This is a genomic window from Nonomuraea sp. NPDC049129 (assembly GCF_040648495.1).
GTDB lineage: Bacteria > Actinomycetota > Actinomycetes > Streptosporangiales > Streptosporangiaceae > Nonomuraea.
On the sequence record NZ_JBEZDU010000047.1, the window covers coordinates 1 to 50,703 of the forward strand.

At 68.5% G+C, this 50,703-nt stretch carries 59 protein-coding genes, 1 tRNA gene and 1 pseudogene; 28 read left to right on the forward strand and 33 right to left on the reverse strand.

Features of this window, described 5'->3' with window-relative positions; genetic code table 11:
- Window positions 1-177: 177 nt before the first annotated feature.
- Window positions 178-1,620: a proline--tRNA ligase gene (proS, locus tag AB0B64_RS58510; protein WP_358205300.1), complete on the forward strand. Its 1,443-nt coding sequence runs from the start codon at window positions 178-180 to the stop codon at window positions 1,618-1,620.
- Window positions 1,621-2,300: 680 nt separating this feature from the next.
- On the opposite strand, the gene AB0B64_RS58515 is transcribed toward proS, so the two are convergent.
- Together AB0B64_RS58515 and rlmB are read right to left on the reverse strand one after the other, a co-directional pair.
- Window positions 2,301-2,373, reverse strand: a tRNA-Thr gene (locus tag AB0B64_RS58515).
- Between the two features lie 21 nt (window positions 2,374-2,394).
- On the reverse strand, window positions 2,395-3,357 hold the full coding sequence (rlmB, locus tag AB0B64_RS58520; protein ID WP_357958024.1) for a 23S rRNA (guanosine(2251)-2'-O)-methyltransferase RlmB: 963 nt from the start codon (window positions 3,355-3,357) through the stop codon (window positions 2,395-2,397).
- A 205-nt stretch (window positions 3,358-3,562) separates the two neighbouring features.
- Here rlmB and AB0B64_RS58525 point away from each other — a divergent pair, with 205 nt between their 5' ends.
- Window positions 3,563-4,561 (forward strand): alpha/beta hydrolase, encoded by a 999-nt coding sequence (locus AB0B64_RS58525; protein WP_358205306.1) that lies wholly within the window; start codon window positions 3,563-3,565, stop codon window positions 4,559-4,561.
- A 12-nt stretch (window positions 4,562-4,573) separates the two neighbouring features.
- On the opposite strand, the gene AB0B64_RS58530 is transcribed toward AB0B64_RS58525, so the two are convergent.
- From AB0B64_RS58530 to AB0B64_RS58550, 5 genes and pseudogenes are all read right to left on the reverse strand, one after another.
- Window positions 4,574-5,260 (reverse strand): winged helix-turn-helix transcriptional regulator, encoded by a 687-nt coding sequence (locus AB0B64_RS58530; protein ID WP_357958027.1) that lies wholly within the window; start codon window positions 5,258-5,260, stop codon window positions 4,574-4,576.
- A gap of 40 nt (window positions 5,261-5,300) precedes the next feature.
- A complete protein-coding gene (locus tag AB0B64_RS58535; protein WP_357958029.1) occupies window positions 5,301-5,423 on the reverse strand; it encodes a hypothetical protein in 123 nt (40 codons plus the stop codon).
- Window positions 5,424-5,688: 265 nt separating this feature from the next.
- Window positions 5,689-6,084, reverse strand: a complete 396-nt coding sequence (locus AB0B64_RS58540) for a VOC family protein (RefSeq protein WP_357958031.1) — start codon at window positions 6,082-6,084, stop codon at window positions 5,689-5,691.
- A 16-nt stretch (window positions 6,085-6,100) separates the two neighbouring features.
- Window positions 6,101-6,433 (reverse strand): hypothetical protein, encoded by a 333-nt coding sequence (locus tag AB0B64_RS58545; RefSeq protein WP_357958032.1) that lies wholly within the window; start codon window positions 6,431-6,433, stop codon window positions 6,101-6,103.
- A gap of 65 nt (window positions 6,434-6,498) precedes the next feature.
- A pseudogene (locus AB0B64_RS58550) lies at window positions 6,499-6,573 on the reverse strand (FAD-dependent monooxygenase); the annotation flags it as partial.
- A gap of 382 nt (window positions 6,574-6,955) precedes the next feature.
- Here AB0B64_RS58550 and AB0B64_RS58555 point away from each other — a divergent pair.
- The 3 genes from AB0B64_RS58555 to AB0B64_RS58565 all read left to right on the forward strand — a co-directional run bounded on the left by AB0B64_RS58555 (window position 6,956) and on the right by AB0B64_RS58565 (window position 9,154).
- On the forward strand, window positions 6,956-7,480 hold the full coding sequence (locus AB0B64_RS58555) for a hypothetical protein (RefSeq protein ID WP_358205321.1): 525 nt from the start codon (window positions 6,956-6,958) through the stop codon (window positions 7,478-7,480).
- A gap of 96 nt (window positions 7,481-7,576) precedes the next feature.
- The gene (locus AB0B64_RS58560; protein ID WP_358205324.1) at window positions 7,577-8,095 is read left to right on the forward strand and encodes a hypothetical protein; all 519 of its coding nucleotides are present in this window, start codon (window positions 7,577-7,579) and stop codon (window positions 8,093-8,095) included.
- A 198-nt stretch (window positions 8,096-8,293) separates the two neighbouring features.
- Window positions 8,294-9,154, forward strand: a complete 861-nt coding sequence (locus tag AB0B64_RS58565; RefSeq protein WP_358205329.1) for an NBR1-Ig-like domain-containing protein — start codon at window positions 8,294-8,296, stop codon at window positions 9,152-9,154.
- A 181-nt stretch (window positions 9,155-9,335) separates the two neighbouring features.
- On the opposite strand, the gene AB0B64_RS58570 is transcribed toward AB0B64_RS58565, so the two are convergent.
- Complete coding sequence (locus AB0B64_RS58570; protein WP_358205335.1) at window positions 9,336-10,175, reverse strand: alpha/beta fold hydrolase; 840 nt, start codon at window positions 10,173-10,175, stop codon at window positions 9,336-9,338.
- Window positions 10,172-11,353 carry a TIGR03619 family F420-dependent LLM class oxidoreductase gene (locus AB0B64_RS58575; RefSeq protein ID WP_358205461.1) on the reverse strand — a complete coding sequence of 394 codons (1,182 nt, stop codon included), beginning with the start codon at window positions 11,351-11,353 and terminating at the stop codon, window positions 10,172-10,174. Before AB0B64_RS58575 ends, AB0B64_RS58570 begins: the two co-directional genes overlap by 4 nt.
- Before the next feature lie 30 nt (window positions 11,354-11,383).
- Between AB0B64_RS58575 and AB0B64_RS58580 the strand changes: the two genes are divergently transcribed.
- From AB0B64_RS58580 to AB0B64_RS58590, 3 genes are all read left to right on the forward strand, one after another.
- A complete protein-coding gene (locus AB0B64_RS58580) occupies window positions 11,384-11,818 on the forward strand; it encodes an organic hydroperoxide resistance protein (RefSeq protein ID WP_357958042.1) in 435 nt (144 codons plus the stop codon).
- Window positions 11,819-11,961: 143 nt separating this feature from the next.
- On the forward strand, window positions 11,962-12,117 hold the full coding sequence (locus AB0B64_RS58585) for a transposase (protein WP_358205344.1): 156 nt from the start codon (window positions 11,962-11,964) through the stop codon (window positions 12,115-12,117).
- Window positions 12,118-12,199: 82 nt separating this feature from the next.
- Window positions 12,200-12,865, forward strand: coding sequence for a tetratricopeptide repeat protein (locus tag AB0B64_RS58590; RefSeq protein WP_357958045.1), 666 nt, complete (start codon window positions 12,200-12,202; stop codon window positions 12,863-12,865).
- Window positions 12,866-13,065: 200 nt separating this feature from the next.
- Here the strand turns inward: AB0B64_RS58590 and cysS are convergent, their stop codons facing one another.
- Window positions 13,066-14,457 (reverse strand): cysteine--tRNA ligase, encoded by a 1,392-nt coding sequence (gene cysS, locus AB0B64_RS58595; protein ID WP_357958047.1) that lies wholly within the window; start codon window positions 14,455-14,457, stop codon window positions 13,066-13,068.
- A 43-nt stretch (window positions 14,458-14,500) separates the two neighbouring features.
- Window positions 14,501-14,887 carry a PPOX class F420-dependent oxidoreductase gene (locus AB0B64_RS58600; protein ID WP_357958049.1) on the reverse strand — a complete coding sequence of 129 codons (387 nt, stop codon included), beginning with the start codon at window positions 14,885-14,887 and terminating at the stop codon, window positions 14,501-14,503.
- A gap of 52 nt (window positions 14,888-14,939) precedes the next feature.
- Between AB0B64_RS58600 and AB0B64_RS58605 the strand changes: the two genes are divergently transcribed.
- A complete protein-coding gene (locus AB0B64_RS58605) occupies window positions 14,940-16,652 on the forward strand; it encodes a DUF2637 domain-containing protein (RefSeq protein ID WP_358205354.1) in 1,713 nt (570 codons plus the stop codon).
- A 128-nt stretch (window positions 16,653-16,780) separates the two neighbouring features.
- On the opposite strand, the gene AB0B64_RS58610 is transcribed toward AB0B64_RS58605, so the two are convergent.
- The 4 genes from AB0B64_RS58610 to AB0B64_RS58625 all read right to left on the reverse strand — a co-directional run bounded on the left by AB0B64_RS58610 (window position 16,781) and on the right by AB0B64_RS58625 (window position 18,623).
- Window positions 16,781-17,056: a GlsB/YeaQ/YmgE family stress response membrane protein gene (locus AB0B64_RS58610; RefSeq protein ID WP_225294225.1), complete on the reverse strand. Its 276-nt coding sequence runs from the start codon at window positions 17,054-17,056 to the stop codon at window positions 16,781-16,783.
- A 94-nt stretch (window positions 17,057-17,150) separates the two neighbouring features.
- Window positions 17,151-17,438: a GlsB/YeaQ/YmgE family stress response membrane protein gene (locus AB0B64_RS58615; RefSeq protein ID WP_357958053.1), complete on the reverse strand. Its 288-nt coding sequence runs from the start codon at window positions 17,436-17,438 to the stop codon at window positions 17,151-17,153.
- A 229-nt stretch (window positions 17,439-17,667) separates the two neighbouring features.
- Entirely contained in the window at window positions 17,668-18,123 is a 456-nt protein-coding gene (ispF, locus tag AB0B64_RS58620) for a 2-C-methyl-D-erythritol 2,4-cyclodiphosphate synthase (RefSeq protein WP_357958055.1), read from the reverse strand.
- A gap of 17 nt (window positions 18,124-18,140) precedes the next feature.
- The gene (locus tag AB0B64_RS58625) at window positions 18,141-18,623 is read right to left on the reverse strand and encodes a CarD family transcriptional regulator (protein WP_043624891.1); all 483 of its coding nucleotides are present in this window, start codon (window positions 18,621-18,623) and stop codon (window positions 18,141-18,143) included.
- Window positions 18,624-18,864: 241 nt separating this feature from the next.
- Between AB0B64_RS58625 and AB0B64_RS58630 the strand changes: the two genes are divergently transcribed.
- Window positions 18,865-19,446 (forward strand): copper chaperone PCu(A)C, encoded by a 582-nt coding sequence (locus AB0B64_RS58630; protein WP_357958057.1) that lies wholly within the window; start codon window positions 18,865-18,867, stop codon window positions 19,444-19,446.
- A gap of 60 nt (window positions 19,447-19,506) precedes the next feature.
- Here AB0B64_RS58630 and AB0B64_RS58635 read toward each other — a convergent pair whose 3' ends face one another.
- Window positions 19,507-20,199 carry a response regulator transcription factor gene (locus tag AB0B64_RS58635; RefSeq protein ID WP_225294233.1) on the reverse strand — a complete coding sequence of 231 codons (693 nt, stop codon included), beginning with the start codon at window positions 20,197-20,199 and terminating at the stop codon, window positions 19,507-19,509.
- Window positions 20,196-21,374, reverse strand: coding sequence for an ATP-binding protein (locus tag AB0B64_RS58640; RefSeq protein WP_357958059.1), 1,179 nt, complete (start codon window positions 21,372-21,374; stop codon window positions 20,196-20,198). Before AB0B64_RS58640 ends, AB0B64_RS58635 begins: the two co-directional genes overlap by 4 nt.
- A gap of 123 nt (window positions 21,375-21,497) precedes the next feature.
- Here AB0B64_RS58640 and phoU point away from each other — a divergent pair, with 123 nt between their 5' ends.
- Window positions 21,498-22,148 (forward strand): phosphate signaling complex protein PhoU, encoded by a 651-nt coding sequence (phoU, locus tag AB0B64_RS58645; protein WP_357958061.1) that lies wholly within the window; start codon window positions 21,498-21,500, stop codon window positions 22,146-22,148.
- A gap of 47 nt (window positions 22,149-22,195) precedes the next feature.
- Here the strand turns inward: phoU and AB0B64_RS58650 are convergent, their stop codons facing one another.
- The 3 genes from AB0B64_RS58650 to mshA form a co-directional block, all read right to left on the reverse strand.
- Window positions 22,196-22,939 carry a phosphoglyceromutase gene (locus AB0B64_RS58650; RefSeq protein ID WP_357958063.1) on the reverse strand — a complete coding sequence of 248 codons (744 nt, stop codon included), beginning with the start codon at window positions 22,937-22,939 and terminating at the stop codon, window positions 22,196-22,198.
- Window positions 22,940-23,014: 75 nt separating this feature from the next.
- On the reverse strand, window positions 23,015-23,503 hold the full coding sequence (locus AB0B64_RS58655) for a YbjN domain-containing protein (RefSeq protein ID WP_357958065.1): 489 nt from the start codon (window positions 23,501-23,503) through the stop codon (window positions 23,015-23,017).
- 26 nt (window positions 23,504-23,529) lie between these two features.
- On the reverse strand, window positions 23,530-24,768 hold the full coding sequence (gene mshA, locus AB0B64_RS58660; protein WP_357958294.1) for a D-inositol-3-phosphate glycosyltransferase: 1,239 nt from the start codon (window positions 24,766-24,768) through the stop codon (window positions 23,530-23,532).
- Window positions 24,769-24,901: 133 nt separating this feature from the next.
- On the opposite strand from mshA, the gene AB0B64_RS58665 reads away from it, so the two are divergent.
- Together AB0B64_RS58665 and AB0B64_RS58670 are read left to right on the forward strand one after the other, a co-directional pair.
- On the forward strand, window positions 24,902-25,645 hold the full coding sequence (locus AB0B64_RS58665; RefSeq protein ID WP_358205373.1) for an SDR family NAD(P)-dependent oxidoreductase: 744 nt from the start codon (window positions 24,902-24,904) through the stop codon (window positions 25,643-25,645).
- A complete protein-coding gene (locus AB0B64_RS58670) occupies window positions 25,638-26,429 on the forward strand; it encodes a class I SAM-dependent methyltransferase (protein ID WP_358205378.1) in 792 nt (263 codons plus the stop codon). Before AB0B64_RS58665 ends, AB0B64_RS58670 begins: the two co-directional genes overlap by 8 nt.
- Before the next feature lie 15 nt (window positions 26,430-26,444).
- On the opposite strand, the gene AB0B64_RS58675 is transcribed toward AB0B64_RS58670, so the two are convergent.
- Window positions 26,445-26,948: an O-acetyl-ADP-ribose deacetylase gene (locus tag AB0B64_RS58675; protein ID WP_357958072.1), complete on the reverse strand. Its 504-nt coding sequence runs from the start codon at window positions 26,946-26,948 to the stop codon at window positions 26,445-26,447.
- 54 nt (window positions 26,949-27,002) lie between these two features.
- Between AB0B64_RS58675 and AB0B64_RS58680 the strand changes: the two genes are divergently transcribed.
- From AB0B64_RS58680 to AB0B64_RS58700, 5 genes are all read left to right on the forward strand, one after another.
- Entirely contained in the window at window positions 27,003-27,365 is a 363-nt protein-coding gene (locus AB0B64_RS58680) for a BlaI/MecI/CopY family transcriptional regulator (RefSeq protein ID WP_225294249.1), read from the forward strand.
- Window positions 27,362-28,267: a M56 family metallopeptidase gene (locus AB0B64_RS58685; protein WP_357958074.1), complete on the forward strand. Its 906-nt coding sequence runs from the start codon at window positions 27,362-27,364 to the stop codon at window positions 28,265-28,267. Before AB0B64_RS58680 ends, AB0B64_RS58685 begins: the two co-directional genes overlap by 4 nt.
- Window positions 28,268-28,326: 59 nt before the next feature.
- A complete protein-coding gene (locus tag AB0B64_RS58690) occupies window positions 28,327-28,818 on the forward strand; it encodes a helix-turn-helix domain-containing protein (protein WP_358205386.1) in 492 nt (163 codons plus the stop codon).
- 3 nt (window positions 28,819-28,821) lie between these two features.
- Complete coding sequence (locus AB0B64_RS58695; RefSeq protein ID WP_357958078.1) at window positions 28,822-29,238, forward strand: hypothetical protein; 417 nt, start codon at window positions 28,822-28,824, stop codon at window positions 29,236-29,238.
- A 118-nt stretch (window positions 29,239-29,356) separates the two neighbouring features.
- Window positions 29,357-29,725, forward strand: coding sequence for a DUF2516 family protein (locus tag AB0B64_RS58700; RefSeq protein WP_357958080.1), 369 nt, complete (start codon window positions 29,357-29,359; stop codon window positions 29,723-29,725).
- Here the strand turns inward: AB0B64_RS58700 and AB0B64_RS58705 are convergent.
- Complete coding sequence (locus AB0B64_RS58705) at window positions 29,710-30,279, reverse strand: SGNH/GDSL hydrolase family protein (RefSeq protein WP_358205467.1); 570 nt, start codon at window positions 30,277-30,279, stop codon at window positions 29,710-29,712. The two genes, AB0B64_RS58700 and AB0B64_RS58705, sit on opposite strands and share 16 nt — an antisense overlap.
- 195 nt (window positions 30,280-30,474) lie before the next feature.
- On the opposite strand from AB0B64_RS58705, the gene AB0B64_RS58710 reads away from it, so the two are divergent.
- Window positions 30,475-31,209 (forward strand): alanyl-tRNA editing protein, encoded by a 735-nt coding sequence (locus tag AB0B64_RS58710; protein ID WP_357958081.1) that lies wholly within the window; start codon window positions 30,475-30,477, stop codon window positions 31,207-31,209.
- 49 nt (window positions 31,210-31,258) lie between these two features.
- Here the strand turns inward: AB0B64_RS58710 and AB0B64_RS58715 are convergent, their stop codons facing one another.
- Window positions 31,259-32,296: a TetR/AcrR family transcriptional regulator C-terminal domain-containing protein gene (locus AB0B64_RS58715; protein WP_358205393.1), complete on the reverse strand. Its 1,038-nt coding sequence runs from the start codon at window positions 32,294-32,296 to the stop codon at window positions 31,259-31,261.
- A 110-nt stretch (window positions 32,297-32,406) separates the two neighbouring features.
- Here AB0B64_RS58715 and AB0B64_RS58720 point away from each other — a divergent pair, with 110 nt between their 5' ends.
- Both AB0B64_RS58720 and AB0B64_RS58725 read left to right on the forward strand, forming a co-directional pair.
- Complete coding sequence (locus AB0B64_RS58720; RefSeq protein ID WP_358205398.1) at window positions 32,407-33,501, forward strand: FAD-dependent monooxygenase; 1,095 nt, start codon at window positions 32,407-32,409, stop codon at window positions 33,499-33,501.
- A gap of 63 nt (window positions 33,502-33,564) precedes the next feature.
- On the forward strand, window positions 33,565-35,172 hold the full coding sequence (locus AB0B64_RS58725; protein WP_357958086.1) for a DUF2207 domain-containing protein: 1,608 nt from the start codon (window positions 33,565-33,567) through the stop codon (window positions 35,170-35,172).
- Between the two features lie 11 nt (window positions 35,173-35,183).
- On the opposite strand, the gene AB0B64_RS58730 is transcribed toward AB0B64_RS58725, so the two are convergent.
- Window positions 35,184-36,092: an asparaginase gene (locus AB0B64_RS58730; protein ID WP_358205403.1), complete on the reverse strand. Its 909-nt coding sequence runs from the start codon at window positions 36,090-36,092 to the stop codon at window positions 35,184-35,186.
- A gap of 60 nt (window positions 36,093-36,152) precedes the next feature.
- Here AB0B64_RS58730 and dtd point away from each other — a divergent pair, with 60 nt between their 5' ends.
- Entirely contained in the window at window positions 36,153-36,578 is a 426-nt protein-coding gene (gene dtd / locus AB0B64_RS58735) for a D-aminoacyl-tRNA deacylase (RefSeq protein WP_357958090.1), read from the forward strand.
- A 79-nt stretch (window positions 36,579-36,657) separates the two neighbouring features.
- On the opposite strand, the gene AB0B64_RS58740 is transcribed toward dtd, so the two are convergent.
- The 4 genes from AB0B64_RS58740 to AB0B64_RS58755 form a co-directional block, all read right to left on the reverse strand.
- Window positions 36,658-37,596, reverse strand: coding sequence for a folate-binding protein (locus AB0B64_RS58740; protein ID WP_357958092.1), 939 nt, complete (start codon window positions 37,594-37,596; stop codon window positions 36,658-36,660).
- Window positions 37,597-37,639: 43 nt separating this feature from the next.
- Entirely contained in the window at window positions 37,640-38,053 is a 414-nt protein-coding gene (locus tag AB0B64_RS58745) for a Fur family transcriptional regulator (protein WP_357958094.1), read from the reverse strand.
- A 305-nt stretch (window positions 38,054-38,358) separates the two neighbouring features.
- Window positions 38,359-38,655, reverse strand: a complete 297-nt coding sequence (locus AB0B64_RS58750) for a DUF2470 domain-containing protein (RefSeq protein ID WP_358205413.1) — start codon at window positions 38,653-38,655, stop codon at window positions 38,359-38,361.
- A gap of 5 nt (window positions 38,656-38,660) precedes the next feature.
- Complete coding sequence (locus AB0B64_RS58755; protein WP_357958097.1) at window positions 38,661-39,161, reverse strand: FABP family protein; 501 nt, start codon at window positions 39,159-39,161, stop codon at window positions 38,661-38,663.
- Window positions 39,162-39,227: 66 nt separating this feature from the next.
- Here AB0B64_RS58755 and AB0B64_RS58760 point away from each other — a divergent pair, with 66 nt between their 5' ends.
- From AB0B64_RS58760 to AB0B64_RS58770, 3 genes are all read left to right on the forward strand, one after another.
- Window positions 39,228-39,590, forward strand: a complete 363-nt coding sequence (locus tag AB0B64_RS58760; RefSeq protein ID WP_357958099.1) for a DsrE family protein — start codon at window positions 39,228-39,230, stop codon at window positions 39,588-39,590.
- A 108-nt stretch (window positions 39,591-39,698) separates the two neighbouring features.
- A complete protein-coding gene (locus tag AB0B64_RS58765; protein WP_358205472.1) occupies window positions 39,699-40,103 on the forward strand; it encodes a YciI family protein in 405 nt (134 codons plus the stop codon).
- Between the two features lie 25 nt (window positions 40,104-40,128).
- The gene (locus AB0B64_RS58770) at window positions 40,129-41,382 is read left to right on the forward strand and encodes an RNA polymerase sigma factor (RefSeq protein WP_358205419.1); all 1,254 of its coding nucleotides are present in this window, start codon (window positions 40,129-40,131) and stop codon (window positions 41,380-41,382) included.
- A gap of 147 nt (window positions 41,383-41,529) precedes the next feature.
- Here the strand turns inward: AB0B64_RS58770 and AB0B64_RS58775 are convergent, their stop codons facing one another.
- Complete coding sequence (locus AB0B64_RS58775; RefSeq protein WP_358205423.1) at window positions 41,530-42,243, reverse strand: glutamine amidotransferase; 714 nt, start codon at window positions 42,241-42,243, stop codon at window positions 41,530-41,532.
- Complete coding sequence (locus AB0B64_RS58780) at window positions 42,233-43,462, reverse strand: MurT ligase domain-containing protein (RefSeq protein WP_357958104.1); 1,230 nt, start codon at window positions 43,460-43,462, stop codon at window positions 42,233-42,235. Before AB0B64_RS58780 ends, AB0B64_RS58775 begins: the two co-directional genes overlap by 11 nt.
- A gap of 169 nt (window positions 43,463-43,631) precedes the next feature.
- On the opposite strand from AB0B64_RS58780, the gene AB0B64_RS58785 reads away from it, so the two are divergent.
- The 3 genes from AB0B64_RS58785 (at window position 43,632) to AB0B64_RS58795 (ending at window position 47,336) form a co-directional block, all read left to right on the forward strand.
- Complete coding sequence (locus tag AB0B64_RS58785; protein WP_358205432.1) at window positions 43,632-44,054, forward strand: YjdF family protein; 423 nt, start codon at window positions 43,632-43,634, stop codon at window positions 44,052-44,054.
- A 156-nt stretch (window positions 44,055-44,210) separates the two neighbouring features.
- Window positions 44,211-45,074 (forward strand): LLM class F420-dependent oxidoreductase, encoded by an 864-nt coding sequence (locus AB0B64_RS58790; RefSeq protein ID WP_357958108.1) that lies wholly within the window; start codon window positions 44,211-44,213, stop codon window positions 45,072-45,074.
- A gap of 60 nt (window positions 45,075-45,134) precedes the next feature.
- On the forward strand, window positions 45,135-47,336 hold the full coding sequence (locus tag AB0B64_RS58795) for a hypothetical protein (protein WP_358205439.1): 2,202 nt from the start codon (window positions 45,135-45,137) through the stop codon (window positions 47,334-47,336).
- A 347-nt stretch (window positions 47,337-47,683) separates the two neighbouring features.
- On the opposite strand, the gene AB0B64_RS58800 is transcribed toward AB0B64_RS58795, so the two are convergent.
- From AB0B64_RS58800 to AB0B64_RS58810, 3 genes are all read right to left on the reverse strand, one after another.
- Window positions 47,684-48,268 (reverse strand): hypothetical protein, encoded by a 585-nt coding sequence (locus tag AB0B64_RS58800; RefSeq protein WP_358205447.1) that lies wholly within the window; start codon window positions 48,266-48,268, stop codon window positions 47,684-47,686.
- Complete coding sequence (locus AB0B64_RS58805) at window positions 48,265-48,816, reverse strand: sigma-70 family RNA polymerase sigma factor (protein ID WP_357958114.1); 552 nt, start codon at window positions 48,814-48,816, stop codon at window positions 48,265-48,267. Before AB0B64_RS58805 ends, AB0B64_RS58800 begins: the two co-directional genes overlap by 4 nt.
- A 407-nt stretch (window positions 48,817-49,223) precedes the next feature.
- Entirely contained in the window at window positions 49,224-50,393 is a 1,170-nt protein-coding gene (locus AB0B64_RS58810) for an ankyrin repeat domain-containing protein (protein WP_358205456.1), read from the reverse strand.
- Window positions 50,394-50,703: the final 310 nt, after the last annotated feature.

Consider the following 50,703-nt stretch of genomic DNA (forward strand, 5'->3'; position numbering starts at 1 on the left):
GAACATCACATGATCGACAAGCGGCAAGCCTCATCCGTCCTGCTGAGGACCGCTGTGGCATAGAACCGTCTCCACGTTTTCGGGGGATTGACACATCCGCCCCATTCCCGTGGGTCACTGTTGCAAGGCCGTCCTCCACGGGCCACGAGGACATGCCATGAGCGATATTCTCCGTGCATGGGACGTGATGAACGTGGTGTGACTCCTCAGAATGAGGACTTCTCGGCCTGGTACAACGAGCTGGTTGCCAAGGCGCAGCTCGTTGACAGGGGACCCGCCAAGGGCACCATGGTCATCCGACCGTACGGCTACCGCCTGTGGGAGCTCATCCAAGAGGAACTTGATCGCCGGATCAAGGACACCGGTCATGAGAATGCTTACTTCCCTCTGCTGATCCCAGAGAGTTACCTTCGGCGAGAGGCCGATCACGTCGAGGGATTCTCCCCTGAGCTCGCCGTTGTCACTCACGCTGGCGGTAAGGAGCTCGAAGAGCCGCTGGTCGTTCGGCCGACCTCAGAGACAATCATCGGCGAGATGATGGCCAAGTGGGTCTCATCCCATCGAGACCTTCCGCTCCTGCTGAATCAGTGGGCCAACGTCGTGCGCTGGGAATTGCGGCCCCGCATGTTCCTGCGCACGACGGAATTCCTCTGGCAAGAGGGTCACACAGCACACGCCGACGAGGCGGACGCCATGCGCGAGACGATGCTGGCACTGGATCTCTACACGGAGGTTGCGCGGGACATCGCGGCGATCCCAGTAGTACCTGGCGAGAAGACACCTGGGGAGCGGTTCGCCGGCGCAGTGCGTACCTTCACCATCGAGGGCATGATGAGGGACGGCAAGGCGCTCCAAGCTGGAACCTCCCACTACATGGGCACGAATTTCGCCAAAGCCTTCGACATCCAGTACACCTCCGAAGCTGGTCGTCTCGAACTGTGTCACACCACTTCATGGGGCATGTCGACGAGGATGATCGGCGGCGTCATCATGACCCACGGCGACGACAAGGGCCTGGTCCTACCACCTAGACTCGCCCCCTATCAAGTTGTAATCGTGCCGATTGGACGTGGCGATCAGGGCGCGCAGACCTCGGCCGCGGCACTGGAGCTTGCAGGGCGACTTAAGGCGGCCGGTATACGTACCCATGTCGATGATCGCGCACAGCTTTCACCTGGCTTCCGGTTCAATGAATGGGAGCTGCGCGGCGCCCCTATCCGGCTGGAACTCGGTCCGCGTGATCTTGAGTCTGGCACTGTAGTGATGGCCAAGAGGCTGGGCGACGAAGGCAAACAAAGCATCTCGCTGTCTTCTGCACCGGAGCTCATTCCTGGCGTACTGGAGGAGTTCCAAGCCTTCCTTCTTCAGCGGGCTACCGAATACCGCGACAGTCACACCATGAGAGTGGACACCTGGGACGCCTTCACGAAGGCGGTGGCATCGGGATGGGCGTTGGTCTTGCACTGCGGCAGACCCGCCTGTGAGGACGACATCAAGGCCAAGGTCGCAGCAACTCCACGCTGCATTCCGCTCGACGGTACTCCGGAGACCGGATGGTGCATGCATTGCGGTGAAGCATCGGCATATGGCAAGCGTGTCATTTTTGGGCGGGCTTACTGATCACGGTTACCACGATGCTCCGTGAGCCGGGGCTGAGGAACGAAGTCCCGGCTCGTCGATCGCCCCAAGCACGTACGGCGTCCAGCCATGCAGTGGCGATCGTAGGGCTGCATCTGTGCGGCGGCGCGGCAACCCCGGCCAGAGCGTCCGGTCAGTACGGCGGGGCGGGCGTGCGGTGCCCGGCCCGGTGTCCCGCCGCTGTCCGGGACCGGCCCCCAGGCCGCACGCCCGGACGGCGGGCGGGCGGAGGGCCGGTGGTACGGCGGCGCGCCGCGCCGCCGCTTGATACCTATGAGATCAATTCGGCAAGTTTTCCAGCGCCAAAGCCCAGGGGTAGCTGTCGATGCGTTTCCCGCCAGAGCTGGGCGGGTGTGGCTCGAACTGAGCTGGGCCGAGTAGGACTCGGACTCCTTCAGACCTGAGCTGGTCAACACTGCGTTGGAAGGGGGCTCGTGAGGCTAGGGCGGTGTTGACGAACGGCAGGATGACTACTGGAATGCCGAGTCCAGGGGCCTCGGAGAGCAGGCCGAGCGCGTAGGTGTCGGCGATGCCTGAGGCGAAGCGCTGCCGTTGCCTGCCGGGCTCTCTGTTAGCAAGGGTGTTAGCAAGATCTCGACTTTGTCCTGACAAACAGATGGCCTCTGAACAAGAAATCCCTGTTCAGAGGCCATCTGATGGAGAGCCGACGAGGGGAATCGAACCCCTGACCTTCTGTTTACAAGACAGATGCTCTGCCGATTGAGCTACGTCGGCGCGGCCTATCAGTGTAGACGGTCAGCGACCCCGATGACGAGCCACCTCGTACAACGCCACCCCAGCCGCCACCCCAGCGTTCAACGACTCCGCCGCCGCCCGCATGGGAATCCGTGCCACAACATCGCACTGCTCCCGCACCAGCCGCGACAGCCCCTTGCCCTCGGAGCCCACCACGACCACCAGCGGCTCGTTCAGCAGGTCGACGTCGCCGATGTCCGCGCTGCCCTCGCCATCGAGTCCGATCACGAACAGGCCGGCGTCCCGATATTCACGCAGCGCCGCCGTGAGGTTGGACGCCCGTGCCACGCGGAGGTTGGCCAGCGTGCCCGCGGAGGTTTTCCAGGCCCCGCCCGTCACTCCGGCCGAACGCCGCGACGGGATCAGCAGCCCGTGCGCTCCGAAAGCGGTCGCCGAACGCGCGATGGCGCCCAGGTTGCGGGGGTCGGTGACGCCGTCGAGGGCCACGACCAAGGGGACTTCTGCGGCATCCTGCGCCAATTCGACCAGCTCAGAAGGGTGCGCATAGTCATAGGCCGGGATCTGAAGCACGATCCCCTGGTGAACGGCGCCTTCGGTGAGCCGGTCAAGCTTCTCGCGGGTCGATTCGAGCAGCGCGATGCCCCGCTCCGTCGCGACCTTGATCGAGTCGCGTACGCGGTCGTCGCTCTCGATGCGCTGCGCGACATATAGCGCGGTGGCCGGCACTCCGGCGACCAGGGCCTCGAGCACCGGGTTTCGGCCGCCGATGTATTCGGGCGCGTCCTCGGAACGCCGCTGCCGGGCCGGAGCGGGCCGCCGTCCGCCGCCTTGCTCTTCGCGGGCGATCCGCTCGGAACGGGCCTTGTCCTTGTACCAGTGACGCATCTCGGCAGGCGGGGTGGAGCCCCTGCCCTCGAGCCCGCGGCGTCCCTGCCCACCGGTGCCCTTGGACGGGCCCTTCTTCTTCGCGGGCCTGCCCGATGCCCTACCGCCAGCTGCCATGGCATTAAGCGTACTCGGGCCACCACCCATCTCACGCCTCACTCAAGATCACACCCTGCTACGAGCGGGCCCTCAGGTCGATAGGCGCAGTTGGTTCACTTGCGAGGCCGATAGGGGGCGGCAATCCCGGCGCACTCCCTCCCAACCGATTCGGTTACTCTATGTACATACACATGTTCATATTGTTTCCCGGAAGGTGAAATATATGGATAGGCGAACGTTCTCCAAGCTGCTCCTCGCGGGAACGGCCGCGGCTTCACTGCCCAACCTCCCGGCCGCCTCGGCCTCGGCGGTCGTACCCGACAACCGGAAGACGCCGGTGAAACAGATCAAGGCCGGTGTCCTGAACATCGGGTACGCGGAGGCCGGTCCCGCCGCCGGTCCCGCGGTCATCCTGCTGCACGGATTCCCGTACGACATCCAGAGCTTTGTCGAGGTGACACCCCTACTGGCAAAGAAGGGCTATCGAGTGATCGTCCCTTACCTCCGGGGCCACGGCACGACCCGCTTCCTCTCAGACCGGACATTCCGGAACGCCCAGCAGTCGGTGATCGCCCTCGACATCATCGCCCTGATGGACGCCCTCAAGATCGAGAAGGCGATCCTGGCCGGGTTCGACTGGGGATCGCGTACGGCCGACATCATCGCCGCCCTCTGGCCCGAGCGCTGCAAGGCCCTGGTCTCCGTGAGCGGCTACCTGATCACCAACCGCGAGGCGCAAAAGGAGCCCCTGCCGCCGCGAGCCGAGCTGGCCTGGTGGTACCAGTACTACTTCGCCACCGAGAGGGGCCGGCTCGGCCTCGAACGGTACCGGCACGATTTCGCCAGGCTCATCTGGGAGAACGTCTCCCCGACCTGGAAGTTCGACAATGCCACGTTCGAGCGCACGGCGGCGTCCTTCACGAACCCGGACTGGGTGCCCATCGTGATCCACAACTACCGCTGGCGGCTGAGCCTGGCCGCGGGCGACCCGAGGTACGACGGCATCGAGAAGCGACTGGCCGCGGCTCCCGCCATCTCCCTGCCCACGATCACCCTCGACGGCGAACGCGACCCCTTCACCCCGGCAGGCGGCGGCTCCGCCTACCGCAAGCACTTCACCGGCAAGTACGTACACCGGACCCTGCGGGGAGTCGGCCACAACGTGCCGCAGGAGGCCCCGCAGCCGTTCGCCGAAGCCGTCGTCGAAGTGGACAGGCTCTGAATCTGATATGAGCTACGACGCCCCCTGCCCACCCATCCGAGCCTCCGGCTGAGGGAATCGGAACAACCCGTGCAACCTCCCCAAAGCCTCAAGGTCCCCAAAAGCCCTCGCAGCTCCGCTCTTGATCGCATCGCCAAGCGTCCCCTGCCCCGCCCCCATGTCCACCAGAACATCGTCATCCATCTCAATAACGACATCCGGCCGCTGAGCGGGCCCATGCACCGTTTCGATCGTCCCGTCGTCGACCCGAGCGTGAAAGACCTCATCGGAAACCCGGAACTCGTACACCGCCCGCAACCCCACCGCCGCCTCCGGCTCGAAGCCGACCCGCAGCGCCAGCACCGCCCACCCGGCCTGGAACGCCTCCCCTTCCTTGCGCTCCCCCATCGCCCACTTCATGCCCCACCGCGCCAGAGCCAGCACCGCAGGCCCCAGCTCCTCGCCGGCTTCGGTCAGGGCATAAGCAGGGGTACGCGCCGGCGCAGGCAGCACGATCTTGCGTACCAGCCCCTCACGCTCGAGATGCTTCATCCGAGCCGCCAGCAGCCCGGTGCCCAGCCCGCGAAGGCTGTGCTGCAGATCTCCGAACCGCTTCGGCCCGGTCAGCAACTCGCGCACGAGCAGCAGCGTCCACCGCTCGCCCACGATGTCCAAGGTCCGGGCAGTGGCACAGAACTGGTTGTACGATCGCTGATCCACTTCAACATTCTAAGCTTCGGGCTTCCTGATTCTGAACTTCCTAGTCAGAGGCGGTCTCGGCCAGGTCGCCGGTCATCTCGGAGGGCAGACCAAGTACGGGAGAAAGGGACAGTCGAGCCGCGACGACCTGGCCCTGCCCAAGGCCCGTCAGCAGTTCGCCCACGACCGCACCTACCTCCCGACGCTCAACCGCGATCTGACCGCCCGGGCCCGTCAAGGCCCGGGGACGGCTGAACGCGGAGCTATCGCAGGGGATCGCCTCGGCCGCGCGACGGCAGACAGGATGCACCGGTTCCCGCCTGCGTCGTCGCCTGAGTTATGCAGCGCATCCGCACGCTGACCACCGCCATCTGGCACAACGACCAGACCGGACAGCCCGTCCTGCGCTCACTGACCGCCTACGACCACCAACCCTTGGGATCGGTCATCTAGTTGGGCGGCGCCAGGGTGCGCAGGACGCAGAACTCGTTGCCCTCGGGGTCGGCCATGACCACCCAGCTTCGGTCCGGGCCTTGGCCCACATCTCTCTTGATGGCGCCGAGGCCGAGCAGTCTGGTCACCTCGTCATCGGTGCTGCCGTCGATCGGGCTGACGTCGAGGTGAAGCCGGTTCTTCACGGTCTTGCCCTCGGGCACCTGGATGAACACCAGGGTGGGCGACATCTGGCGGGCCCGGACCTCCTCGACGGTCGGCTCCCAGGAGCCGATCTCGACCTTGCCCTCGTGCCGGTCGATCACTTTGAAGTCCAGGACCTCGCACCAGAAGGCCGCGAGTCTCTCCGCATCGTGGCAGTCCACAGCCAACTCGGTGAATCTACTTGTCATGTCTCTCCCAGATGTTTCACGGCGTTCCGAACCATGCGGAAAGTGCCTCACGCAGCGGGGGCGTGGCGCTGTCGGCGGGTTCGTCGAGGGTAGCGGCCCAGGCGATGTGGGCGTCCGGCCTGATCAGCAGCGCGTCGGCCGTTCGATCGTCGGTCTTGGCGGTGTGGATGTCGACGCGTTGCCGCCAGTCCTGGGCGGTTTCACGGAGTTCTGGGCGGTCGGCGAGGTCGAGCAGGGCGGGCCGGGCGGGGTGCAGGAGGTCGGCGACGTCGGTCGTGCCCTGGTCGGTGTGCAGGGTGAGGTTGGGGGCGAAGGTGCCGGCCAGCGGGTGAGGGCTCGTACCGGGCATCGGGTAGCGGCCAGCTTCCAGGCCAGGTTGACCGCGTCGAGCATGCCGGCGTTGAGTGCCACCCCGGTGGCCGGGAACAGGTGCGCCGCGTCACCGGCCAGCAGGATCCGCCCGTGGCGGTAGCGTTCGGCGATGGCCATATCCGCCCGATTCCTTCCCGAGCACTACGTCGACCCTGAATTGCCGAATGCCGCAATTGCTGCGAGGCTCAAAGTGGGCTCGGCGTGAGCGCCTATCGTGTAAAGCCGGGAAGGATTACACTGCTGCGTTGAATCCCTTACATAGGCCCCTGACCTGCGAATTTGATTGTCCTAATAGCTCTGGACAATGTTCGGATGACTTTACAGGGCAGATCGCTTGCCGGAGCCGGGCAGTGGCGGTCAGAGTGGTGCCGTTCCCAGTTCCGGGGTTCGTTATCGGCGCCATTGACGGGCGTGCGGATATTCCGCTGAATCGCTGTACGCGGTTGATCGGAGACTCCCGAGTCGGAAAGTGCAGAGGATTTCTTTGAAAGGAGATCCGATGATCGGACGAAAAGGGATTACAGGAGCGGCTCTCGTCGTCGGGCTGACGGCCGGGCTTATGGCGGGGTCGTCAGCGTCGGCGCAGGCGGGGCAGGGCGTCACCGCTGTCTCGGACAGCTCGGGCGTCCTGGCAGCACCGGGCTGGTCGGCCAAGTCGTACCTGGGGATCAGTTACCACGACCGTTGCAAGGGCTGGCAACGGATAAAGACCCCGTACAGGAGCGGCGCTTACATCACGACCAGCAGGCAGGTCCACTGCGAGAAGGGCGAGTGGGGCCGCCGGGCCGTGGTCAAGACGAGCCTCCAGCAGTATCGCGGCCTCGGTTTCTGGCGGACGAAGGCCACCTCGGAGGTGAAGAAGGGAAGGGAGGCGTTCACCGTGACGACGACACCTTCGTGGAAGTGCTCCGGCGGTAGCCAGCTCTACCGGAACCAGACCAAGGTGCATCTCTACTCCCTCCTGCGTGGCAGCGAAGTGGCCACCCTGTACAAGCGGTCGCAGGAGCGTCGGATCCGGTGTTGATCCCGGGCTGGGACGGGGACGTAGCTCGGCCGGACTTCGGCCCTTGGCGCTCGCGAGAGCGCCAAGGGCGTCTTCTTCCGAAGGAGTGAGCGGCGGATGGGATCGCCTGAGAGAAGGCATGTCCCGGCGTGGCGTGTGATCGTCGGCGGGATCGTGCCGGCCGCCGTGGCTTTCGTGCTGTGGGCGACGGTCTCGGTGGCGGAGGAGAAACCGTACGAGGACGTCAAAAGGCAGTACATCGCCGCCGTAGACGCGGTGTGTGAGGAAGCCTCCCGACAGTCGGATCTCCGCGAGGAGCCACCCGCGAACCTGCGCGAGGAGGTGGACGAACTGCGCCGCGCGTCGGAGTCGATGACCAGCACCATCGCCGCGATAGAAGCGATCGCGCCGCCCGGTGGTGACGTCCCGCGGGTGCGGGAGAGGTTTTACGTGCCCGCCAGGGCACTGGTCGCGAGCCTGCGCGAACTCAGCGGAAGCGCGGAGACGGCGATGCGCACAGGCAGGGAGGGCGAGGCGAAGAAGGCGGTGGAACAGTCCTTGGAACCGGACGAGAACGAGAAGGCGCTGCGATCCTTCGCGGCGGAGTACGGCTTCCGGGCATGCGCGGGCGAATGACCACGCCCCCGAGTAGACCGCAGAATTCCGGACTTATTTGGACAATTCAGGTAATCTCATTTGCTCTCAGGTGTCACAGGCCATGCCGGAGTCGTCGGCACGGCCGGATGACGGCGCCGGACAGGGCAGGTGAAGATGCCGGAATTACCAGGGTCATCAGGCTCGCAGGGGGACGAGCCTGGCCCGCTGCGGACGGGCATGGGATCGCGGCCTGGGCGAAAGCCGGTCCGGCTGGACCCGGCCGCGAGCCCGGTGGCGGCCCTCGCGTATCGACTGTCGGAGCTCAAGGCGGAGGCGGGCGACCCGTCCTACGCGGAGATGTCGACCCGCATGGGCGCGGCGGCCTCGAAGTCCTCGCTGGCCGCCGCCGCCCGGGGGCAGGTACTCCCGACCTGGGAGACGACGTGGGAGTTCGTCCGGGTCCTCGCCGTCGACCGGCTGAAGCAGGACGCCGCGGAGGCCAGGCGCGAGTGGCGATCCCACTGGGAGCAGGCCGCGAGCGCCGCACGTAGCGAGACCATCGAGGACCGTACGGGTCACGACCAGACCTACGCTGGGCAGGCGGAGCACCTCGAACGCCGAGCCCGGCCTCTCCTTGCCAGAAGGCTGGCCATGATCGCGGCGGTCGCGACCGCCGGTGCCGCCCTCTTCATCTGGCTCGCCCCACTCTCCGGAAAGAACAAGCCCACCACGTCGGCCACCCCCGCTCAGGCTGCCTCCTCCTACGACGATTCCGCCTTCGAGCAGGACGTCACCCATCCGGACGGCACGGTGGTGAAGACGGGGACGGAGTTCACGAAGATCTGGCGGATCAGGAACACCGGCACCATCCCATGGCGGGGACGCTTTCTCACCCGGCTGAACGACACCCCGTGCCGCGCCCCCAAACGGGTCGAGATCCGCGTGGTCCAGCCGGGCGAGCCCGTCGACATCGCGGTACGCGTCCGCGCATCGGACTCCCCCGGCAGATGCAAGATCTACTGGAAGATGACCGACGAGACCGGGACTCAGCTGCTGTCCGCCAAGAAGCCGATCTTCCTGGACGTGGTCGTCGGCTGATCCCCTCTCGAAGCAGGTCTTGGCCGGGTCGAGGGACCGGCCTGTCACATCCGCCTCGGCACACCCACCGCGCGGGTTGGGGGTGGCTCGAACGCCCGCGGCTTTGCCCGGTAACTCCAGGTGATGACGGTGCTCAAGAGCGGGCGACGCGGTTGAGTACGTCGTGGATCAGGGCGACCACTCACACTACGAAATCACCCGCACGAGCCCTTAGAAGTACGGCAGTGACAGCACCCGGATCGGTGAGCGGCACATCATGTGGCCCGTCCAGCGCGACGGTTCGATAGCCGACCGCCTCGGCGAACCTGTCGAAGGCGAAGGTCTGCGGCCGGCAGTAGGCCCCTGTCCCAGGGATCCGATCGACGGCCCCGGTCAGGCGCGTGCCTTCGGTGAAGGTACGCAGCGGCTGCGGACGCAACCGCTCCTGAAGCCACGCGGCGTCGGCCGGATCGGTGATGCCGAAGAGCGCCGGCGCGGGAGCGGGCACCTGCCAGCCATCGGCCGAAGCCTGAACGAACTTCACGAACCCTTCGGGAGCAAGGCTGAGCAGGCTGTCCCCGTTCGTCCCGGCCCAGCCCTCCACCATGATCACATGGTCAACGCGTTCGGGACGGAGGTCGGCTGCCTGCCGTACCACCAAGCCCCCGTAACTGTGCCCAACCAGCACAACACCGCCGCCAGAGCGGACATCGATCTCTCGACGGCTCTCGGCCTCGACCCCAGCCTCAGTCCCGGTCTCGGCTCTAGCCCTAGCCCTAGCCCCGGCCCTGGCTCCAGCCTCGGTCTCGACCCCGGCTCCGGCGCCCTTGATCTCGGCGCCTTTGGTGTCGGCGCCGATCTCGGCTCCGGCAGCGTCGATTGCGGCGACGACCTGTGCCACATGATCATGCAGACCCACGTCACGGCCGTACACGAGGTCAGGAACGACGGTGCGCGCTCCCGCGCGTTCGAGCAAGGGAACGACGCGATCCCACGCCCAGGGACCATGCCAAGCACCGGAAACCAGAACAAAGGTGGTCATGGACGGATCTCCGCGCGAAGCCGCGGCAGCACCCGGTCGGCGAACTCCTCCAACGCCGCGCGATGGTCATCGACGGCGAACCGGATCACCACGTGCCGCACCCCGGCTGAGGCGTACGCGCTCAACCAATCGACCGCATCGGCAGCGGATCCGGCGAACGTGGCCTGAATGGACTCGATGAACTCGAGCGGCGCGTTGTAGTAGCGCTCAATACTGGTCCGCAGACGGCCTCGCGCCCGCTCAGGGTCATCATCGAGACAGACCGTCGCGTACAGCGCAGGCGTGATCACGCGCACTCCCTCACCCGCAGCAGGCCCCACCAGGGAGTCCGCCTCACCCACGGCAGACTCCGCCAGAGGTTCCACCTCACCCACGGCAGGCTCCACCACAGATGCCGCCTCGCCGTACGCAGGACCGCCCAGGCGTGCCACCTCACCAGACCCACGACCGCCCAGATGTGCCACCTCCTGGACCACGCCCCATTCATGGGCGTACGTCTCACTTGTCGGTGGATACGGCAACCACCCATCGGCCAGTCGTCCCACGCGCCGCAGCGCTGCCGCGCCGCTTCCCGCCAGCCAGATCGGCGGCCCCCCTACCTGCGCGGGCTTGGGTTCCAGCACCACATCTTGGAAGTCGAAATGCGCGCCCTGGTACGACACCGCCCCGCCGCCGGCCCACAGGCGCCGCATCACGTCGATCGACTCTTCGGTACGGCTGACCCGGCGCTTGAACGCGATGCCGAGCGCGTCGAACTGTGCCTCGGTGTTCGGATGCGGGAATCCGGCGCCCATCCCGGCAATGAGGCGCCCGTCGGCGATCCGGTCCAGCGTGGCCAGTTGGTGTGCCAGCAGGATCGGATGACGCAAGGCGGGCAGGAGCACGGCCGTGCCGAGCGTCACCCGTTCCGTCGTGGCGGCCACCGCGGACAGGAGCATCAGCGGATCCGCGCGGTGCCGGGTCACCGGGCTGTCGCCGGCCCAGACGGAGTCGAAGCCGAGGCTCTCAGCCAGTCGCGCCTGCTCGACCAGCGCGGACGGCTCCCGATCTCCCAGAACGACCCAGTCACGTGTCGGCAGCAGATAGCCGACCTGAGGGCTCGTCATAGTTCCTCCAGCGAAGTGATCACGATCGGATCTTAAAGCATTGACTTCCTGTTTTTGAAGTCTACGATTCACTTTCAAGAAGACGATGGTAAGGACTCCGACATGACGAAACCGCTCTATACCGCGCAGGCACAGGTGACCGGTGGCCGGGTACACGGGCACGGCCGCTCCAGCGACGGGATGCTGGATGTGAACCTGCGCCAGCCGAAAGAACTGGGTGGCGATGGTGATGGGACGAACCCGGAGCAGCTGTTCGCGGTCGGCTATGCCGCCTGCTTCTCCGCTGTCCTGACGATGCTCGGGCAACGGCAGGGGTTGGAGGCTGGGGACGCGGCGGTGGACTCCAAGGTCATGCTGATCCCGAACGCCAACGGCACGTTCAAGCTCGGGGTCGAGTTGGACGTCACGCTGCCCTCGATCGAGGACCCGGCGCAGGCCGCCGGTCTGGTGCGCACCGCGCACCAGGTGTGCCCGTACTCCAACGCCACACGCGGCAACATCGACGTCGCCCTGTCAGTGAATGGCTCCACACTCTGAGGTGAACACGCAGCCACGAGTCCAACGTGCCAGCTCAACGCCAGGCTCGCCGAGCAACGACCTCTGAGCTGCCCTGGGTTGGGTGGAGGCTCTGGTGTGCCCTGGCTTAGGTGGAGGTGGATTCTGGGTTCTTGTGCCACTTGATGAGTGGAAAGTGGCATGGGACGACGGGGCTACCCGCCGGAGTTCCGGCGCAAGGTGCTGGATTACTCGAAGCGGGCCGCACGGTTACCGAGTTGGCCCGCGACTTGGACATCAGCACCCAGACGATCTACACCTGGCGGGGGCCCATTGCCTGACACGGTCTCGCTTGACGCACGGCTCGATCTTGTGGCGGCTATCGATGTACCGTGTCGTCGACGCCGGGACGGGGTGAGCGGGATGCATGCGGAAGAACGTATCGAGCGGGCCAGGGTGGCATACGAACGCGCTGTCTACGCCGGCGAGACCGCTGGGCTGGCAGGAGCGGAGCGGGAGCTGGACAAGGTCGAGGCTGATCTTGCCTTGGCTCGGGGCCGGATCCTGCACGCGCGGTTTCTCGAAGACCGGCAGGAGGTCACGCATGAGTTGGCCTTGTTCGAGCGTGCGACGCAGCTGTATCGAATGCTCGGCGATCTACCCGGCCTGGCCGAGTCGCTGTTCTGGGTGGGCTGTTTTCATCAGGTCGTACGGGGTGACACCCGTACGGCCATCCCGCTGTTCGAGCAGTCGTACGAATTGGCGACGCAGGCCGGAGATCGGTTCACCCAGTCCGAGGTGCTTCGGCATCTTGGGATCGCGGAGCATTCTGCCGGTCGGTTGGAGGCCGCGCGGGAGCGGCTGGAGGAATCGATACGGCTGCGCCGTGAGATAGGGCTGTTGGCTGGAGTCGCGGCCAATCAGGTCGGGCTGATCTACATCGCTGCCGCGGAAAACCGCACTAGCGACGCGCTGGCGCTGGCGGACGAGGCGTACGCCACCGCGGCGGACTGCGGCGCCGAACGCATCATGCGCCAGGTCGAGGAAGCGCGCACGCAGATCACGGTGCCAGCCGCCGATCAGGGCTAGACCCACGACCAGAGTGAATCCTGAGCCGCTCAACCTTCGATGACACGAGCTCGCGGATCACCGCGGGCGGTGGTCACCGCAGCCTGTGGGTGACCACAGGCCGTGAGCGGTGACCACAGGCCGTGAGCGGTCACCGCAGCCTGTGGGTGCGGTGACCGCCGACCGGTTACCGGAGCCAGTGGGTCGGCCACGGCGGGATCCTAGTGGGACAGCTCCCAGCGAGCCCCGTGCGGCGTGTCCTCCACCGTGATCCCCGCCGCCGTCAGCTGGTCCCTGATCGCGTCAGCCGCCTCATAGTCCCTACGCGCCCGAGCAGCCTTACGCTGCTCCAGCGCCACGGCCACCAGCGCGTCGACCACCGGCTTGAGGTCGGACTTCGCCGAGCGCCACTGCGCCGAGCGCGGGTCGAGGCCCAGCACGTCGAGCATGTTCTGGGTCTCGGCCAGCAGGCGTGCCACCGCTTCCTTGTCGCCCCTGGCCAGCGCCACGTTGCCCTCGCGGACCACCTCGTGCACGACGGCGAGGGCCTGCGGGGTGCCCAGGTCGTCGTCGAGCGCGTCGCTGAACGCCTGCGGCAGTGGAGCGTCGGCGTCGACGTCGTGGATCACTTCGGCGGCCCGGGTCACGAAGCCCTCGATGCGCTGGTAGGCGGCCGCGGCCTCCCGCAGCGCCTCCTCCGAGTAGTCGATCGACGAGCGGTAGTGCGGTGCGGCGAGGTAGTAGCGCAGCTCCACCGGGCGCACCTTCTGCACCATCTCCGGGATCAGCAGCGAGTTGCCGAGCGACTTGCTCATCTTCTCGGCGCCGATCTTGACCAGGCCGTTGTGCATCCAGTAGTGGGAGAAGTCGTCTCCGGCCGCCTGGGACTGGGCGAGCTCGTTTTCGTGGTGCGGGAAGATCAGGTCGAGCCCGCCACCGTGGATGTCGAACACCGGCCCGAGGTATTTGGTGGCCATCGCCGAGCACTCCAGGTGCCAGCCGGGACGGCCGAGGCCCCACGGGGTCGGCCAGGTCGGCTCGCCGGGCTTGGCGCCCTTCCAGAGGGCGAAGTCGCGCGGGTCGCGCTTGCACGACTCGTCGTCGGTGTCGGCCGCCGCACGCATGTTGGCCAGCTTCTGGTTGGACAGCGTGCCGTAGCGGTCCTCGTAGGAGACGACGTCGAAGTAGACGTCGCCGCCCGACGCGTAGGCGTGGCCGCGGTCGATGAGCCGCTGCATCAGGACGATCATCTCGGGCACGTGACCGGTCGCGCGGGGCTCGACGGTCGGGGGCAGGCAGCCGAGAGTGTCGTACGCCCAAGTGAAGGCGCGCTGGTTGCGCTCGGCGACCGTGAACCAGGGGACGTCCTCTTCGGCGGCCACCCGGATGATCTTGTCGTCGATGTCCGTGACGTTGCGGCAGAACGTCACGTCATATCCGGAACGCATGAGCCAGCGGCGCAGCACGTCGAAGTTGACGCCCGAGCGGATGTGCCCGACGTGCGGGGGAGCCTGCACGGTCGCCCCACACAGGTAGATCGACGCCCGGCCGGCTTCGACCGGAACGAATTCGCGGATGGCGCGTGCGCTGGTGTCGTAGATGTGCAGGCTCACGAAAGAAAGGCTAACGCCTAAGCCGACATCACAGGTCCTTTAATCACGCACGCATGATGACCTTCTCTGGGCTTATGCGGACAATTAGCCGCTCGACTCCTGGCTTGTCCTCCCAGGGCTTACCGGTGTACTTCAGCGAGAGCTCCTGGATGAGGTCGCCCGCGGGGTCCTCCTCCATGGTCACGCGACCACGGACCTCGGCGTAGCGGTAGGGGTTCGCCGGGTCGATGACGAGCAGGCTGGCCCGGGGGTCGCGCTCGAAGTTGCGCGGCTTGCGCCGCCCCTTGGCGGTGGAGAAGAGGACGTCGTCGCCGTCCGTACGCACCCACACGACTGTCGACTGAGGTCCGCCGTCGGGATTGATGCTGGTCACCGTCGCGTAATTGGGCCCGTCGAACAGCTCGCGCACGTCCCCTGAGAGCTCGGTCATGTATCTCCCTTGATCGGTCCTGCCCCCCATTCTTCTGTAGGCTCGAACCGCCATGGACGTGACTCCCCCTTCTACGCTCCGACGCCTGGGCATCGCCCTCGCCGGTCTCGCGGTGGCCGGCCTGACGGCAGTCGCCTGCGTGCTCTCCTTCGACGACCTGCGGGCGCTGGCCATCCGCGGCGAATCCCGACCCGACCTCGCCTTCCTCTATCCGGCCGGCTTCGACGCGCTCCTGGTCGTCGCGCTGATCGGCGTCCTCCTGCTGCGCTCGACCCGCCTGCTGGTACGCGCCCAGGCGGCGGTCGTGCTGGTCCTGCTCATCGTGGCCGCCGCCGCGTCGAACGCCGCGACGGCGCTCCAGGTCCAGCTCGACGTACGGCCTCTCGCGGTGGGGGTGGCGGTCGCGCCGTGGATCATGCTGGCGATCGCCCTCTGGCTGTGGTTGCTGCTCATCAAGCACGTCCAGGCCCGCAGGACGTCCACAGACGACGATGACGACGGTACGGCGGAGCAGGACATCGTGCCCTTCCACCGAAACCGCCCCGCCGAGGACCCGCCGCCGCTGACCAAGCCGCTGCACCACCCCGTGCTGGAGACCACCCCGGTCATCGGTCCCACGCCCGCCCCGGAAACCCCGCCCATCTCCGCCCGCGTGACCCACTGGCCCGCCGCCCCCGCACAGGATGCGGACGCCGAACCGACAAATCTGCCGCTACGCAGCCCGGAACCGACCGCCGAGTGGCCCAACCAGCCGGAGAAGGCCCAAGAGCCGAAACCCAGGCTCGAGTGGGCCCACCACCGGTCAGAGCGCGACCCGGAGTCAGAGTCGGAGGCGGGCCTCCGTATCCGCTCGGACGGACGGACGGAGCCAGGCGGACGTGGTGAACCAGGCGGACACGCCGAGCTAGATGTACGCGATGAGCCCGGCGGGCGCACCGAGCGAGGTGCCAGCGCTGAGCCGGGCGTCCACACTGAGCCCGACGTACAACCCGAGCCCGACGGACGCCCCGAGCCCGGCGGACACCCCGAGCCCGGCGGGCGCACTGAGTCCGGCGGACGTACCGAGTCCAGCGGACGTACCGCGCCGGGCGATCGGACCGAGCCGCAAGTCGCCGACACGCCCGAGCGGACGGCGAAGCTCCGCCGTGGCCTGCGCAAGCGTGCTCAGGAACCCGCCGACGAAGAGCCCCAAGACACGGCACCGGCCCTGCCTGTCCCGGAACCCGAGCCAATCCCGGCTCCTGAGCCGGCTCCCAAGCCCGTGCCGACCTCTGAGCCCGTGTCAGCCTCCGAGCCCGTGTCAGCCTCTGAGCCGAGCGCCGAGCCACAGCCGACCCCGGAGGCGGGCAACGAGCAGAAGCGTCCGGTGCGCTGGGGCGATCGGGTCAAGCCGACCGACGTCCTCGTCCACCCCCGCACCCCCGTCGTCACCGACCGGGACACCGACACCCAACCGGTCCGGGTCTTCAGCGACATCCCAGCCGCACCTCCCCGCGCCAGACCTGCCAAAGCCGCTGAAACCGCCGAAGCCGCCGATGCCGCCGAACAGGCCGAAACCAGGGCCGGAGCCGCCGAACAGGCCGAAGCGGGGCACAACCCCGACCCCGACCACGGCCCGGAAGTCGCCGACCCCGCCGAGTCCGCCACCGCCCGTACCCGCTCACTCCAGGACCGCGCCCTTGAGGACACCGCCCCTCACCCGGTCGTAGAAGACGACGCCCCCTCGGGCCGGCTCCGCAGCACCCCCCTCCCACCCGAGGACTGAGCGGGCCCAGCAGAAGTCCCGCCCAGCGCAGCAGAAGACCCGCCCGGTGTAAGTACCGGGCGGGTCTTCGCGTACCGTTCCGCGCCGAAGGGGGTTCGGCACAGTCGCGGAACTGCCTAAGCCATCGTCTAAACGCTCCTACCACTGCCCCGCCGCAGCCCTGCCACGAGCCCGACACCCACAATGGCCAGAACGACCTGCATGACGAGTTCGATCCAGTCGATGCCATTGGTGGTGGCGACGCCGAGCACCTGCGCGATGAGCGTGCCCACAAGGGCGGCGACGATACCGACGACGATGGTGAGGATCCACCCGATGGCCTGCCTGCCGGGAAGCAGCAGACGACCGAGGGCGCCGATCACGGCGCCGATCACGATGGCGCCAAGGATGGACTGGATTGTCATGACCAAACCTCCCAGTGAGGGTGAGCCGTTCACTCTCGAGGGAGATCAGTACCCGGCCACGCGCGAATATGCGTAGGTGCTGGGAAACGCCAGGTCAGATCGGCGTTCCTCCGGTTCGGCCGGTTTTTCCGGCGCTCACCCTGGCTACGATGAGGACCCCGATGACGGCCAGGGCGAGTTGGATGATGTGCTCCAGCCAGTCGATGCCCCGGGTGTCGGCCCAGCCGAACGCCTGAGCGATGAGCGTGCCGAGCAGAGCCGCCACGATGCCGACGATCAGCGTCAGGCCGATGGACATGTTCTGCTTACCGGGCACTATCAACCGGGCCAGTGCCCCGACAATGGCGCCGATGACGACTGCGGAAACAATCGCGCCGATCATGTGTAGCTCCCCCCGAAGACGTTCCACATGTCTTCAGAAGGACTTACCCGACATATCGGGAAAGTACCCTCGGGAAGGCGGCGATCCGTACCGCGCCAGTAACGGACCGCCGCCCCCGTTCGCTCGGCGGGCCGGAGGCAGCGCCCGCCGGGATACCCTCAACGGATCCCGTAAGAAGACGCCGCAGTGCCAGTAAAGGTTGACGAACCGCCTTGAACGACGAACAGAACTAAGAGACAACGAGTGCCGTCGCGATGGCCGCGACCCCTTCGCCCCGCCCGGTCAGCCCCAGCCCGTCCGTAGTGGTCGCGCTGAGGCTCACAGGCGCCCCCAGAGCGGCGCTGAGCGCCTTCTCGGCCTCCGTACGGCGCGGCGCGAGCTTGGGCCGGTTACCGATGATCTGGACCGCGACATTGCCGATCTCGAAGCCCGCGGAACGTACCTGGCGCGCGGTCTCCTCCAGCAGCGTGACACCCGAGGCGCCCGCCCAGCGCGGGTCGGCGGTGCCGAACAGGCCACCGAGATCGCCGAGCCCGGCGGCGGACAGCAGCGCGTCGCAAGCCGCGTGCGCGGCGGCATCGCCGTCGGAGTGGCCCGCGAGCCCGACCTCGCCCGGCCAGTGCAGGCCGGCGAGATGCAGGTCTCGCCCTGAAACGAACGGGTGGACGTCGACCCCGACGCCCACCCGTGGAAGCTTCGTGTTCAGGAGTTGAGAACCTCGTCGAGCAAGGCCTCCGCCTTGTCCTCATTGGTCTTCTCGGCGAGGGCCAGCTCACTCACCAAGATCTGACGGGCCTTGGCGAGCATGCGCTTCTCACCGGCGGACAGGCCGCGCTCGCGGTCCCTCCGCCACAGGTCCCGGACCACCTCGGCGACCTTGTTGACATCGCCGGACGCGAGCTTCTCCAGATTGGCCTTATAGCGCCGGGACCAGTTGGTCGGTTCCTCGGTGTGCGGCATCCGAAGAACATCGAAAACCCGCTCTAGGCCTTCCTGGCCGACAACATCGCGCACGCCGACGAGTTCTGCGTTTTCTGCTGGCACCTGGACGGTAAGGTCGCCCTTGTCGACCTTGAGCACCAGGTAGGTCTTTTCCTCACCCTTGATGGATCGCTTCGTGATTGCTTCGATCCGAGCAGCCCCATGGTGGGGGTAGACGACAGTGTCGCCGACCTGGAAAGTCATGTGACAAGTACCCCTTCCGCTGTACTCCAGAGTACCACGCATCCACAGGCTCCCGGAACAGTGAAATCATCATAACTGCAGGTCAAAGCGGCATATTGGGGGTTGACAAGGCGTCAACTCTATGAATCGCATATGCGCGCATAGCTAATGACCTGCAGGGGTGCGGATATGACCATGGATTCGGGTGGATATGGTGGGCGCTGCCCGACATGCATGCGCAAGACCCTAGGAGAACCCGCTCGTGACCCGCCGTCGCTGGATTGTCGCCGCTGCCGCGTTCCTGGCCGCCCCCGTGCTCGCCGGCTGTTCGGCTGGATTCGACGCAGACACCAACAAGCCGTACGCCCCCAATGAGGCCGGAGTCCTCTTCGATCAGGCCAAGAACTACGGCACGCATGGCATCCACATCCCCCAGGCGTTCATCCTCGGCCCCGACTCCGGCGCACAACTCGTCTACGGCGGCTCCGCCCCGGTCTACCTGAACATCCTCAACACCAACGGCGCCCCTGACACGCTCACGGCGGTCAACGCCGGCACCATGGCCACCGCGAAGGTGACCACGCCGATCCAGCTGCCGAGCAACCAGCTCGTCAACACCGGCAAGCCGAGCCCGCAGATCATGCTGGAGGGCATCTCCAAGGGCCTCAGGGGCGGCGAGAGCATCCGGCTGGACCTCCAGTTCGCCAACGCCGGGATCGTGTCCATGAACGTCCCTGTGGTCACGCGCAGCCGCGAGTTCAAGGACTACCCGCCGGCGCCCAACGCGACCGCCGCGCCGACGCCTACGCCCTCGGCCACCGCCGCGGCCGAAGGGGAGCACTGACCCCAAGAGAAAGCCCCGGTCCGGCACAAGAGGTACGTGCCGAACCGGGGCTTAACTCTGTCAGCTCTCCAGCGCGTCGAACTTGTAGCCCAGCCCGCGCACGGTCAGAATGCAGCGCGGGTTGGACGGGTCTGATTCGATCTTGGCGCGCAGCCGCTTCACGTGAACGTCGAGCGTCTTGGTGTCTCCCACGTAGTCGGCGCCCCACACCCGGTCGATGAGCTGCCCCCGGGTGAGCACCCGCCCGGCGTTGCGCAGCAGCACCTCCAGGAGCTCGAACTCCTTCAGCGGCAGCTGCACCTGGTCACCGCGTACGGCCACCACGTGCCTGTCGACGTCCATGCGCACGGGACCCACCGCCAGCACCGCGGACTCCAGCTCCTCCACCGCGTCGCCTTGGCGGCGCAGCACGGCGCGGATGCGGGCGACGAGCTCGCGCGAGGAGAACGGCTTGGTGACGTAGTCGTCGGCGCCCAGCTCCAGGCCCACGACCTTGTCGATCTCGCTGTCCTTGGCGGTCAGCATGATGACCGGCACCTTGGAGCGCTGCCGCAGCGAGCGGCATACCTCGGTGCCCGGCAGTCCGGGCAGCATCAGGTCGAGCAGCACCAGGTCGGCGCCGCTCCGGTCGAACGTGTCGAGCGCCTCCGGCCCGGTCGCCGCGACGGAGACCTCGAAGCCTTCTTTGCGGAGCATGTACGACAAGGCGTCGGAGAATGACTCTTCATCCTCGACCACGAGAACTCGGGTCATTTTGCGGCCTCCAGGGTGTTCGGGGGTGGTACGACCACCGCGGTGCCGCCGAATGCGGGCAGCCGCAGCGTGAATGTGGAGCCGGAGCCTTCCTTGCTCCAGACGGAGACCTCGCCGGCGTGCGCCGCGGCGACGTGCTTGACGATCGCGAGGCCGAGGCCGGTGCCGCCGGTCGCCCGGGACCTGGCCGCGTCGACGCGGAAGAAGCGTTCGAAGATGCGCTCCAGCGACTCTTCTGGAATGCCGATGCCCTGGTCGCTGACGCTGATCTCGACGGAGTCGCCGGCCGGTCTGACGCTGACGACGACCCGGGTGTGTTCGGGGCTGTAGGCGACGGCGTTGTCGATGAGGTTGCGCAGGGCGGTGACGAGCAGTTCGTCGTCCCCCCAGATGCGCAGGCCCTCCGTGCCGCCGGTGACGAGCGTGATGTCCTTGGCGATGGCTCTGGTGTTGCAGTGGTCTATGGCGTCGTGGATGGATTCGTCGATCGAGACCTGGCCGGGGGTGGGGATGGGCTCGGCGCCCTGGATCCGGCTCAACGTGATCAGGTCCTGCACGAGGTAGTTGAGCCGGGCGGCCTCGTGCTGCATGCGCCCGGCGAACCTGGTGACGGCCTCGGGATCGTCCGCGGCGTCCTGGATGGTCTCGGCGAGCAGGCTCAGCGCGCCGACGGGGGTCTTGAGCTCGTGGCTGACGTTCGCCACGAAGTCGCGGCGGACGGCCTCGACCCTGCGCCGCTCGGTCTGGTCCTCGGCGAGCACCAGCACCTGGCCGTGCGAGCCGAGCGGGGCCACCCGGACCGCGAAGTTCGTGATCTCCTGGCCGAACTTGTGCCCCGCGACGTCGATCTCGCTCTCGCGGATCTCGCCGTCCCGGCGTACCTGCCTGGCCAGGGCGAGAAGCTCGGCGGCCATCAGCCGATCGCCCTTGACCAGCCCGAACGCGCGGGCGGCCGAGCTGGCCCGCAGCACGCGGTCGTGCGCGTCGAGCACGACGGCGGACGAGGGAAGCACGGCCAGCACCGAGGCGACACCCTGCGGCAAGGCGCCGGTCTCCTGGTCGCCGGCCGTCGCGGCCCTGTGCGAGGACTCGATCTGGTTGCGGTAGAACAGGACCGCCAGCGCTCCCACGACGAACCCCGCCAGGGCCGTCAAGCTCATGGCCATCTCACTCATGCTTTCGATGGTAGGTGGCCTTCTTCAAGTGACAGCCCTTCCACCTGGGGATGAACGGCTCTTTCCGGGAAAGTTCATCTCGCGGTAGGAGTTCGTTCATCAAGAGCGACGTACGGTGACGGCATGCGCGACGCGTACCATGAAGAACTCGATTCCCTGACTGACAAGCTGGTCGAGATGACCAGACTGGTCCGCTCGGCCATTTCCAGTGCCACCACGGCCCTGCTCGACTCCGACCTCCAGCTCGCGGAGAGCGTGATCTCCAGAGACGCGGAGGTGAACGCGACGTTCGAGCAGCTCGAGGCGTCCATCTTCGAGCTGATGGCCAGGCAGCAGCCGGTGGCCGTGGACCTTCGGATGGTCATCACGGCCCTGCGGATGGGCACGGACCTGGAGCGCATGGGCGACCTGGCGGTGCACGTGGCCAAGGTCGCGCGGCTGCGCCACCCCGAGACGGCCATCCCGGCGGAGGTACGGCCCACGATCGTGCAGATGGGCCAGATCGCCGAGACCCTGGTCACGAAGGCGGGCGGCTGCATCGCCTCGCACGACGTGGAGTCGGCGCTGGAGCTGGAGGCCGACGACGACGCCATGGACAAGCTGCACCGGCGGCTGTTCAGGAACATCCTGGCCAAGGACTGGCCGCACGGCGTGGAGCCGGCGATCGACATCACGCTGATCGGCCGCTACTACGAGCGCTACGCCGACCACGCGGTCAATGTGGCCGGTGACGTCGTCTACCTGGTGACGGGCTCCCGCCCGACACCGAGCTGACCTGAGCCGATGACGGCGGGGCGCACGGTGCGCCCCGCCGTCGGCGTTCAGCGGCCCTGGTTGGCGACCGCCTCGATCGCCGCCTTCGCGGCCTCCGGGTCGAGGTATTCGCCGCCGCGCTGGAGCGGCTTGAACTCGGCGTCCAGCTCGTAGCGCAGCGGAATGCCCGTGGGGATGTTGAGCCCGGCGATCTCCTCGTCGGGGATGCCGTCGAGGTGCTTGACCAGCGCCCGCAGCGAGTTGCCGTGCGCCGCCACCAGCACGGTGCGCCCGGCCGCGAGATCCGGGACGATCTCGTCGTACCAGTAGGGCAGCATGCGGTCGACGACGTCCTTGAGGCACTCGGTGCGCGGCATGAGCTCGGGCGGCAGCAGGGCGTAGCGCGGGTCGCCCGCCTGGGAGTATTCGTCGCCGTCGGCGATCGGGGGCGGCGGGACGTCGAAGGAGCGCCGCCAGAGCATGAACTGCTCGTCGCCGAACTCCTCACGGGTCTGCGCCTTGTTCTTGCCCTGGAGGGCGCCGTAATGGCGCTCGTTGAGCCGCCACGAGCGCTTGACGGGCAGCCAGAGCAGGTCGGCCTCGCCGAGGGAGAGCTGGGCCGTCTGGATGGCCCTGGTGAGCAGGCTGGTGTGCACCACATCGGGGCGGACCCCGGCCTCCACCAGGAGCCTGCCGCCCCGGCGGGCCTCGTCCTCGCCCTTGGCCGAGAGGCTCACGTCCACCCATCCGGTGAACAGGCCTTTCGCGTTCCAGTCACTCTCGCCGTGCCGTAGCAGCACCAAAGTCGCCATGCGGGCAATCCTATGGCGGGCGTCAGCCGCCGGTCCGCGCCGGACCCGGGAAGCCCTCGGTCCGCGCCGGACCGGTCAGGTGTCGGTCCGCGCCGGATCAGCGAAGCGGGCGAACGCCTGGAGGTTGGCCAGCGACTCACCCCGTTTGGCGCGCCAGGCCCACTCACGCCTGATCGACGAGGCGAAGCCGAGCTCCAGAGCCCGGTCGAACCAGTCGTCCGAATAGGTCAGCACGCAGCCGAGCAGCCGGTCGATCTCCTCTTCCGTGATCGCCGTGAGCGGCACCCGGCCGACGAGGTAGACGTCGCCGACGCTGTCGACGGAGAAGTGGACGCCGTACATGCCGCCGTTCTTGGCGAGCAGCCATTTGTAGAACTCGGTGTGGTTCTCGTCGGGCTGGCGGCAGAAGAACGCCTCGACGTGCAGCGCCTGATCGCCGATGATCAACCACGTCATCGTGGCGAGTTTGTGCTGCCCGGGCAGCTTCACCAGGAACGCCCCCGGCCGCGGCTCGTCAAAGGAGACGTCTGCGGCCTTGAGCGCGGTTTCTACGACTTCGCGCATGTCGTACAGCCTACGGAACAGGCAGCCTATGAGATGACGGCGACCGGGAGCCGGTGCAGGTCGGCGACGGCGTCCGCGTAGACCTCCATCAGCCGCGACGACGTGGCCTGCCAGCCGAACGCCGCCGCGTGCTCACGGGCGCCGATCGACAGGCCGTCGCGCCAGGCCGGCGCGGTGACGAAGCGGCGCAGCGCGCGTGCCCACTCGTGCGAGTCGTGGCCGTCCACGAGCACACCCGACACGCCATCCTGTACGGCCGTACGCAGCCCGCCCACGGCGGCCGCGGCGACGGGGGTGCCGCACGCCTGTGACTCCAGGGCGACCAGGCCGAACGACTCGCTGTAGGACGGCACTACGGTCACGTCGGCCGCGCGGTACCAGTCGGCCAGCTCGTGCTGCGGCGCGGGCGGCACGAGCCGGACGACGTCGGAGATGCCCAGCTCGGCGGCGAGCTCGGCGAGGAGGGACGGCCTGGCCAGGCCGTTGCCCGACGGGCCGCCCACGCACGCGACGACCAGGCGGTCACGCAGCGAAGGGTCGTCGATGAGCATCCGCGAGGCGGCGCGCAGCAGCACGTCGGGCGCCTTCAGCGGCTGGATCCGGCCCACGAACAGCAGGACGTGGGCGTTCTGCGGCAGCCCGAGACGGCGCCGGGAGGCCCCCTGTGAAGCGGGCTGGAAGACCGTGAGGTTGACACCCGGGTTCACCACCGCGACGCGTTCCTCCTGCGCCCCGTACAGCTCCATGAGCTCGTTCGCCTCGTCGGCGGTGTTGGCCACGAGCCGGTCGGCGATCTCCACGACCTGCTGCTCACCCACCACGCGGGCCTGCGGCTCGGGCTGGTCGTTCTGGGCCAGCAGCAGGTTCTTCACCTTGGCCATGGTGTGCATGGTGTGCACCAGGGGCACGCCCCAGCGCTCCTTGGCCAGCCAGCCGACCTGGCCGGACAGCCAGTAGTGCGAGTGGATCACGTCATAGCGGCCGGGGTCGTACATCGCCTCGGTCCGCAGCACGCCGGACAGGAACGCGCAGAGCTGGCCGGGCAGGTCGGCCCTGGTCAGCTCCTCGTACGGTCCGGCGGTCAGGTGGCGGACCATGACACCGGGGGCGAGGTCGGCTACCGGTGGCAGGTCACGTCCAGTGGCCCGGGTGAAGATCTCCACCTCGACGCCGGACTCGGCCAGCCGCTTCGCCGATTCGACGATGTACACGTTCATCCCGCCGGCGTCGCCCGTGCCGGGCTGTTCCAGGGGAGACGTGTGCATGCTGATGGTCGCGACCCGGTTGACCCGTCGTCGCCTCACCCGACACCACCTCCAAACGCAGTACAACTATGCAGAACATCCCGACATTCCCGACAAGCGGGGTGTCATGGGCAGTGCTGGCAAGATGTGTGCCATGAAGAAGACAGCTGTGGTGACGGGCGCGAGCAGCGGGATCGGTGAGGCGACGGCGCGGCGGCTGGCCGCCGAGGGCTACGACGTGGTGGCGGGCGCGCGACGTCGGGACCGGCTGGACAAGCTGGCCGCCGAGGTGCCCGGGATCCGCCCCGTGTCCCTGGACGTGACCTCTCAGGAGTCGGTGGACGCGCTGGCGGCCTCGCTCGACCGGTGCGACGTGCTGGTCAACAACGCCGGTGGCGCACTCGGCATGGAGCCGGTGGCCGAGGGGCGGCTCGACGACTGGCAGCGGATGTACGACACCAACGTCCTCGGATCCTTGCGGATGACGCAGGCCCTGGTGCCCATGCTCGTCGAGTCGGGCGACGGGGTGCTGGTGATGCTCACCTCGACCGCGGGGCTGGTGGCGTACGAGGGCGGGGGCGGCTACGTGGCCGCCAAGCAGGCGCAGCGGTCGATGGCCGAGACGCTCAGGCTGGAGCTGGTCGGGCAGCCCGTACGCGTCGTGGAGATCGCGCCGGGCATGGTCCAGAGCGAGGGCTTCGCGGTGACCCGCTTCCGCGGCGACGAGACGGCGGCCGCCCGCGTCTACCAGGGCGTGCCGGATCCGCTGAGCTCCGACGACGTGGCCGACGCGATCGTGTGGTGCGTCACCAGGCCCGCGCACGTGAACATCGACCGCCTGGTCATGCGCCCGCGCGCCCAGGCCGCCCAGCACCGGGTGCACCGCGTCGGTGGCTAGGCCGGTCGGTTCGATCACCAGGGGCACGACCGGGCACAACCGGCTGCGGCGCGCCGACCGGTGGATCGCCGCCGCCCACGGCCGTCTGCTGCGCGGCGCCGTCCGGCCGCTGGCCGTGGACCTCGGCTACGGCGCCTCCCACACCACCACGCTGGAGCTGTTCACCCGCCTGCGGCGGATCAGACCGGACATCGAGGTGGTGGGCATCGAGATCGACCCCGCGCGGGTCGCCCTGGCCAAGCCGTACGAGCGTGCCGGGCTGAGCTTCACCCTGGGCGGCTTCGAACTGCCGGTCTCGCGTCCCCCGCTGCTGATCCGGGCCTTCAACGTCCTCAGGCAGTACGGCGAGGCCGACGCCTGGCGCTACTGGGAGGCGCTGCGCGGCCGGTTGGCCCCCGGCGGCGTCCTGGTGGAGGGCACCTGCTCGGAGAGCGGCCACCGGGCGATCTGGGCCGGTCTGGATCGGGACGGCCCGCGCACGCTCACCCTCTCGGCCAGGTTCGACGCCTTCGACCGCCCTTCGGACCTGGCCGACCGCCTGCCGAAGACCCTCATCCACCGCAACGTCCCCGGTGAGCGCATCCATGCGTTCCTGAGCGACTTCGACCGGGCCTGGGCGAGAACCGCCCCGTACGGCGCCCACGGCCGCCGGCAACGCTGGCTGGCCGCCGTGGACATGCTGGCGAACTCCTGGCCCATCCACCGGCATCCACCGCTCGGCGGCACGGCCAGATGGCGCCTCGGCGAACTGACCCTCCCCTGGGACTCCGTGGCGCCCCTGTGACTAAAGAGCGGCTGACTAAAGAGCGGCGGAGAAGGCCGCGTAAGCGACCGCGTCGAACAGGACGAACCGCACTTCGTCCACAGCTGTGGAAACCTCCCGCACAGTGCGCAGCGCGATGCGGGCGCCGTCGTCCAGTGGCCACCCATAGATGCCGGTCGAGATCGCGGGAAAGGCCACCGATCGGGCCCCCAGTGAGTCGGCCACCCGGAGCGACTCGCGATAACACGAGGCCAGGACTTTGGAGCGGTCATCGGTCCGCGAATAGACCGGCCCGACGGTGTGGATCACCCAGCGGGCGTCGAGCCGTCCGGCGGTCGTGGCCACGGCCTGCCCGGCCGGCAGTCCCTTGCCGTAGTGGGACGCCCGCAACGCCCGGCATTCGGCGAGAATCTCCGGCCCACCCCGCCGGTGGATCGCGCCGTCGACCCCGCCCCCGCCCATCAGCGACGAGTTGGCGGCGTTGACGATCGCGTCAACCGTCTGCGCGGTGATGTCCCCCTGTACGAGCGTGACGTCCATCTCACCAGCATCCCGGATGGCTGCTCGACGCTGTGTAGTACTACGCTGAAGAGTGTGAAGGGTCTTGGCGAGCTCGAACGCAGCATCATGGACATCATCTGGGCGGGGAGCAGCCCGCTGACGGCCCGTGAGGTCGGCAGGCTCATAGCCGACCGCGATCTGGCCCCGACCACCGTCATGACCGTCCTCGACCGTCTGACCCGCAAGGGGTTCCTCCAGCGGACCCGAGACGGCCGCGCCTGGCGCTACGAGCAGGCGGCGAGCCGCGACGCGTACATCGCTGAGCTTATGCTGGAAGCTCTGGACCTGACGGGCGACCGCTCGGCCGCCCTCACCCGCTTCGCCCAGGCCGTGTCCGGCTCTGAGGCGGAGATCCTGCGCAGGGCTCTCACGGAGCTGGAGCTGGAGGAAGAGTGACCACGGCAGCGACGCTGGCAGCGCTCGCCCTCGCGTGCGGGCTCGGCTCCTGGCGTCTCACGACTGCCCGCTGGACGTCTCGTGCCCCTCGGATCGCCATCATCCTCTGGCAGTCCCTGGGCGTGGCCTGGGGCCTGGCCACGACCGGCGCCATGCTGGCGTACGCCGTGCAGCCCTCCGGGCTGGGCATCCTGCCGGGCATGGCGGCCTTCCTGAGCGGCGAGCGGCCGCGCGGGACCTGGGATCCGCTGCACATGACGGCGATGATCGCCGGGCTGACCTCACTGACCGTCCTCATCGTGGTGCTGATCACCGCCGGCGTGCAGGCGCTGCAGGCGCGCAGGCGGCACCGCGTGCTGCTCGCGCTGATCGCCCGCGACGACCCGGGCGTGCCCGGCGTGCGGGTGCTCGACCATCCGAGCGCGGCGGCCTACTGCGTGCCGGGGCTGCGCTCGCAGGTGGTGGTCAGCGAGGGGGCGCTCAAGCTGCTCTCGCACGACGAGCTCACGGCCGTGCTCGCGCACGAGGCCGCGCACGTACGGGAGCGGCACGACCTGGTGCTGCTGCCGTTCGCCGCCCTGCGCCGGGCCCTGCCCTGGTCCAAGGTGGTCTGCGAGGCGCAGGCGCAGGTCGAGCTGCTCATCGAGATGGCCGCCGACGACCGCGCGCGCCGCTACTGCTCGCCGCGCAGGCTGGCCACCGCCCTGCTCAGGTTCGGTACGGCCGGCGCCATGCCGACCCCGCAGGGCATGCTCGGCGTACGCGCCCAGAACGTCATGGCCCGGGTGGATCGCCTGATCAAGCCGGGTCCCGCGCTGCCCACCACGATGCGCTTCAGCATCCTCGCCCTGTCCGTCACTTTGGTCACCGCCACCCCGTTCCTCTGGACCATCCAGTTTTAACGCTTGCTGGCGCTAGCTTTGCGTTTGCAATTGCAAGCACCCTGGGGCAGACTAGAGGCATGGCACTACCGAAGGTCGGCTCGATCGGCGAATACATCCGCGAGCAGCGGCAGCAGGCGAAGATCTCGCTGCGCCAGCTCGCGGCGGCCGCAGGGGTGTCCAACCCCTACCTCAGCCAGATCGAGCGCGGTCTGCGGAAGCCGAGCGCGGAGATCCTCAACCAGATCGCCAAGGGTCTGCACATTTCATCGCAAGCGCTCTATGTGCAGGCGGGCCTGATCGAGGATCGCGAGCCGCCGAGTGATGTCATCACCGCGATTCGCGCCGACGCGAACCTGAGCGGGCGGCAACGCCAGGTGCTCATCGATATCTACGAGTCGTTTCGCAAGGAGAAGCGCGCCGAAGACGAGCAGACCTCCCAGAACGCTCATCTCCGGCACGACTCCGAATCGGACGACGAGCCGCTGCCTGAGGAATATCTCGCCGCGCTTGAGCCTTTCGCGGCGTCCACCGGCAATGGCACCGCCAACCAGGAAACCAAGGAAGGTTAACCCATGACGCTGGCCACTGAGGTCAAGAAGCTCACCGACTCCAAGCCTTTCTACGCCGTGGCGGGTGCGGGCGACTACGCGGTGGAGAAGCTGCGGGAGCTGCCCGAGCAGCTGCTGAAGCTGCAGTCCCGGCGCGCTGAGATCGCCAAGGACCTGCCCGTGAAGGCCCGCACCTACGCCGACAAGGCCGAGGGCTTCGCCAGGGAGTTCCCCGAGAAGGCGCGCACCTACGCCGACCAGCTGACCGTGCTGGCCACCGAGGTCTACGAGGACTTCGCCACCCGCGGGCGCAAGGTCGTCAGCAAGACGACCGGAGAGGCCGCGCTGGAGCTGGAGGAGGTGTCGGAGGCCGCCGAGCCGGCCGTCGCCACCCCCGTCAAGAAGCCCCGCACCACCAAGGCCACCACGCCCAAGGCCTGACACCACGCCGAAAGCCCACCTCCGCACGGAGGTGGGCTTTCCGCTTCGGGGGTGCCCGTTTGTCGGGGGCGCCTACTAGGCTGGGGCCGTTTCATCGCGAGGGTTGGGCGGGACTCACATGGAAATTGTCAACGGCGGCTTGAATCTTCTCTTCCTGCTGCTCGCGGCCGGCATCTTCGGCATGTCGGTCTATGCGCTGGTGCACGCGGCGCGGGTGCCGGCCAACGCGTTCGTGTCGGCCGGCAAGCTGCAGAAAAACCTCTGGCTGATCATCCTGATCCTGGCCACGCTGTTCTCCGCCGCGGGCGCGTGGTCCTACTTCCAGGCCTTCATGTTCCTTGGGGGCAGCGAGTTCCTCGGGATCGGGCTGGGGTTCTTCTCGATCATCGCCGTCATCGCGGCGACGGTCTACGTCGTCGACGTCAAGCCCGCCGTCAAGGGCATGGGCGGGCGCGGTGGCAACAACGGCCCCTACGGACCTTGGTGATCCTTCCCTGGTAGGCGGCCGATGGCGTCGGCCAGCCATTGGGCCAGGTGGAAGTGGCCCTCGGCGGTCGGATGGATGCCGTCGGGGAGCAGCTGACCGTGCGGTGTGCCGGTGATCCGTTGCTCGGCGAGCGGGTCCAGGAAGGGGATTGCTTCCTGCTGGGCCAGGCCCGACAGCGCGTCACGCAGCCGATAGGCCTTGCGTGGGGTGTCGTGCAGCCAGATAGGGCCGATCATGAGGATCCGGGTTCTCGGCCAGCGGGTCCGCGCCTCGGAGATGAGGCTCGCCGCCGCTCGCCGTACGCTCGTCGGCGACCAGGGGCTGTCGTTGTGGCCGCCTGAGATGATCAGCGTGTCGGGGGCTGGGCGCCAGGCCAGCTCGGCCTCGAACGACTCCTGGAACGTACGCCCGACGCGGCCCTGGTTGAGATAGCCGGTGCCACCCGCGCCCGCGATGACCGGCTGCCAGCCGAGCAGGCGGGCCGACTCGGCGGCGTAGGTCCGCCAGAGCGGCACCGGGCCGGAGCCGACCGTGAAGCTGTCGCCGACGAACATCACGACGGGTGCGGCCGGCCCGCTCCGCGGCAGAGGCGACTCAGAATGAAGCTGCGCCGGGCTCGGCCAAGGTTCACCAGCCCCACCACCACATCCCGATATCGCACAACAAATCCCCAATATCGCGACAGCCGGTGCGATCAGGGCTCGATCCAGCAGGCCGCGCATAACCACCTCGGGGATTAAGCTGCCGACATGACTCATGACCTCCACGGGCGGACAGAACGGCTCGAATTGTCGGATCAGGACCTGCGCGACTTCGAGGCCGTCGTCCTTGACTCCACACCCGACGGAATCGTGCTGAGCAAGTCGGCATTCTATCCGGGCGGAGGCGGCCAGCCGGCGGATCACGGAGTTCTGCTTTGGCAGGGGGTGGAAACTCGGATCGTCGGAGTGCGCAAAGGCGATGATCTGCACCTGATTCCGGCAGAGGGCGATCCGGTCCCGCCGGTGGGCACGGTCGTTCAGGGGGCGGTGGCCGACGCGCGGCGTTCCGCCCTGATGCGTACCCACTCGGGGTTGCACGTCCTGTGCGGCGTCGTCTTCCGCGACTACGGCTCGCTGGTGACGGGCGGCAACATGGACGAGCTGAGCGCGCGGATGGACTTCAACCTGCCGGAGCTGCCGCCGGGCTTCAAGGAGGCGGTCGAGGACGCGTGCAACGCCGAGATCGTCGCGGACCGGCGGATCGACGTACGGGTGCTGCCGCGCAAGGAGGCGTTCGACATCCCGGACATCATCCGGACGGCGACCAACCTGGTGCCGGAGCATGTGGAGGACGTCAGGATCGTCGACATCGTCGGGCTGGACACCCAGGCCGACGGGGGCACGCATGTCGCCTCGACGAAGCAGATCGGGCGCATCAAGGTCGCCAAGATCGAGAGCAAGGGCCGCGGCTTCCGCCGCCTCCGCATCGCGATCTCGGACTGACGTCTCCGCGCCGCAGGACCAGCGTCTCCGCATCGCGCTCGCGGGCTGATCACGACCTGGCTCGGCCCGCGCCTTCGATGATCCCGGCCAGGCCGTCGAGCAGCGATCGCAGACCGAACTCGAAGAGCCGGTCGAGATCGAAGTCGAAGTCGCCCCCCATCCGGCGGATGACATCGACGAACGTGGGATAGGCGCCCGAGGTGACGACGGCCGTCAGCCGCGCGTCCTGGGCCCGCATCCATTCGTCGTCCGTGAGGCCGGTCTCGGCCTGCGCCTGAGACTCCAGCTCGAAGTTGGCGGCGATCCCCTCGACGTAGCTGTACATCAGGATGTGCACGTGCATCATGCTCTCCGGGTCGAGGCCGTAGCCGTCGACCGCCGCCAGCGCCCATTCGGCGTGCTTGAGCAGGCTGGGTGACGGCAGCGGCCGGCTCAGCGAGGTGATCCGGGTGAGCCACGGGTGCCGCCGGTAGGCCGCCCACTGCACGCGGGCCGCCACCTCCAGCCGGGCCCGCCAGCCGGGCGGCGGCTCGGCGGGGAGCGGGTATTCGCCGAACACCTGGTCGATCATCAGCTCGACCAGGTCGTCCTTGCTACCCACATGGCGGTAGAGCGACATCGTGGCCACGCCGAGCCGACCCGCGACGCCGCGCATGGACAGCGCGGACAGCCCTTCGGCGTCGGCGATCTCGACGGCGGTCCGCACGACACGCTCCCGCGTCAGATCACGCGCGGAGTCACGGCCCGGGTCACGGCCCAGATCGAGACCCGGATCGCGGGAGACCGCATCAGGGGCGGGGCCTCGCGTCGGCTCTCGACTGGGGTCATGGGGGTCGCCGTGCGGCCGACGTGGTGACCGGGCCGAGGGTCCGGCGACGACCGTGCCGACGCGCGACTCGGCCACGACCACGCCTTCCTGCGCGAGCCGGGCCAGCGCCTTGGCGGCCGTGGCCAGAGCCACGTCCCAGTCTCGCGCCAGCTGCCTGGTGGAGGGCACCCGCTCCCCGACCCGCAACTCGCCGTCCGCTATCCGGCGCTTGATGTCGTCGACGATCCGCACGTACGGCGGCACCGCTTCCCCAACCACCCGGCCCCCTCCACCCCTGTACTAGTACAGAGATTAGCAGAATCCCTGTTGCAAAGCCTGTCTGTACGCCGTACATTCACCTCGTACAGCGTCAACAAAAGGGAGATCCCATGAACGTCCTCATCTCCGGCGCCAGCATCGGCGGACCCGTCCTGGCCTACTGGCTGCGCGAGCACGGCTTCGAGGTGACCGTCGTCGAACGCGCCCCCGCCCCCCGCCGAGGCGGCCAGGCGATCGACATCCGGGGAGCCGCCCTGGAGGTGGCCGGGCGCATGGGCATCCTGGAGCAGGCACGAGCCATGAAGACCGACATGCGCGGCATGTCGATGGTCGACGGCGACGGCAACGAGCTGATGCGCACCACCGAGGAGACGATCAGCGGCGGCCGGCTGGACAGCCCCGACATCGAGATCATGCGCGACGACCTGACCGCGCTCGTCATCGCCGCCTCGGGCAGCGGCGTCGAATACCTCTATGGCGACTCGATCGCGGCGCTCCACCAGAACGGCCAAGGGGTCCAGGTGACGTTCGAGAGCGGCGTGCGGCGGCGTTTCGACTACGTGGTCGGCGCCGACGGCCTGCACTCGAACGTGCGCGGGCTGGTGTTCGGCGAGGAGTCGCGGTTCATTCACCACCTGGGCATGTACGTGGCGATCTACAGCGCCGACAACTTCCTCGACCTGGACCGCTGGCAGGTGTGGCACCGCGAGGGCGACGCGGGGTTCGGCCTCTACACCGCCACCGGCAACGCCTCGATCAGGGTCAACATCGGCTTCGGCGGCGAGGACGTCGCCTACGACTACCGCGACATCGAGCAGCAGAAGCGGCTCATCGAGGAGCGCTGCTCCGGGCTGGGCTGGGAGACGCCCCGGCTGCTGAAGGCGATGTGGGCGGCCGACGACTTCTACTTCGACGCGATGGCGCAGATCCGGATGGAGCGCTGGTCCGAGGGCCGGGTGACGCTGGTCGGCGACGCCGGCTACTGCGCCTCGCCGCTGTCGGGCCAGGGCACCAGCCTGGCGATGGTGGGCGCGTACGTACTGGCCCAGGAGCTGTCCAGGGACCCGCACGGCGCGTTCGACCGCTATGAGGCGCGGATGCGGCCGTTCGCCGAGCTCAACCAGGCCCTCGCCCTGGAGAACCCCGGCCAGGGCGCGGCCCCGGAGAACGTCCAGCGGGCCGCCAACGGCATCGCCCTCGACTGATCCAGCCTGGTCGGAAGACGCCCGTACGCCTCCAAGGAGGACGAACCGCTACGATGTGCCGCCATGACGGGTATCAGGCGCACGCTGGCCATACTGGGGGCCGTCGCTCTGTCGCTGACCGCCGTCCCCGCCACGGCGGCGGCCGGGATCACCGACGAGGTGACCATGAGCCTCGCCAAGAACGGCACACTGCACGTGGTCGAGAAGATCAGCGGCGGCTCGGGGGAGCTCAAGCGGACGTTCCTCACCAGGACCCGCTTCGACGACGACAATGACCGGCTGTACCAGATCTCGAACGTCAAGGGCGGCACACTCGCCGGCGACGTGCTGACCATGAAGGGGCCCGGAACCGTCGAGTACGACGTCAAGGGGGCCGTGACGCCCGCGGGTGCCATCGAGGAGCTGCGCTGGTTCGCGGTGAACGGCTGGAGCGAGCCGGTCACCAAGGCGACGGTCAAGGTGAGCGGTCCCGGCCAGGTGCAGAACCTGTCGTGCTTCGCCGGTGAGCTGACCTCGGCCATCGGCTGTACGTCCGCGTCCATGGACCACGGCGCCACCGAGGCCGCCTTCGAGCAGCAGAACGTGGGCCCCGGCCAGGCGCTGACCGTGGTCGTCGGCTACGCCAAGGGCTCCACCAGCGGCGCGCCGATCCTGGAGCGGCGCTTCTCGCTGGCCGGCGCGTTCACGCTGAACGGCGTCACCGGCGGCGCGCTCGCCGCCCTGCTGGTCCTCCTGCTCGGCGGCGTCGGCCTGCTCTACTGGACGCGCGGACGCGACTCCAGGGCCGCTGGCCACGAGCGCAGCTCGGTCGCCCCCGTGCAGAACGGGCACTTCTCCCCGCCCGACGGTGTCCGGCCCGGCCAGATCGGCACACTGGTGGACGAACAGGCCGACGTGGTCGACGTCACCGCGACAATCGTGGACCTCGCGGTCCGCGGTTACCTGCGCATCGACGAGCAGCCGCGGCAGACCTACGACGCGCCCGACTGGACGCTGGTCAGGCTGCCGAACGCGCCGGTCAACACGCTGCTGCCGTACGAGCGGGCGCTGTACGACGCCATCTTCGACGGGCGCGACATGGTGCTGCTGTCTCAGATGTCCGGTTCGTTCGCCAGTCACCTGGGCAAGGTCCGCGACGCCCTCTACGCCGACGTGGTGACGCAGGGCTGGTTCGCCCGCCGTCCCGACACCGAGCGGACCCGCTGGACGGTCATCGGCGTGCTGCTCATCGGTGTGGGCCTGCTGGCCACGGTGGCGCTCGCCTGGTTCACCACGTACGGCCTGCTGGGCCTGGCGCTGATCATCGCCGGCGGCGCCCTGGCGGTCGGCGGCCAGTACATGCCCGCCAAGACCGCCAAGGGGTCGGCCGCGCTGGCGCACACGATGAGTTTCCGCGAGTACCTGTTCTCCGGTGACCTCGGTGAGGTGCCCGAACAGCACCGGGTGGAGCTGTTCTCCCGCTATCTCCCGTACGCGGTGATCTTCGATGGCGTGGAGCACTGGTCCCGGGTCGTCGCCTCGGTCACCGGCAACGGGCCCCAGTCCGACAACCTGTACTGGTATCACGGCCCGGCCGAGTGGGACCTGTCCAAGTTCGCCGGGTCGATGCGTACATTCACCACGACGACCTCAGGCGCCATCTCGGCCAGCCGCCAGTTCCGCACGTTGTAGGAGCCCAGCGCTTAGCGGAGGCGTAGTTCGCCCACGGCGCGTCCGCCGCCCAACAGCGGCGGGCGGGCCATCGTGTCCAGTTCCGGGGCGTCCAGGCCGAGCGAGCGCAGCGCCGTCACCGTGGCGGGCGTGCGGGCCCGCTGCGCGCCGTCCTCGACCTTGACGGTGCCCGCCCGCCCGTCCTCGAACACGAACGCGTTGAACCCCTCCGCGCCCACCTTGACCATCAGCCCCGGCAGGGCCCGCATCAGCTCGGTCTCCGGCCTGATCGTGCCGGACGTCCACTCGGGATGCGTGCGCATGGTGTCGAAGATCCGCCGCTCGTACGAGCCCGCCTCCCCCAGAGCCAGCGCGCGGAAGGCCCGCGTCACGCCCACCATCGAGACGAAGAACAGCGGCGCGCCGCACCCGTCCACGCCCGAGGCCGCGACCCGCTCGCCCGTCAGCTCCTCCACCGTGCGGCGGATCGTCCGCTGCAGCGGGTGCGTCGGCTCCAGGTAAGTGGCGAGCGGCCAGTCGTTCAGCACACAGGTGGCGAGCATGGCGGCGTGCTTGCCGGAGCAGTTCATGTAGACGCGGCCCAGGTCGGTCGCCGCCCGGTCGGCGGGGTAATCCTCGGGGCAGAGCAGCGCCGACTCCGTCAGTCCGGCCTCCGCCAGGATCTTCCGCACGCCGTTGACGTGGTACGGCTCTCCGGAGTGAGAGGCGCAGGCCAGCGCGAGGAGTTCGCCGTCGAGCGCGAGCCCGGCGCGGAGCATGCCGACCGCCTGGAACGGCTTCATGGCCGAGCGCGGCGAGGCCGGCACGTGCACCGCGCCGTGCACCGCGACCGGATCGCCCGCGGCGTCCACGGTGAGCATGCGCACGTGATGGGTCGACTCCACGAACCCGGACCGGACAACCTCGACAACCAGCGACATCCGCCTCCCCTTTCGGCATGAGTCTACGAAGCCTTTTGACCTGGGCCAGAATGAGGTCTTATGCGAGCAGTCGTACAGCGAGTCAGCACCGCGTCGGTGGTGGTCGACGGGGTGACCGTCGGAGCGATCGACGAGCCGGGCCTGCTCGTGCTGGTCGGCGTCACGCACCCGGACACCCGCGCCGAGGCGCGCAAGCTCGCCGCCAAGCTCTGGGGGCTGCGCATCCTGCATGGCGAGAAGTCCTGCTCCGACGTGTCGGCGCCGCTTCTGGTGATCAGCCAGTTCACTCTCTACGGCGACGCCCGCAAGGGCAGGCGGCCCACCTGGCAGGCCGCCGCTCCAGGACCGGTCGCCGAGCCGCTGGTGGACGCCGTGGTGGACGAACTCCGGGCGCTGGGAGCCCACGTGGAGACGGGCCGGTTCGGCGCGGACATGAAGGTGTCCCTGGTCAACGACGGCCCGATCACGCTTGTGGTGGACGTGTGAACATGGTCTCCGCCCCCGACCTCGGCCGCGCCGACGACCTCGAGCCCTGCTACGCGATCGGCAAGAAGGCCAAGCCGGTTCAGCGGAGGCGGCGGCGCATCGCCGGGTCGATGGTGACGTTGCGGCCCGCGTCCGGGGGGACGATGACCTCTTGGGCGGCGGCGACGCCGCCCGCGAGCAAGGGCGCGTCGACCGGCACCGTCCGCTTGACCGTGGCCAGCGCGATCGGGCCCAGCTCGTGGTGGCGGGCGGCGGAGCCGACGACGCCCACCTCCTGGCTCTCGAAAATCACCGGCGCCCCGTGCGCCGGCAGCGTGTCGACGCTGCCGTCAAGGTGCAGGAACACCAGCCGCCGCGGCGGATGCCCCAGATTGTGGACGCGGGCGACCGTCTCCTGACCTCGGTAGCAGCCCTTGGTGAGGTGTACGGCGGTGCCGATCCAGCCCACTTCGTGCGGGATCGTCTTGTGGTCGGTGTCGAAGCCGAGCCGGGGCCGGTGCTCCTCGATGCGGAGCGCCTCGTACGCCCAGAGCCCGGCCAGCGGCTTGCCCAGATGGTCGGGCAGCTCGGCGCGCGGCACCAGGAAGTCCTCGGTGGCGGACGAGAGCACCGCCAGGTCGTCGGCGCGCGAGACCTCGACGCGGAGCATGAACCGCATCCGGTCGAGATAGGCGACCAGGCTGTCGGCGGTGCCCGGCTCGACGTGGGCCAGCACGGCCTCGCCGTCGTCGACCAGCGTCAGGTGGTGCAGGACCCGGCCCTGGAGATCGAGGTCGAGCGTCTGCGTCCACTCGCCGGGCGTCAGCGTGTCGAGCTTCTGCGAGGTCAGGTCGTTGAGCCATTTCAGCCGGTCGGCTCCGGAGACGCGGACCACCTCGCGGTTGCTGCGGTCGACCACCGCCTCGCCCTTGACGAGCGCCCGTTGTTCGGCGAACAGGTCACCGTAGTGGGCGGCCACGTCGGAGTCGGGGCCGTCGGCGGGAACGGCACCGGGGAGATCGAGCAGAGGGCTGCGCATGCCTTCCAGGTTATCGGCAGTTGCGACGGCGACCGAAGACGGCCTATCGGCACTTGCTGCAGCGGCCGAAGACGGTCAGGTGGCGTACGTCGGCCACGAAGCCCATCTCGCTGTCCAGCCCCTTGACCAGCCCGTCCGCGAGCTCGGGACGCACTTCGCCGACCTCGCCGCAACCCCGGCAGACCAGGTGCAGATGGTCGGCGTCCGCCGCCAGGTGGTAGGTGGGGGCGCCGTGGCTCAGATGGGTGTGGGTGACCATGCCGAGCTCTTCGAGCAGCTCCAGCGTGCGGTAGACGGTCGAGATGTTGACGCCACGGGCCGTCTCGCGCACCTTGACGGAGATCTCTTCGGGCGTGGCGTGCTCGAGCGACTTGACCGCCTCCAGCACGAGCTGTCGCTGAGGGGTCACCCGGTAGCCCTTGGCGCGGAGTTCTTCGTGCCACTGCGTCTCCGTCATGCCCCCGAGTCTACGACCGAGTATTAATCGCTTGCCCCGTCCGCGACCGAGCGCATAACTTCTGGGGTACGCCGAAAGGAGGTGGTCCAAACAATGGTGATTCATAGTTGGACTAGCGAGGTGGTTGTCCGCTAACGATGCGGACTGTTGTCTCGCGTCTGCTTAGCGAATTCGAGGCAACCACCGGGGCCCCTGGCAGTCGGAGGGCGGGGATGGTTTTCCTGTCCATGGTCCATCCGACCCGCTCGATCACGAGCGGAACGCCGCCTGGGGCCCTTTTTCATGCCCCCGGTTCCCGCGCGTGGTCAGTGTTCGCCGCGGGCCGGGATGCCCAGCTTGTCGCAGGCTTCGCGATAGAGGCGGACGACGGCCATGCGCACCTGGGGGCGTTCGGTCAGCGTCTCTCCCCACGGCACCCTGACCAGCTCGCCGCCGTCGATCGTGAACTCGATCGCCTCGGCGTCGACCCCGCTGGTGGCCGCCGTCGTCGCGGCGGGCCGGCCGCCCAGCCCGCGCACGATGATCAGCGCGTCGCCGGAGTGGTCGTCGTTCATGTGCCGCTTGATCGCCTCGACCGCCTCGGCGGTGAACGGGGTGCTCATATGGATCAAGCTACCTTCTTCAGCTCCGCCGACATGTGCGACGTGAGCGGGTGCCCGACCGCGGCCATGTCATAGGCCCACATGAGGTTGCCCTTGACCAGCCCGTACAGGCGGGTGGCCGCGGTGTATTCCTTGGCCGAGGCGGTGCGCGCCACCACGTCGGTGCGCAGCTCGATCTTGTGGAAGACGACCTCGCCGATGTAGATCTCCACGATGCCGGTCGGATGCGCCAGCAGCACCTCGAGCTGCCGGTCGGGCTGCGGCCGCCAGTAGCCGGACTCGGTGGCGAGCGGCCTGACCCGGTTGCCGTCCTCGTCGAGCAGCCAGGTGCGGCTCACGTACGACAGGAACGGTTTGCCGTTGTGGCTGAACTCGATCTCCTGACCGAAGTTGAAGCTCTCGATCGTCGGATATCCCCCGACACCGGCGCCCTCCCAGCGGCCGATCAGGAACGCGATGTGCTCCAGATCGGGATGCACCGGCACCTGGACCTCAGCATCTTCCATGACACCAAACTGTACTGGCCGCCCGCGGTGAAGACGTCCGGTGGGAAGGGGTCTAGGGTGACGGACATGGCACGATCACTGGTGATCAAGGTGACCGCCGGCGCCGAGGCCCCGGAGCGCTGCAACCAGGCGTTCACGGTCGCGGCCACCGCGCTGGCGAGCGGCGTTCCGGTCTCTCTCTGGCTGACCGGCGAGTCCTCCTGGTTCGCGGTGCCGGGCAGGGCCAAGGAGTTCAATCTGGCCCACGCCGCTCCGCTCACGGACCTGCTGGACGCCGTCCTGGCGGGCGGCCGGGTGACGGTGTGCACCCAGTGCGCGGCCCGGCGAGACCTCACGGTCGACGATCTCATCGACGGCATCCGCATCGCCGGCGCCTCCACCTTCGTCGAGGAGGCCGTGGCGGAGGGCGCGCAGGCTCTCGTGTACTGACCGCGCGGAAACCTCCGGCGTGCGTGTCCGGGGCGGCGCGGCGGTTCCGACGTCTCTGGTGTACGGCACCGGGAGCGGTGCCGGCCGAGAGGAGAGATCGTGAAGTACATGATCATGCTGAGCGGCACGCAGCGCGACTACGACAATCTGTCCGGAAAGCCGGACAACCCGGTCTGGTCCGGGGAGGACGTCGCGGCGCTGCACGCCTTCATGGCGGCGTGGAACCACGCCCTGGTCGAGTCCGGGGAGTTCGTGGACGCCCAGGGCCTGAGCGCGCCCGTGCTCGCCAGGAGGGTCGAGCTGAAGGACGGGGTTCCGGTCGTGACCGACGGGCCTTACTCCGAGACGCAGGAGGTCCTGGCCGGTTACACGATCGTGGAGTGCGAGAGCTTCGACCGGGCCACCGAGATCGCCGCGCAACTGGCCGGCACTCCCCACCCCGCGAACGCGACCCTGCTCCACGACTGGCACGTGGACGTACGGCCGATCGCCGGAGGCTACGAGGAGCTGTGACCGGCGGCAAGGCTGAGAAGCCGCTGTGACCGGGGGCGAGATCGAGGACCTGCTGCGCGGGCTGGCGCCGCAGGTTCTCGGCGCGCTGGTACGTCGTTACGGGCACTTCGCGACGGCCGAGGACGCGACGCAGGAGGCGCTGCTCGCAGCCGCCCTGCAGTGGCCCGAGGAGGGCCTGCCGGACAACCCGCGCGGCTGGCTGATCACCGTCGCCTCACGCCGGCTGACCGACCTGCTGCGCGCCGAGCAGGCCCGCCGGCACCGCGAGGACACCGTCTCGCGCTGGACGCTGCCCGACCAGTGGCTGGCCCCCGCCGCGGACCGGCCGGCGTCGGAGTCCGACGACACGCTCATCCTGCTGTTCATGTGCTGCCACCCCTCGCTGTCGCCCGCGTCGCAGATCGCGCTCACCCTGCGGGCCGTCGGCGGCCTGACGACCGCGGAGATCGCCAGGGCGTTCCTGGTCCCGGAAGCGACTATGACCCGGCGCATAACCAGGGCCAAACACCGCATCAAGGAGAGCGGCCTCCCCTTCGGCATGCCCTCCGGCCAGGACCGCGCGGAACGGCTCGCGGCGGTCCTGCACGTCCTCTACCTGATCTTCAACGAGGGCTACGCCAGCACCTCGGGCCCGGCCCTCCACCGCACCGAGCTGACCACCGAGGCGATCCGCCTGACCCGCCTGGTCAACCGCCTGCTGCCGGACGACCCCGAGGTGGCGGGCCTGCTGGCCCTCATGCTCCTCACCGACGCCCGTAGACCGGCGCGTACGGGCCCGGACGGCTCCCTCATCCCCATGGCCGAACAAGACCGAACCCTCTGGAACACCGCCTACATCACCGAAGGCACAGCCCTCATCACCGGCGCACTCCCCCGCGGCCCGACCGGCCCGTACCAGCTCCAGGCGGCCATCGCCGCCCTGCACGACGAGGCGCCGACCGCGGCGGCGACTGACTGGCCCCAGATCAAGGCCCTGTACGAGGTGCTGATGCGCCTGTCCGACAACCCGGTGGTAACGCTCAACCACACCGTGGCGGTCGCCATGGTCGACGGCCCGGAAGCGGGACTGACCCTGCTGGAAAAGCTGGCACACGACCCCCGGATAGCCGAAGACCACCGGCTGCACGCGGTCCGGGCCCACCTGCTGGAGATGTCCGGCGACCACCGGGCGGCCCGCGAGTCGTACGAGGCGGCCGCACAGCGCACGAGCAGCCTCCAACAACAGCGCTACCTGCACGCCAAGGCCGGCGCACTGACCACGCGACGACCAAGAACTTGACCACGCGGGCGGCTAAGAAGACGTCGTAACGGCGCCCGGCCCTGTGCGGGCTCAGCGGCCGTATCCCTGGAGGCGCCCAACCATGGTCGGCGACTGGGGCCCACCGTGCTGTGCCGTAAAACCGACTGGTGGTAAAAACCGTAGAAGTCAGCTGCCGAGTACGGCGGCCAGACGCTCTCGCCGGAGCTGCTCGTAGCGGGTGTCGTCGAGCGGGGCCAGGTCGCCCGCGCGCCAGGAGAGCAGCAGGTCGGCGAGCGCCGGGTTGCGCGCCAGCGCCGGCCCGTGCAGGTAGGTCCCGACGATGTGCCCCGCGTAACACCCCTCGAAGCCGTCGCCGTTGCCCACTCCCACGGTCGTCCGGGACAGCGCCTTGACGCCCGGCCCCAGGCGGGTGACTCCCATGTGGTTCTCGAAGCCGGTCAGCGTCGGCAGGCCCAGCTCGGCGTCCACCTCGGCGACCAGTTCGCCGACCGCCCGGGAGAGGCCGCGGGAGCTGGCGATGTCGAGCACGCCGATGCCGTCGACCGGCTGGCCCTCCTCGCCGCCGAACGTACTGCCCATGATCTGGTAACCGGCGCAGACCGCGAGCATCGCCGCGCCCCGCGCGATCGCGCGGTGCAGGCCACCGTCCTTGCGCAGCCGCTCCGCCGCGAGGATCTGCGGGCGGTCCTCGCCGCCGCCGATGAGGTAGATGTCGCCGCTCTCCGGCACCGGGTCGGCCGAGCGCACGTAGATGGTCTCGGTCTCGATCCCCCGGCGCTGGGCGCGCTGCTCCAGGACGAGCACGTTGCCCTGGTCACCGTACGTGCTCAGCAGGTCAGGATAGATCCAGACGATGCGAAGGGCGCTGTCAGACGGCACGACCGAACTCCGATCGGATCTGCTGGAAGGCGGTGTAGTTGGCGATCACGTCGACCCGGCCCGGCGGCTGCATGGCCAGCGCCTCGGTGAAGCTGCCGCAGAGCGAGAACGGCACGTCGGCCACGTCGAGCCGGAGTGCCAGGTCCAGCCGCCGCTCACCGGTGACGAACACCGGGCGGCCGCGCAGGATCCGATAGTCGACGTCCCACAGCCAGGAGGTGTCACGCCCGTCGGGCCCCTGCGCGTTGACCGAGAGGATGATCGGCTGCTGGGGGTCGGAGACGTCGAACGCCTCCAGCCAGCCCGCCGGGTTCTTGGCCAGCAGCAGCCGCGCGTGGCGGCCGTCGCGCTCGACGGTGGTGTAGCGGCCCGCGACCGAGGTGACCTCGCGCAGCCGGGGCAGCGCCCGCTCGACCGACAGCCCGAACGCCTCGGCCACCGCCAGCGCCATCGCGGCGTTGGAACGGTTGGCCAGGCCGGGCAGCTGGATGTCGAGCAGCCACCGCTGCCCGCGCGGATCGACCACCGCGTCGTCGTCGAGGACCCACTGCGGCTCCGGCCGATGGAACGTGCACTCGCGGCACGCCCAGTCGGCGTCCTTGCGATCGAGCGGCCCGCCGCACTCCGGGCAGCACCAGGAGTCTTCCTTCCAGCGCTGGCCGCCCGCGACCCAGGTCACCTTGGCCGCGGTCGAGGCGCCCCAGGTGACGAGCGGGTCGTCGCAGTTGGCGATGACGTGCGTCGGCTTGCCGGACAGCGCCCTGCGCCACTTCTGCGCGAGCAGCCAGATCTCGGCCGCGCGGTCCATCTGGTCGCGGCTGAGGTTCATCAGGCAGACGACGCCGGCGCCGGTGGTATCGAGCACCTCGGGCAGGTATTTCTCGTCGACCTCCAGCACGCCGTAGGGGGCGTCCTTGTGCGTGGAGAGCGCCGAGACGTGCCCTGCGGGCATGTTGGCGCCGAACGCGTTGGTGGCCACCTCCCCCAGCTCCAGCAGCGCCGAGGTGATCAGCCGGGTCGTGGTGGTCTTACCGTTGGTCGCGCTGACCAGGGCCAGCCTGCGGTCGCGGGCGAGCTGCCGGAGCAGGTCGGGCTCGAGCATCAGGCCGACCCGACCGCCGATCACCGAGCCGTCGCCGCGCCCGGTCATCCTCGACAGCGTGGCGGCACTGCGGCCCAGGGCGCTCGCGAGCTGAGCCCGCAGTGGAAGCTGGGTCATGGCACAGGATCCTAGTCGGCGTTGGGCTCTACTCTGGTGGGGCACACGAAAACGCGGCCCGGTTCGGTAGCCCGGGCGACGCTTCTCGTATCCGCCCTTCCAGGGATGTCCGGTGTGCCGGAAGCGGCCTCGTCAGGCCGTCGTTCGGCATACCCGCTGGAGGGCAACCATGGTGACGCTGTCGGTCTATCTCGACGGCTCGTTCTGGGTCGGCGTGCTGGAGATCGTCGAGGAGGGCGAACTGCGGGCCACCCGCATCACATTCGGCGCCGAGCCGACCGATCCCGAACTGTACGAGTATCTGATGCGGCACGGCCTGGCGCTGCTGGCCCAGGCGTCGGCCGCGCCACCCGTTCCCGCCGGTTCCCGGGGCGGCGGGCGGGTCAATCCCAAGCGGGCCGCCAAGCTGGCCGCGCGGGCGGCGGCTCGGGTCTCTTCGAGGAGTACGGCCGCGCAGGAGGCCATGCGGCTGGAGCTGGAGAGCCGCAAGCAGGAGGCCACCGGCGACCGCAAGGACCGCCGCGAGGCCCTGGCCCGGCACAAGCGCGAGGTAGCCCATCGCAAACGCGCCGAACGCCGTCGCGGGCGTTGAGTCGTGCGGTGGGCGTGCGCGGCCCATGAGATAATCGTTCGTACGGAGCCCTCTCGGCCTCGGGTCCAGCGACCCAGGCGGGAGGGTTTTTTCATGCCCGAAATCGCAGTGACGCGTCATCCTGCGGCAGGCATTCCCCGATTCAAGGAGCATTCGATGAAACTCGGTCTGACCTGCCCTCGCTTCATCTGGCCCGGCGGCGACACCGCCATCGCCGAGAGGTTCGCGGCCGTCGCCCGCGGCGCCGACGAGGCGGGGCTGCACAGCCTGTGGGTGATGGACCATTTCTTCCAGATCCCCAACTTCGGCGCCGTGGAGGATCCGATGCTGGAGGCGTACGGCGCGCTGTCCTATGCCGCCGCCCTCACCCGCCGCGTCACGCTCGGCACCCTCGTCACCGGCGCCGTCTACCGTGAGCCCGGGTTTCTGGTGAAGCAGGTCAGCACGCTCGACGCGCTCTCCGGCGGCCGCGCCGTCCTCGGCATCGGCGCGGGCTGGTACGAGCAGGAGGCCCGAGGTCTCGGCCTCCGCTTTCCTCCCCTTGCCGAACGGTTCGAGCGGCTGGAGGAGACGCTCCAGATCGCCAAACAGATGTGGAGCAACGAGGACAAGCCGTACGAGGGCACCCATTACCAGCTGGAGCGCACGCTCAACTCCCCGCAGGCCCGCCCGCGGATCCTGATCGGCGGCAGCGGGGAGAAGAAGACCCTCCGTCTCGTCGCCGAGTACGCCGACGCCTGTAACTTCCTGCACGGCGCCGATGTACGGCACAAGCTCGGCGTACTGCGCGGCCATTGCGAACGCCTGGGACGGCCGTACGAGGAGATCGAGAAGACCCTCCACATGCGCATCCCCGACGGCGAGAGCGTCGAAGAGAGCGTCCAGCGCTGCGGCGACCTGGCCGCCCTGGGCATCGACCACGTCATCGTCGCCGTCCCCGACGCCGCCGCCGACTCCTCCCTCGCGCACCTGGCGGCGCTCGCCACGCAGATCTCCGCCATCACCCCGGCCGGACGCTGAGGGGGGCTGGACCAGGGCGTTCCCGCCCCCGCCCGGACCTCGGTGGGTGATGATGTTCAGGTGCGGAGAGTAATCAAATCACGACGCTCAGTACTGCTGTGGGTGAGCGGCGCGGCGTTTCTGATCGCCGTGGCCGCAGTGCTCGTGTTCTTTCTCCTCGGTTCGCCCGATCGGCTGGAGAAGGCCGACAAGCTCGCCAGCGTCGGCAGCCTGTTGTTCGGCGCGGTCTCGCTGCTGGTGTCCGTGGCCGCTCTGGGATGGGGGGCCGCCGCACCTCGGCGCGACGGCGCCGCCTCCCCGGCGGACGAGGCTCGGTCGCTGGATCCGTGGGTGGCCCGGCTGGCGGACCGGATTCGCGGCCAGTGGACCGAGGAGGCGGCGATGCGGACGCTGGGCCGGCCGGATCCGCTGCAGTTGCGCTGGTCGTCCTCGGGCCGCCCCGGGGCCTCCCCGATCGCGGTGCTGGGCAAGGGGACGATACCGGGGCGGCCCACGCGTCTGCGGCTGCACGGCAGCCTGAGCGACGTGGTGGCGGCGTTCCGGAAGCTCCCGCGCAAGCAACTGATGGTCCTGGGAGAGCACGCGGCCGGCAAGACCGTACTGGCGCTGCTGTTCACCCTCGGCATGCTCCGAACCCGGGAGCCGGCCGAGCCGGTGCCCGTCCTGCTGACCGCGTCCTCATGGGACCCGGCCCAGGAACGGCTCGACGCCTGGTTCGCCAGGCGGCTGCGTGAGGAGTATCCGTTCCTGGCGGACCAGGACGTCCACGGCACCGACATGGCATGGCGGCTGGTCCACAACGCGCGGGTGATGCTCGTACTCGACGGTTTGGACGAGATGCCGGGCGGGCTGCACGCGACGGCGATCAAAGCGATCAATCGAGCCGTCATCGACGAGCGTCCGTTGGTGATCACCTGTCGCGGCGCGGAGTACGCCGCCGCGGTCGCGGCGGAGGGCCAGCCACTCGCCCACGCGGCGGTCGTGGAGATCGAACCGGTCAAACCCGAGGACGCCGTCGACCACCTGCGCGCCGCCCTTCCCACCGGCGCCGATCGCTGGGGGCCGATGTTCGATCATCTCCTGGCCTGCCCCGACGGCCCGCTCGCCCGATCGCTGTCGTCTCCGCTGATGGTCTCCCTCACGCTCTCCGCGTACGCGCCTCCTGGCACCGAGCCGTCCGACCTGCTCGACCTCGGCAGGTTCCCGGACCGCTCAGCGATCGAACACCACCTGCTCGACGCGTTCCTTCCCACGGTCTATCCGGCACGTTCACTGCCGCCGCCGGACCGTCCCGGATCCCCCGCGACGCCCATCCGCGCGTACGAGCACGACCAGGCTCGGGCCTGGCTCGCGCACCTCGCCCGGCATCTGAGAGCACTCGGCACCCGTGATCTCGGCTGGTGGGAGCTGCACCGGACCCTCCCCCGGGGTGGTTTCGAGCTCATGGCCGGGCTCGCCGCGGGGCTGACGGCGGGACCTGTGATGGGGCTGATGGCGGGGCTCGTGTTCGGGCGATCGTTCCTGACCGTCGCCGGATGCGGGACCGGGCTCGGTGTCGGCGTCGGGGCGGCCCTGGTCTCCGGGTTCAAGAGAAGGCCGTCGCCTTCCCGGGTCCGGCTCCCGATCAAGGGCCGCCGCCGCCATGTCCTCAGGGGAGTCCTCGTGGGAGTGACCGTCGGGGTGTTCTCCGGCCTGGTGTTCGGGGTGGTCTTCTGGTTCATGACGGGCGGCTCGGGCATCGGGCTCATGGCCGGCGTGGTGGCCGGAGTCACCGGAGGGATCGGTGTCGGGCTGGGCGCGGGCCTGACCGCGTCGGTCGGGCCCGGGGAGAACATCAGCCCGCGCTCGCTCCTCGATCTGGACCGCGCCACCGCGCTGACCCAGGCGTTCGGCGGCGGGCTCGGCGCGGGCCTGATGGTCGGCGTCGCGGCGGCCATGCTCGCCCACCCTGCGGCCAGGCTGGGCGCCGCGCTGGTGGCCGGCGCCGGAGTGGGCATCGGGGTCACCCTGATCGCGGTGAGCAGCACCGCGTGGGGGCGGTGGATGCTGATCCGCGCCTGGCTGGTGTTCAGGAAGAAACTGCCCTGGCGGGTGATGGATTTCCTGGACCATGCCCATCGTCACGGCGTGCTCCGGCAGGTGGGTGGCAGTTATCAGTTCCGCCACGCCCGTCTGCAAGATCACCTGATCGACTTCCCGGCCACCAGCCTCCGCGTGCCGGTTCAGCGGCAGATCGTGCCGGGCGCGGGGAGCGTCCCGTAGACCAGGTAGCGTCCTCGCCCAGCGCGGCGCGTACCGCGTCGAAGTCTCGTGCCACACTCCCGCTGTCCACGTACTGGATCATCGGCCCGCAACTCTCGCCCACGGCCCGGTTGTGCGCGACGAGCCGGTCGTACTCCCCCGCGTCGCCGGGAACTGCGTGACCGCCGGATCATGCACCGCCTTCCCGCACTGGAGTTGCCCGCTGCTCCCGACCCCGCGCGGGTCGATCCCGACCACGTCGAAGCGTTCGCGCAACGCGGCTTCCGGGCCGGCATCGTGACGTCGTGCTGCCTCTTCAACAGGGAGGTTCACCGGCCCTCGCAGGACAAGCGTTGCCCGTCGTCGCGCTAACTCCCCGCCGGCGGCTGTCCTTCCGGGCCGCCGTCGTCGTCCCAATCCGGACTGTCGACGACGACACACGGGCCGACCTCGCCAGGGATCATCAGCTCCGTGAGTATCCACCACGTCTTCGGCGGCTTCGCTCCGGGGACCTCCTCGTAGTTCCCGGCGAACTCCAGGACCAGCGTCTTGTCCTTATCGAGGAGCCGGGGATCGATGTCCAGCCCGCCCTCCCGCATGTGGATGGCCCCTTCCGCCGGAAGGGTGCTCATTCCTCTGTCCTTCTCGCACTGCTTGCGGGACGGGAGGTACGTGACGTCCGCTCTGACACCCGCCGCCTTCAGGTCCCGCTCCAACTTGTCGGCATCTTTGAACTCGCGGATTTCGACCCCCACCGTGCCGTCGGCTCTCTTGCTCACGGCGTACGCGGGCGACTCCGTCCCCGTCAGCAGCGGCACCGCGAACGCCGCCGCGGCGGCCAAGGCGGCCACCGCGCCCCCGGCGTACAGCCTGCGGGTGACGCGGCGTCGTAGTTGGCCGCGGTGCGCGATCTCGGCTTTGAGTTCCATCAGTAACTGCTCCTCGTAGCTCATCCTGGTGCTCCATCCGTGACGAAGGGCAGGTTCCGCAGTGTCTGGCGGGCGCGGTGCAGGCGTACCTTGGCGGTCCCCTGACGGATGCCGAGGGCGAGCGCCGCTTCCGTGACCGTGAGCTGGTCGATGACGACCAGCTCCAGCACGGCACGTTCACCCTCCGGGAGCCCCGCCATGGCCTCGAAGGCCCGCCTGGCGTCCCGCTCGGCGTCGATGCGCTCCTCGATCCTGGCGACGTCGTCGGTGGCCAGCGTGCGTCGCCCGCTCACCCGGTCCGTCAGCTGGAGCTGCTTGTACGCTCGCCGCCGCTCCGCCAAGATCGTCTTGCGGGCCACGCCGTAGAGCCACGCGATCTCGGTCCCCAGCTCGGCCCGGTAGGTGTGGGCAGAGTCGAGCACCGCCACGAACACCTCAGCCACCAGATCGGCGACCGTATGCGGGTCATCAACGCGACGTGCGAGAAATCGGGTGACCGCATCGACATGCCCCCGATAGAAGGCCTCGAAAGCCACAGGATCTGTGGCGATCTCCGCCTGTTTTCGACGCACCGGCCATGCTCCCTTCGTCGATTCGCACCCCTACTTGGCGAGAATCGGCGCAAAAGGTTACAAGCGCAGCTCATGCGTGCTGTCTGCCACCGAGACCTCCTTGGCCCAGCGGCAACTGTCCCATTGAGGAACTCCCTCTCGACACCTTCCACCGGCTGGAGTACACGCTGGCCCGCGCCTTGATCGTGCACGTCCGGGACATGCGACCCGAACCCCTCCTATAGACAACCCAACCCCCGCGCGCACTGTGCACCCTCGCAGGCGGGGCGGATCGAAGGATCCCGGCATGTCGTCAACTTGCCGGGCGCACGGCCTCGTGCCAGCTGGAAGGTGGGGGCGAGGTCTCCACAAACCAACACACCACCAAACCGGAGACCGGAATGACGCATCAGCGGCGGCTGATCACCTCATTCCTCATCAGGGGTCCAGCCAGCGTAAGCGACAAGTTCCGCTCCGGCGTCATACAGCAGCTGAAGACATTCATGTACCTCGGGCGCATCGGTCTTCGACATTCTGATGGTCATGTCGAAGACGATGTCCGCAGGGCCGTAGTCCTCGTTGGGGAATGTGTGCTGCGCCCCGCCGGCCAGCAGCAGCCTGACCATGTCCAGCAACGACGCGCGTATGCCATCGATGTGATCGATGCTGTAAAGGTTGCGCAGCGCAAAATGCAGGGGAGTATCACCCTTATCGCGAGAGAGGGACAACAGCGGATCGATATCCGATCGCCTGCCACGGTACTTTTCAAAATAGGTTGACCAAACGTCGAGCGGAGCCATTTCATCGGTAAGTGCCGTGTTGGGATCGGCGCCGGCGTCGAGGAGGATCCGTACGGTTTCCGCCAAGCCGGAGAACGTAGCCAGATGGAGCGGTGTAAGGCCGGACTGCTCCAACGGCCCCGTACCGATACCGCCCTCCAGAGCCGCCCGTACGGCCTCCACATCGCCCCATGCGCACGCCCGGCCGAACTCGATGGCGGCGGTTGATCGTTTGAGCTCGGAGAGCCTGTTGGAGAGCCAGATGCCGACCGGCACCGGTTGGCGTCCCTCATGGTCGACGCGGTAGGTCAGCGGGTCGATCGCCGTCGCGGCCTCGGCCAGGTCGACGAGCAGGAACCACTGCCCCGAGTCCTCACCGACCGTGTACCAGGCGCGGTCCTCAACCACGAGACCAGGCTCCGTTTCCGAGCCTTCGCCACCGTAGTAGAGGAGGGTCTCCCACTCGAATTCGTCATTCGTCCGCAGGCGTTGATCCGCGGGCCAGACCACGGCCAGTAGCGCCTGGACGGATGGCGGAACCGGATATTCGCCCACGGGCGTGGTCACGGCCCACTCGCGTGGTTCGAAGTCCTCGGGGATGTGGCCATGTAGCCGCTCGAGCTGGGTAAGAACGCCTGAAGACAGGTATTCGACCGGGGAGTCGCCATCGCCCGACATCGCTCGCCTTTCGCGGCAGAAGATCAACTGGGGTTGCAGGCTAGCAGCGGGCAACGACAAGGGACCGCTTTTCCAGACTTGCTCTTGATCAACGATGCCGCCATCCCGATTCGCACCGGGCGACGACACCTTCAGCCGCAACAAATCTCCCGCCCGAGATCGTTAATTCGAAGCCGGCATGCCGGTTTGCAGTTCGACCGCGTGCGTGGAGGCGCGACCCGTGCCGCGGTCGCATAGCGGCCGGTGGGCCTCCTCAACACGGGGAGCACTCATGATCACGAGCCTGCGTCTACGGTCAGCTGACCGGAATGCCCTGCCACGACAGGGCGATGCACTCGGACACAACCGTTGGCAGTTCTGGCCTTCCCCTCATAGCGTGGAGACCGAACCGGGAGAGGTTTGGTCGTGGCAGCAGTCACGCGGCGGCGCTTTGATCCGGAGTTCCGGGCGG

Excerpts from the sequence above, each read along its gene's own strand:
- proS (WP_358205300.1), top strand. The coding sequence starts at position 178 with ATGGGACGTGATGAACGTGGTGTGACTCCTCAGAATGAGGACTTCTCG.
- rlmB (WP_357958024.1), bottom strand. The coding sequence starts at position 3,357 with ATGGCAGCTGGCGGTAGGGCATCGGGCAGGCCCGCGAAGAAGAAGGGC.
- AB0B64_RS58525 (WP_358205306.1), top strand. The coding sequence starts at position 3,563 with ATGGATAGGCGAACGTTCTCCAAGCTGCTCCTCGCGGGAACGGCCGCG.
- AB0B64_RS58540 (WP_357958031.1), bottom strand. The coding sequence starts at position 6,084 with ATGACAAGTAGATTCACCGAGTTGGCTGTGGACTGCCACGATGCGGAG.
- AB0B64_RS58545 (WP_357958032.1), bottom strand. The coding sequence starts at position 6,433 with ATGCCCGGTACGAGCCCTCACCCGCTGGCCGGCACCTTCGCCCCCAAC.
- AB0B64_RS58555 (WP_358205321.1), top strand. The coding sequence starts at position 6,956 with ATGATCGGACGAAAAGGGATTACAGGAGCGGCTCTCGTCGTCGGGCTG.
- AB0B64_RS58560 (WP_358205324.1), top strand. The coding sequence starts at position 7,577 with ATGGGATCGCCTGAGAGAAGGCATGTCCCGGCGTGGCGTGTGATCGTC.
- AB0B64_RS58565 (WP_358205329.1), top strand. The coding sequence starts at position 8,294 with ATGGGATCGCGGCCTGGGCGAAAGCCGGTCCGGCTGGACCCGGCCGCG.
- AB0B64_RS58570 (WP_358205335.1), bottom strand. The coding sequence starts at position 10,175 with ATGACCACCTTTGTTCTGGTTTCCGGTGCTTGGCATGGTCCCTGGGCG.
- AB0B64_RS58580 (WP_357958042.1), top strand. The coding sequence starts at position 11,384 with ATGACGAAACCGCTCTATACCGCGCAGGCACAGGTGACCGGTGGCCGG.
- AB0B64_RS58585 (WP_358205344.1), top strand. The coding sequence starts at position 11,962 with ATGAGTGGAAAGTGGCATGGGACGACGGGGCTACCCGCCGGAGTTCCG.
- AB0B64_RS58590 (WP_357958045.1), top strand. The coding sequence starts at position 12,200 with ATGCATGCGGAAGAACGTATCGAGCGGGCCAGGGTGGCATACGAACGC.
- AB0B64_RS58600 (WP_357958049.1), bottom strand. The coding sequence starts at position 14,887 with ATGACCGAGCTCTCAGGGGACGTGCGCGAGCTGTTCGACGGGCCCAAT.
- AB0B64_RS58605 (WP_358205354.1), top strand. The coding sequence starts at position 14,940 with ATGGACGTGACTCCCCCTTCTACGCTCCGACGCCTGGGCATCGCCCTC.
- AB0B64_RS58610 (WP_225294225.1), bottom strand. The coding sequence starts at position 17,056 with ATGACAATCCAGTCCATCCTTGGCGCCATCGTGATCGGCGCCGTGATC.
- AB0B64_RS58615 (WP_357958053.1), bottom strand. The coding sequence starts at position 17,438 with ATGATCGGCGCGATTGTTTCCGCAGTCGTCATCGGCGCCATTGTCGGG.
- AB0B64_RS58625 (WP_043624891.1), bottom strand. The coding sequence starts at position 18,623 with ATGACTTTCCAGGTCGGCGACACTGTCGTCTACCCCCACCATGGGGCT.
- AB0B64_RS58635 (WP_225294233.1), bottom strand. The coding sequence starts at position 20,199 with ATGACCCGAGTTCTCGTGGTCGAGGATGAAGAGTCATTCTCCGACGCC.
- AB0B64_RS58640 (WP_357958059.1), bottom strand. The coding sequence starts at position 21,374 with ATGAGTGAGATGGCCATGAGCTTGACGGCCCTGGCGGGGTTCGTCGTG.
- phoU (WP_357958061.1), top strand. The coding sequence starts at position 21,498 with ATGCGCGACGCGTACCATGAAGAACTCGATTCCCTGACTGACAAGCTG.
- AB0B64_RS58650 (WP_357958063.1), bottom strand. The coding sequence starts at position 22,939 with ATGGCGACTTTGGTGCTGCTACGGCACGGCGAGAGTGACTGGAACGCG.
- AB0B64_RS58655 (WP_357958065.1), bottom strand. The coding sequence starts at position 23,503 with ATGCGCGAAGTCGTAGAAACCGCGCTCAAGGCCGCAGACGTCTCCTTT.
- mshA (WP_357958294.1), bottom strand. The coding sequence starts at position 24,768 with ATGCACACGTCTCCCCTGGAACAGCCCGGCACGGGCGACGCCGGCGGG.
- AB0B64_RS58665 (WP_358205373.1), top strand. The coding sequence starts at position 24,902 with ATGAAGAAGACAGCTGTGGTGACGGGCGCGAGCAGCGGGATCGGTGAG.
- AB0B64_RS58675 (WP_357958072.1), bottom strand. The coding sequence starts at position 26,948 with ATGGACGTCACGCTCGTACAGGGGGACATCACCGCGCAGACGGTTGAC.
- AB0B64_RS58690 (WP_358205386.1), top strand. The coding sequence starts at position 28,327 with ATGGCACTACCGAAGGTCGGCTCGATCGGCGAATACATCCGCGAGCAG.
- AB0B64_RS58695 (WP_357958078.1), top strand. The coding sequence starts at position 28,822 with ATGACGCTGGCCACTGAGGTCAAGAAGCTCACCGACTCCAAGCCTTTC.
- AB0B64_RS58700 (WP_357958080.1), top strand. The coding sequence starts at position 29,357 with ATGGAAATTGTCAACGGCGGCTTGAATCTTCTCTTCCTGCTGCTCGCG.
- AB0B64_RS58705 (WP_358205467.1), bottom strand. The coding sequence starts at position 30,279 with ATGTTCGTCGGCGACAGCTTCACGGTCGGCTCCGGCCCGGTGCCGCTC.
- AB0B64_RS58710 (WP_357958081.1), top strand. The coding sequence starts at position 30,475 with ATGACTCATGACCTCCACGGGCGGACAGAACGGCTCGAATTGTCGGAT.
- AB0B64_RS58720 (WP_358205398.1), top strand. The coding sequence starts at position 32,407 with ATGAACGTCCTCATCTCCGGCGCCAGCATCGGCGGACCCGTCCTGGCC.
- AB0B64_RS58725 (WP_357958086.1), top strand. The coding sequence starts at position 33,565 with ATGACGGGTATCAGGCGCACGCTGGCCATACTGGGGGCCGTCGCTCTG.
- AB0B64_RS58730 (WP_358205403.1), bottom strand. The coding sequence starts at position 36,092 with ATGTCGCTGGTTGTCGAGGTTGTCCGGTCCGGGTTCGTGGAGTCGACC.
- dtd (WP_357958090.1), top strand. The coding sequence starts at position 36,153 with ATGCGAGCAGTCGTACAGCGAGTCAGCACCGCGTCGGTGGTGGTCGAC.
- AB0B64_RS58740 (WP_357958092.1), bottom strand. The coding sequence starts at position 37,596 with ATGCGCAGCCCTCTGCTCGATCTCCCCGGTGCCGTTCCCGCCGACGGC.
- AB0B64_RS58745 (WP_357958094.1), bottom strand. The coding sequence starts at position 38,053 with ATGACGGAGACGCAGTGGCACGAAGAACTCCGCGCCAAGGGCTACCGG.
- AB0B64_RS58750 (WP_358205413.1), bottom strand. The coding sequence starts at position 38,655 with ATGAGCACCCCGTTCACCGCCGAGGCGGTCGAGGCGATCAAGCGGCAC.
- AB0B64_RS58755 (WP_357958097.1), bottom strand. The coding sequence starts at position 39,161 with ATGGAAGATGCTGAGGTCCAGGTGCCGGTGCATCCCGATCTGGAGCAC.
- AB0B64_RS58760 (WP_357958099.1), top strand. The coding sequence starts at position 39,228 with ATGGCACGATCACTGGTGATCAAGGTGACCGCCGGCGCCGAGGCCCCG.
- AB0B64_RS58765 (WP_358205472.1), top strand. The coding sequence starts at position 39,699 with ATGATCATGCTGAGCGGCACGCAGCGCGACTACGACAATCTGTCCGGA.
- AB0B64_RS58780 (WP_357958104.1), bottom strand. The coding sequence starts at position 43,462 with ATGACCCAGCTTCCACTGCGGGCTCAGCTCGCGAGCGCCCTGGGCCGC.
- AB0B64_RS58785 (WP_358205432.1), top strand. The coding sequence starts at position 43,632 with ATGGTGACGCTGTCGGTCTATCTCGACGGCTCGTTCTGGGTCGGCGTG.
- AB0B64_RS58790 (WP_357958108.1), top strand. The coding sequence starts at position 44,211 with ATGAAACTCGGTCTGACCTGCCCTCGCTTCATCTGGCCCGGCGGCGAC.
- AB0B64_RS58800 (WP_358205447.1), bottom strand. The coding sequence starts at position 48,268 with ATGAGCTACGAGGAGCAGTTACTGATGGAACTCAAAGCCGAGATCGCG.